This window comes from Gallibacterium faecale, from assembly GCF_027920745.1.
Taxonomy (GTDB): Bacteria; Pseudomonadota; Gammaproteobacteria; order Enterobacterales; family Pasteurellaceae; genus Gallibacterium; species Gallibacterium faecale.
On sequence record NZ_JAQIBB010000002.1, the window covers coordinates 1 to 56,649 of the forward strand.

Annotated in this window: 60 protein-coding genes and 1 pseudogene; 43 read left to right on the forward strand and 18 right to left on the reverse strand. The window is 37.7% G+C overall.

The features are described 5' to 3' along the window. Nucleotides 1-23 precede the first annotated feature (23 nt). On the reverse strand, nucleotides 24-272 hold the full coding sequence (locus tag PF272_RS00630; protein ID WP_271141255.1) for a NirD/YgiW/YdeI family stress tolerance protein: 249 nt from the start codon (nucleotides 270-272) through the stop codon (nucleotides 24-26). 1 nt (nucleotide 273) lies between these two features. Further along, a complete protein-coding gene (locus tag PF272_RS00635) occupies nucleotides 274-798 on the reverse strand; it encodes an SRPBCC family protein (RefSeq protein ID WP_271141256.1) in 525 nt (174 codons plus the stop codon). Between the two features lie 122 nt (nucleotides 799-920). Here PF272_RS00635 and PF272_RS00640 point away from each other — a divergent pair, with 122 nt between their 5' ends. Together PF272_RS00640 and PF272_RS00645 are read left to right on the forward strand one after the other, a co-directional pair. Next, complete coding sequence (locus PF272_RS00640; RefSeq protein ID WP_271141257.1) at nucleotides 921-1,826, forward strand: LysR family transcriptional regulator; 906 nt, start codon at nucleotides 921-923, stop codon at nucleotides 1,824-1,826. Between the two features lie 142 nt (nucleotides 1,827-1,968). Next, nucleotides 1,969-2,871, forward strand: a pseudogene (locus tag PF272_RS00645) (IS256 family transposase, variant Zn-binding type); the annotation flags it as partial. A 146-nt stretch (nucleotides 2,872-3,017) separates the two neighbouring features. Here the strand turns inward: PF272_RS00645 and argH are convergent. The 3 genes from argH to argC all read right to left on the reverse strand — a co-directional run bounded on the left by argH (nucleotide 3,018) and on the right by argC (nucleotide 6,243). Continuing rightward, complete coding sequence (gene argH, locus PF272_RS00650; protein WP_271141259.1) at nucleotides 3,018-4,391, reverse strand: argininosuccinate lyase; 1,374 nt, start codon at nucleotides 4,389-4,391, stop codon at nucleotides 3,018-3,020. Nucleotides 4,392-4,459: 68 nt separating this feature from the next. After that, nucleotides 4,460-5,233, reverse strand: a complete 774-nt coding sequence (argB, locus tag PF272_RS00655) for an acetylglutamate kinase (RefSeq protein ID WP_271141260.1) — start codon at nucleotides 5,231-5,233, stop codon at nucleotides 4,460-4,462. Nucleotides 5,234-5,235: 2 nt separating this feature from the next. Then, complete coding sequence (argC, locus tag PF272_RS00660; protein ID WP_271141261.1) at nucleotides 5,236-6,243, reverse strand: N-acetyl-gamma-glutamyl-phosphate reductase; 1,008 nt, start codon at nucleotides 6,241-6,243, stop codon at nucleotides 5,236-5,238. A gap of 79 nt (nucleotides 6,244-6,322) precedes the next feature. On the opposite strand from argC, the gene argE reads away from it, so the two are divergent. From argE to ppa, 4 genes are all read left to right on the forward strand, one after another. Then, nucleotides 6,323-7,471: an acetylornithine deacetylase gene (gene argE / locus PF272_RS00665; protein WP_065236952.1), complete on the forward strand. Its 1,149-nt coding sequence runs from the start codon at nucleotides 6,323-6,325 to the stop codon at nucleotides 7,469-7,471. A 107-nt stretch (nucleotides 7,472-7,578) separates the two neighbouring features. Next, complete coding sequence (trmL, locus tag PF272_RS00670) at nucleotides 7,579-8,061, forward strand: tRNA (uridine(34)/cytosine(34)/5-carboxymethylaminomethyluridine(34)-2'-O)-methyltransferase TrmL (protein WP_065233600.1); 483 nt, start codon at nucleotides 7,579-7,581, stop codon at nucleotides 8,059-8,061. Beyond that, complete coding sequence (locus tag PF272_RS00675; protein WP_271141262.1) at nucleotides 8,061-8,687, forward strand: LysE/ArgO family amino acid transporter; 627 nt, start codon at nucleotides 8,061-8,063, stop codon at nucleotides 8,685-8,687. Before trmL ends, PF272_RS00675 begins: the two co-directional genes overlap by 1 nt. Before the next feature lie 77 nt (nucleotides 8,688-8,764). Continuing rightward, nucleotides 8,765-9,292: an inorganic diphosphatase gene (gene ppa, locus PF272_RS00680; RefSeq protein WP_065233602.1), complete on the forward strand. Its 528-nt coding sequence runs from the start codon at nucleotides 8,765-8,767 to the stop codon at nucleotides 9,290-9,292. A 78-nt stretch (nucleotides 9,293-9,370) separates the two neighbouring features. Here the strand turns inward: ppa and PF272_RS00685 are convergent, their stop codons facing one another. Further along, the gene (locus PF272_RS00685) at nucleotides 9,371-9,709 is read right to left on the reverse strand and encodes a carboxymuconolactone decarboxylase family protein (protein ID WP_065233609.1); all 339 of its coding nucleotides are present in this window, start codon (nucleotides 9,707-9,709) and stop codon (nucleotides 9,371-9,373) included. A 120-nt stretch (nucleotides 9,710-9,829) separates the two neighbouring features. On the opposite strand from PF272_RS00685, the gene PF272_RS00690 reads away from it, so the two are divergent. From PF272_RS00690 to PF272_RS00700, 3 genes are all read left to right on the forward strand, one after another. Further along, nucleotides 9,830-10,729, forward strand: a complete 900-nt coding sequence (locus tag PF272_RS00690; RefSeq protein ID WP_271141263.1) for an AraC family transcriptional regulator — start codon at nucleotides 9,830-9,832, stop codon at nucleotides 10,727-10,729. Between the two features lie 97 nt (nucleotides 10,730-10,826). Continuing rightward, complete coding sequence (locus PF272_RS00695) at nucleotides 10,827-11,612, forward strand: M48 family metallopeptidase (RefSeq protein ID WP_271141264.1); 786 nt, start codon at nucleotides 10,827-10,829, stop codon at nucleotides 11,610-11,612. Nucleotides 11,613-11,639: 27 nt separating this feature from the next. Next, entirely contained in the window at nucleotides 11,640-12,548 is a 909-nt protein-coding gene (locus PF272_RS00700) for a DMT family transporter (protein ID WP_271141265.1), read from the forward strand. A 68-nt stretch (nucleotides 12,549-12,616) separates the two neighbouring features. Here PF272_RS00700 and PF272_RS00705 read toward each other — a convergent pair whose 3' ends face one another. From PF272_RS00705 to cysT, 3 genes are read right to left on the reverse strand one after another with little or no spacing between them, the layout of a single operon-like run. Next, nucleotides 12,617-13,684, reverse strand: coding sequence for a sulfate/molybdate ABC transporter ATP-binding protein (locus PF272_RS00705; RefSeq protein ID WP_065234765.1), 1,068 nt, complete (start codon nucleotides 13,682-13,684; stop codon nucleotides 12,617-12,619). A gap of 9 nt (nucleotides 13,685-13,693) precedes the next feature. Next, entirely contained in the window at nucleotides 13,694-14,527 is an 834-nt protein-coding gene (gene cysW, locus PF272_RS00710) for a sulfate ABC transporter permease subunit CysW (protein WP_271141266.1), read from the reverse strand. 8 nt (nucleotides 14,528-14,535) lie between these two features. Beyond that, nucleotides 14,536-15,369, reverse strand: a complete 834-nt coding sequence (cysT, locus tag PF272_RS00715) for a sulfate ABC transporter permease subunit CysT (RefSeq protein ID WP_271141267.1) — start codon at nucleotides 15,367-15,369, stop codon at nucleotides 14,536-14,538. A gap of 248 nt (nucleotides 15,370-15,617) precedes the next feature. Between cysT and PF272_RS00720 the strand changes: the two genes are divergently transcribed. Continuing rightward, complete coding sequence (locus PF272_RS00720; protein WP_271141268.1) at nucleotides 15,618-16,499, forward strand: DMT family transporter; 882 nt, start codon at nucleotides 15,618-15,620, stop codon at nucleotides 16,497-16,499. A gap of 64 nt (nucleotides 16,500-16,563) precedes the next feature. Here the strand turns inward: PF272_RS00720 and PF272_RS00725 are convergent, their stop codons facing one another. Both PF272_RS00725 and PF272_RS00730 read right to left on the reverse strand, forming a co-directional pair. Next, nucleotides 16,564-18,123 (reverse strand): multicopper oxidase family protein, encoded by a 1,560-nt coding sequence (locus PF272_RS00725; RefSeq protein WP_271141269.1) that lies wholly within the window; start codon nucleotides 18,121-18,123, stop codon nucleotides 16,564-16,566. A gap of 9 nt (nucleotides 18,124-18,132) precedes the next feature. Then, entirely contained in the window at nucleotides 18,133-18,594 is a 462-nt protein-coding gene (locus tag PF272_RS00730; protein ID WP_271141270.1) for a DUF411 domain-containing protein, read from the reverse strand. Nucleotides 18,595-18,797: 203 nt separating this feature from the next. Here PF272_RS00730 and PF272_RS00735 point away from each other — a divergent pair, with 203 nt between their 5' ends. From PF272_RS00735 to cysI, 7 genes are all read left to right on the forward strand, one after another. Further along, nucleotides 18,798-19,793 (forward strand): sulfate ABC transporter substrate-binding protein, encoded by a 996-nt coding sequence (locus tag PF272_RS00735; RefSeq protein WP_271141271.1) that lies wholly within the window; start codon nucleotides 18,798-18,800, stop codon nucleotides 19,791-19,793. Nucleotides 19,794-19,915: 122 nt separating this feature from the next. Continuing rightward, nucleotides 19,916-21,334 carry a siroheme synthase CysG gene (cysG, locus tag PF272_RS00740; protein WP_271141272.1) on the forward strand — a complete coding sequence of 473 codons (1,419 nt, stop codon included), beginning with the start codon at nucleotides 19,916-19,918 and terminating at the stop codon, nucleotides 21,332-21,334. Nucleotides 21,335-21,357: 23 nt separating this feature from the next. Beyond that, on the forward strand, nucleotides 21,358-22,095 hold the full coding sequence (locus PF272_RS00745; protein WP_271141273.1) for a phosphoadenylyl-sulfate reductase: 738 nt from the start codon (nucleotides 21,358-21,360) through the stop codon (nucleotides 22,093-22,095). Between the two features lie 8 nt (nucleotides 22,096-22,103). After that, nucleotides 22,104-23,030, forward strand: a complete 927-nt coding sequence (gene cysD / locus PF272_RS00750; RefSeq protein ID WP_271141274.1) for a sulfate adenylyltransferase subunit CysD — start codon at nucleotides 22,104-22,106, stop codon at nucleotides 23,028-23,030. 27 nt (nucleotides 23,031-23,057) lie between these two features. Continuing rightward, the gene (locus tag PF272_RS00755) at nucleotides 23,058-24,347 is read left to right on the forward strand and encodes a sulfate adenylyltransferase subunit 1 (RefSeq protein WP_271141275.1); all 1,290 of its coding nucleotides are present in this window, start codon (nucleotides 23,058-23,060) and stop codon (nucleotides 24,345-24,347) included. Between the two features lie 12 nt (nucleotides 24,348-24,359). After that, complete coding sequence (cysJ, locus tag PF272_RS00760; RefSeq protein WP_271141276.1) at nucleotides 24,360-26,165, forward strand: NADPH-dependent assimilatory sulfite reductase flavoprotein subunit; 1,806 nt, start codon at nucleotides 24,360-24,362, stop codon at nucleotides 26,163-26,165. A gap of 14 nt (nucleotides 26,166-26,179) precedes the next feature. Continuing rightward, complete coding sequence (gene cysI / locus PF272_RS00765) at nucleotides 26,180-27,937, forward strand: assimilatory sulfite reductase (NADPH) hemoprotein subunit (protein ID WP_271141277.1); 1,758 nt, start codon at nucleotides 26,180-26,182, stop codon at nucleotides 27,935-27,937. 278 nt (nucleotides 27,938-28,215) lie between these two features. Here cysI and adhE read toward each other — a convergent pair whose 3' ends face one another. Further along, on the reverse strand, nucleotides 28,216-30,831 hold the full coding sequence (gene adhE / locus PF272_RS00770) for a bifunctional acetaldehyde-CoA/alcohol dehydrogenase (RefSeq protein ID WP_271141278.1): 2,616 nt from the start codon (nucleotides 30,829-30,831) through the stop codon (nucleotides 28,216-28,218). Nucleotides 30,832-31,076: 245 nt separating this feature from the next. On the opposite strand from adhE, the gene PF272_RS00775 reads away from it, so the two are divergent. From PF272_RS00775 to PF272_RS00805, 7 genes are all read left to right on the forward strand, one after another. Then, nucleotides 31,077-31,430, forward strand: coding sequence for a DUF4870 family protein (locus PF272_RS00775; protein ID WP_271141279.1), 354 nt, complete (start codon nucleotides 31,077-31,079; stop codon nucleotides 31,428-31,430). A gap of 71 nt (nucleotides 31,431-31,501) precedes the next feature. Then, on the forward strand, nucleotides 31,502-31,903 hold the full coding sequence (rraB, locus tag PF272_RS00780) for a ribonuclease E inhibitor RraB (RefSeq protein ID WP_065235181.1): 402 nt from the start codon (nucleotides 31,502-31,504) through the stop codon (nucleotides 31,901-31,903). Nucleotides 31,904-31,905: 2 nt separating this feature from the next. Then, complete coding sequence (locus PF272_RS00785) at nucleotides 31,906-32,460, forward strand: DNA topoisomerase family protein (protein WP_271141280.1); 555 nt, start codon at nucleotides 31,906-31,908, stop codon at nucleotides 32,458-32,460. Beyond that, complete coding sequence (locus PF272_RS00790; protein WP_065235183.1) at nucleotides 32,444-33,007, forward strand: L-threonylcarbamoyladenylate synthase type 1 TsaC; 564 nt, start codon at nucleotides 32,444-32,446, stop codon at nucleotides 33,005-33,007. Before PF272_RS00785 ends, PF272_RS00790 begins: the two co-directional genes overlap by 17 nt. Before the next feature lie 8 nt (nucleotides 33,008-33,015). Further along, a complete protein-coding gene (gene aroE / locus PF272_RS00795) occupies nucleotides 33,016-33,840 on the forward strand; it encodes a shikimate dehydrogenase (protein ID WP_271141281.1) in 825 nt (274 codons plus the stop codon). Between the two features lie 183 nt (nucleotides 33,841-34,023). Continuing rightward, nucleotides 34,024-34,401, forward strand: coding sequence for a hypothetical protein (locus PF272_RS00800; RefSeq protein ID WP_271141282.1), 378 nt, complete (start codon nucleotides 34,024-34,026; stop codon nucleotides 34,399-34,401). A gap of 26 nt (nucleotides 34,402-34,427) precedes the next feature. Further along, entirely contained in the window at nucleotides 34,428-34,829 is a 402-nt protein-coding gene (locus PF272_RS00805; RefSeq protein ID WP_271141283.1) for a hypothetical protein, read from the forward strand. Nucleotides 34,830-34,974: 145 nt separating this feature from the next. Here PF272_RS00805 and PF272_RS00810 read toward each other — a convergent pair whose 3' ends face one another. The 6 genes from PF272_RS00810 to fmt all read right to left on the reverse strand — a co-directional run bounded on the left by PF272_RS00810 (nucleotide 34,975) and on the right by fmt (nucleotide 41,149). Next, a complete protein-coding gene (locus PF272_RS00810) occupies nucleotides 34,975-35,505 on the reverse strand; it encodes a TIGR00645 family protein (protein ID WP_271141284.1) in 531 nt (176 codons plus the stop codon). 15 nt (nucleotides 35,506-35,520) lie between these two features. After that, nucleotides 35,521-35,922 (reverse strand): large-conductance mechanosensitive channel protein MscL, encoded by a 402-nt coding sequence (gene mscL / locus PF272_RS00815; protein ID WP_065234962.1) that lies wholly within the window; start codon nucleotides 35,920-35,922, stop codon nucleotides 35,521-35,523. 100 nt (nucleotides 35,923-36,022) lie between these two features. Next, nucleotides 36,023-37,465: a TrkH family potassium uptake protein gene (locus PF272_RS00820; RefSeq protein WP_271141285.1), complete on the reverse strand. Its 1,443-nt coding sequence runs from the start codon at nucleotides 37,463-37,465 to the stop codon at nucleotides 36,023-36,025. A gap of 14 nt (nucleotides 37,466-37,479) precedes the next feature. Further along, the gene (trkA, locus tag PF272_RS00825; RefSeq protein ID WP_065234960.1) at nucleotides 37,480-38,856 is read right to left on the reverse strand and encodes a Trk system potassium transporter TrkA; all 1,377 of its coding nucleotides are present in this window, start codon (nucleotides 38,854-38,856) and stop codon (nucleotides 37,480-37,482) included. Nucleotides 38,857-38,867: 11 nt separating this feature from the next. Next, nucleotides 38,868-40,187 carry a 16S rRNA (cytosine(967)-C(5))-methyltransferase RsmB gene (rsmB, locus tag PF272_RS00830; protein WP_271141295.1) on the reverse strand — a complete coding sequence of 440 codons (1,320 nt, stop codon included), beginning with the start codon at nucleotides 40,185-40,187 and terminating at the stop codon, nucleotides 38,868-38,870. Nucleotides 40,188-40,189: 2 nt separating this feature from the next. Beyond that, nucleotides 40,190-41,149: a methionyl-tRNA formyltransferase gene (gene fmt / locus PF272_RS00835; RefSeq protein ID WP_271141286.1), complete on the reverse strand. Its 960-nt coding sequence runs from the start codon at nucleotides 41,147-41,149 to the stop codon at nucleotides 40,190-40,192. Nucleotides 41,150-41,341: 192 nt separating this feature from the next. Here fmt and ftsB point away from each other — a divergent pair, with 192 nt between their 5' ends. From ftsB to PF272_RS00930, 19 genes are all read left to right on the forward strand, one after another. Then, nucleotides 41,342-41,623, forward strand: coding sequence for a cell division protein FtsB (gene ftsB / locus PF272_RS00840; RefSeq protein WP_065234957.1), 282 nt, complete (start codon nucleotides 41,342-41,344; stop codon nucleotides 41,621-41,623). Between the two features lie 17 nt (nucleotides 41,624-41,640). Next, nucleotides 41,641-42,333: a 2-C-methyl-D-erythritol 4-phosphate cytidylyltransferase gene (gene ispD, locus PF272_RS00845; RefSeq protein WP_082985631.1), complete on the forward strand. Its 693-nt coding sequence runs from the start codon at nucleotides 41,641-41,643 to the stop codon at nucleotides 42,331-42,333. 2 nt (nucleotides 42,334-42,335) lie between these two features. Next, nucleotides 42,336-42,818, forward strand: coding sequence for a 2-C-methyl-D-erythritol 2,4-cyclodiphosphate synthase (gene ispF / locus PF272_RS00850; RefSeq protein WP_271141287.1), 483 nt, complete (start codon nucleotides 42,336-42,338; stop codon nucleotides 42,816-42,818). Nucleotides 42,819-42,854: 36 nt separating this feature from the next. After that, nucleotides 42,855-43,595, forward strand: a complete 741-nt coding sequence (gene surE / locus PF272_RS00855) for a 5'/3'-nucleotidase SurE (protein ID WP_065238948.1) — start codon at nucleotides 42,855-42,857, stop codon at nucleotides 43,593-43,595. A 6-nt stretch (nucleotides 43,596-43,601) separates the two neighbouring features. Next, the gene (locus tag PF272_RS00860) at nucleotides 43,602-44,228 is read left to right on the forward strand and encodes a protein-L-isoaspartate(D-aspartate) O-methyltransferase (protein ID WP_065234953.1); all 627 of its coding nucleotides are present in this window, start codon (nucleotides 43,602-43,604) and stop codon (nucleotides 44,226-44,228) included. Continuing rightward, nucleotides 44,225-44,800, forward strand: a complete 576-nt coding sequence (locus PF272_RS00865) for a YqaA family protein (protein ID WP_271141288.1) — start codon at nucleotides 44,225-44,227, stop codon at nucleotides 44,798-44,800. Before PF272_RS00860 ends, PF272_RS00865 begins: the two co-directional genes overlap by 4 nt. Nucleotides 44,801-44,819: 19 nt before the next feature. Then, nucleotides 44,820-46,019: a murein hydrolase activator NlpD gene (nlpD, locus tag PF272_RS00870; protein ID WP_271141289.1), complete on the forward strand. Its 1,200-nt coding sequence runs from the start codon at nucleotides 44,820-44,822 to the stop codon at nucleotides 46,017-46,019. A gap of 129 nt (nucleotides 46,020-46,148) precedes the next feature. Then, nucleotides 46,149-46,598, forward strand: coding sequence for an FMN-binding protein MioC (mioC, locus tag PF272_RS00875; protein WP_271141290.1), 450 nt, complete (start codon nucleotides 46,149-46,151; stop codon nucleotides 46,596-46,598). Nucleotides 46,599-46,982: 384 nt separating this feature from the next. Then, nucleotides 46,983-48,872 carry a tRNA uridine-5-carboxymethylaminomethyl(34) synthesis enzyme MnmG gene (gene mnmG / locus PF272_RS00880; protein WP_271141291.1) on the forward strand — a complete coding sequence of 630 codons (1,890 nt, stop codon included), beginning with the start codon at nucleotides 46,983-46,985 and terminating at the stop codon, nucleotides 48,870-48,872. 7 nt (nucleotides 48,873-48,879) lie between these two features. Next, on the forward strand, nucleotides 48,880-49,509 hold the full coding sequence (rsmG, locus tag PF272_RS00885; protein WP_065234948.1) for a 16S rRNA (guanine(527)-N(7))-methyltransferase RsmG: 630 nt from the start codon (nucleotides 48,880-48,882) through the stop codon (nucleotides 49,507-49,509). A 217-nt stretch (nucleotides 49,510-49,726) separates the two neighbouring features. Next, entirely contained in the window at nucleotides 49,727-50,062 is a 336-nt protein-coding gene (locus tag PF272_RS00890; RefSeq protein ID WP_245174231.1) for an ATP synthase subunit I, read from the forward strand. 31 nt (nucleotides 50,063-50,093) lie between these two features. Continuing rightward, nucleotides 50,094-50,903, forward strand: coding sequence for a F0F1 ATP synthase subunit A (gene atpB / locus PF272_RS00895; protein WP_065234946.1), 810 nt, complete (start codon nucleotides 50,094-50,096; stop codon nucleotides 50,901-50,903). 56 nt (nucleotides 50,904-50,959) lie between these two features. After that, nucleotides 50,960-51,214 (forward strand): F0F1 ATP synthase subunit C, encoded by a 255-nt coding sequence (gene atpE / locus PF272_RS00900; protein WP_013746002.1) that lies wholly within the window; start codon nucleotides 50,960-50,962, stop codon nucleotides 51,212-51,214. A 57-nt stretch (nucleotides 51,215-51,271) separates the two neighbouring features. Next, complete coding sequence (gene atpF, locus PF272_RS00905; RefSeq protein WP_065234945.1) at nucleotides 51,272-51,742, forward strand: F0F1 ATP synthase subunit B; 471 nt, start codon at nucleotides 51,272-51,274, stop codon at nucleotides 51,740-51,742. A 12-nt stretch (nucleotides 51,743-51,754) separates the two neighbouring features. Beyond that, nucleotides 51,755-52,288 (forward strand): F0F1 ATP synthase subunit delta, encoded by a 534-nt coding sequence (atpH, locus tag PF272_RS00910; RefSeq protein WP_271141292.1) that lies wholly within the window; start codon nucleotides 51,755-51,757, stop codon nucleotides 52,286-52,288. A gap of 12 nt (nucleotides 52,289-52,300) precedes the next feature. After that, nucleotides 52,301-53,842, forward strand: coding sequence for a F0F1 ATP synthase subunit alpha (gene atpA / locus PF272_RS00915; RefSeq protein WP_271141293.1), 1,542 nt, complete (start codon nucleotides 52,301-52,303; stop codon nucleotides 53,840-53,842). A 27-nt stretch (nucleotides 53,843-53,869) separates the two neighbouring features. After that, the gene (atpG, locus tag PF272_RS00920) at nucleotides 53,870-54,736 is read left to right on the forward strand and encodes a F0F1 ATP synthase subunit gamma (RefSeq protein ID WP_271141294.1); all 867 of its coding nucleotides are present in this window, start codon (nucleotides 53,870-53,872) and stop codon (nucleotides 54,734-54,736) included. Nucleotides 54,737-54,756: 20 nt separating this feature from the next. Then, nucleotides 54,757-56,130: a F0F1 ATP synthase subunit beta gene (gene atpD / locus PF272_RS00925; protein ID WP_065234941.1), complete on the forward strand. Its 1,374-nt coding sequence runs from the start codon at nucleotides 54,757-54,759 to the stop codon at nucleotides 56,128-56,130. A 38-nt stretch (nucleotides 56,131-56,168) separates the two neighbouring features. Next, entirely contained in the window at nucleotides 56,169-56,594 is a 426-nt protein-coding gene (locus tag PF272_RS00930) for a F0F1 ATP synthase subunit epsilon (RefSeq protein WP_065234940.1), read from the forward strand. Nucleotides 56,595-56,649 lie beyond the last annotated feature (55 nt).

Sequence of the window (56,649 nt, forward strand, 5' to 3'; positions counted from 1 at the left end):
AATTCAGTCCTTAAAATAACAGTCTAACTTTTCGGGGTCAGATCAAAATCTTGTTGTGCTTTTTTTTCAATTTTTAATTCAAGTGTCCCAGTTTCATCTTCAAATAAATAACGTTTGTCATCAATACGGCTAATAATCTTGCCTCGTAATTTCACTGTACTATAGCGTTCAGCTTGTATAGTTTGTGCAACAGTATGTGTAGGTTCGACTGCATATACTTGCAAACTAAACAATGCAGCCGTTAATACAATAATTGAAAGCAATGTTTTCATTTTATATCTCCAATTTAGTTCTAACACTATGCACAATACCATCCAACCACGCTTGATGCCCATTAATCATTGGATTTGGTACTGTTTTTGCCAATACTTTCGCTGGCTCACCAATTTGGGATTCTTGTGTCAAAATACGGATTCTACCGCCATCAAGCTCTTCTATTAACCAAGCATGAATCACATCTAAGCGTTGATCTGTTCCCAACTCGCCATCCCAGCCATGCCAAGATATACGCCCTGGTTGCCCATTACTTGGCGCAACATACTCTGTAATTTCCGCCTCTATTGGGAATCCAAATGTTCTAAAGAAGAAACGTGCAGCAGGATATAATTTACTATCTTGATAATCATCATAAAAATGAATATCTGCTACATTACTATAATAAAGTGGCCAATACTTCGTATCATTTAAGTATTTCCATACTTCATCAATATTCATACCGGCAACAATAACTTCATTTGAACAAAAATTATCGGTAAATCCTGGTGTATAGCCTTTTGGCCAATTAATTGAACTTTGCATAAAACCTCTTAGTTACTAATATTATTCTATTGAATGAATAGTATAATTAGCGATTACACACAAGTTAAATTGACTATTACAATATTCAATATCACAAAGATGATTATTAATTAGAGGTTGATATGAAAAACTTACGTACTCTGGATTTAAATCTACTCAAAGCCTTTAATGCTTTAATTGAAGAAAAAAGTGTCAGTAAGGCAGCGAAAAAACTCGCTGTTAGCCAACCAGCAATGAGTGGCATATTAACGAGATTACGAGATAGTTTTGATGATCCATTATTTGTTAGAGTACAACGAGGCGTTCAGCCAACGAATCGTGCATTAGAATTAGCGCCAAGAGTAAAAAATCTTTTAATGGAAGCAGAATTACTCCTTAAACCGAGTGTTTTTGATCCGCAAACTGCAACAATGACGGTTAGATTCGTTTGTACTGATTATGCTATGCGTGCTGTCATCGCTCCATTCTTACAACGATTAAAACAACAAGCACCTCACATTAAGGTGGCGGTTTTAGCGATTATTGATAGCACCATTCAAAAACAGTTAGAACAAAATATTATTGATTTTGCGATTGTAACGCCTGATTTTAAAGCACCAGATATCTATGCTAAACATTTATACGATGAACAATATGTGTGTGCTGTTCGCAAAGATCATCCAATTGCTAAACAATCTAAATTATCACTTAAACAATTTTGCCAATTAGAACAAGCCTTAGTTTCATATCATGGTGGTAGCTTTTCAGGTGTTACTGATGAAGCATTAGCTAAGCAAGGTTTACAACGAAATGTTACTCTTTCTGTACAAAATTTTATTGTATTACCTGAAATTCTACAGAATAGTGATTTACTTGCCGTGGTTCCAAAACGCTTAGTTCATCATTTAGATAATATTAAATTATTTGAACCACCACTCCCCATCGAGGGATTTACTAAATGCTTAGTCTGGCATAAAAGAACCCATTACGATCCTGCTTTCCAATGGTTGAGAGAAAAAGTGATTGAGGTATGTAGAGAACAGGTTTAATTATTTTTATTCTTAGTGTTGATATGCTATGTAATGTACTTTTAGGCGTAATGGACAAATTGGATGCTAAAAACTTCTGAAAAGCTTATCATGAAAGGCTTTTAGATAGGTCAAAGGCTTTGAATACAAAAAATGCTTTTTCTGTGGCTCAAATCGAGTCAAAAAGAATGGCACTCGCAACCATAAACAACGTTACAAATGTTCGGATTGTCATCGTCAATTTGACGGTGGCAATCGCATCAATTCTCACGAAATTTGGCTAGCCTACACACAAGGCAAGCAAACCATCAAGCAACTTGCCATTCGTTATCATTGCAACGAAAAGACCATCAGACGACACTTAGATAAAGTCCAAATCACGCTAAAAACCCCGACATCAATCGCTGTTAATTTACTGATGGATACCACCTATTTCGGACGGGAATACGGCATCATGGTTTTTGCAGACAGCCGAACGCAACAAATACTTTTTATCAAAACAGTTGAATACGAAACCAATCAACACTATCTTGCAGGCATTCAATACCTAAAATCACAGCACATTGAAATACAAAGCATTATTTGCGATGGACGACGTGGATTAACCACATTATTGCCTGATATTCCTGTACAACTTTGTCAATTCCACCAAGTACAACGCATCATCCACTACCTATCGCGTCATCCTAAAGATCCTGCACCACAAGCACTGTTAGCCCTCACATATCGAATGAAAAATTGTACAGAAAAAGAATTCAAACAAGGCTTGAAACAATGGTATCAACAACACAAAGAATATTTAAATGAACGTAGCATCAATTTAGAAACAGGTAAAACGTGGTATACCCATAAACGTCTGAGAACGGCTTATTTCAGTTTAAAACGAAATATACCGTTGTTATTTCAATTTGAGCAATATTCGGAGTTGAATATTCCCAAAACCACAAATTACTTAGAAGGTCTATTTGGAGATTTAAAGAACAAATTGAGATGCCATCAAGGGTTAAAGAAGGAACGTAAGATAAAGTTTATTCAGGATTATTTGATGAGTAAAAATGACTTTTAGCCTCCAAAATGTCCATTAGGAGGCTGTTTTATGATTGTAGCCTCCATTTTGTCCATTACTCCTACTTTTATTAATTCTGACAAATAAAAAGTGTTCCCCTCATCCATAAAAAGAAGAACACTTAGTATTTTTAGCTATTTATAAATTTACTTAATCAACTGCTTCGCTTCTGCAATCGCTTCTGCAACGCGTTGTAGTGATACGCCACCTTTTGCACAACGTTTATTCAAACAAGATTCTAATGAAAGAATCGCGTAAACATCTTCGCTGATAACATCACTAAAACGTTTAAATTCATCAACACGTAACTCTTCTAGTGCTTTTGATTTACTAATTGCATAAACCACTGCTTCGCCAACAATATGGTGAGAATCACGGAATGGAACGCCTTTTGCTACGAGATAATCTGCTAATTCTGTCGCATTAGAATAGCCTTTTAACGCTGCATTACGTGTTTTTTCGTGGTGGACTTTAATATCTTCTAACACTAATGCCGCCATATCCAAGCAAGCGTGCCAAGTATCTAAAGCATCAAAGATACCTTCTTTGTCCTCTTGCATATCTTTGTTATAAGCAAGTGGTAAGCCTTTGACCGTTACTAACATTCCATTCAATGCGCCAATAACTCGCCCAGCTTTACCGCGAATTAATTCGCACGCATCAGGGTTTTTCTTTTGTGGCATTAACGACGAACCAGATGTTACGCGATCCGAAAGTTCAAGGAAATTTGCTTCACCGCTATTAAAGATAATTAAATCTTCAGCATAACGAGAAAGATGTACCATACTTAATGATGCAGTAGCTAACAGTTCAATAATATGGTCACGGTCAGACACACTATCCAAACTATTACGTGTTGCACGGGTAAATCCCAAATCTTTCGCTAATTGTTCACGATCTACTGCATATGCGGTACCAGCCAACGCCCCAGAACCTAAAGGACAGGTATCCAAACGGCGATAAGCATCCGCTAAACGTGAATAATCGCGCTCTAACATCTCAAAATAAGCCATACACCAATGTGCAAACGAAACAGGTTGTGCCCGTTGTAAATGGGTATAACCTGGCATCACGGTATTTTGATGATTTTCTGCGGTAAAAATCAGTTGGCTTTGTAGATGGCGGATTGCTTGTTGCAGTGAAGTAATTTCTTGTTTACACCATAATTTAATATCTAAAGCGACCTGATCGTTACGGCTACGTCCTGTATGGAGTTTTTTACCAAGATCACCGACTTTCTCAATTAGTTTACTTTCAACCCAACTGTGGATATCTTCTGCATCATCTTGCAAAATCATTTCAGGGTTATTTGCTACGCTTTCTTTTAATTCAAGCAATGCGGCTTCAACTTGTTTTTGTTCTGCTGCCGTAAATACATTGACGCTAACTAATGCCTTTGACCAGCCAATCGAACCATCAATATCCTGCTGTGCCAAACGATAGTCAAAACGTAATGAGTCATTAAAGGTTTTAAAACGTTGATCTGCCGCTTGTGTAAAACGACCGCCCCAAAGTGCCATAATTACCTCAATAAAAAATGAAACCGCCACTAAATGGCGGAAGTTAATTTAAACCAAAGCCTTGCTAATTAAGGCTGAATTCTTGTACCAATACATTGACCTGCAAATAAATCAGCCAGCTTTTCTGGTTTCTTCCAATTTGCAATCTCTACTGGTTGATTTAATGCTTGCGCAGCGACTAGTGCTGCTTCAACTTTGACAATCATACCATCTGTAATAACTTGATCATCTATTAATTGCTGAATTTGTGATGAATTTAACGCTGGGATCAGATTTTTTTGTTTATCTAAGACACCATCAACATCAGAAAGCATCACTAAATCCCCTTGCAATAGTGTTGCAATCGCTGTTGCAGCCTGATCCGCATTAACATTCATTAAACGCCCTGCTGGATCAATCGCAATAGAACTGATGATCGGTAAAAAACCACTTTCTAATAAGCTGGTTAATAATGTTTGTTGTGCTGGTGCAACTTTTGCTACATGACCTAACTCAGGATCAAGCTGTGTCGCTACGGTTAAATCACCATCTCCTAAACTGATGCCAACTGCATTTAATCCTGCCACTTTTGCCGTTGCTACTAATTTTTTATTTGCAATACCTGCTAATGCGCCAGTAATAATTTCCACTTGATCAGGTGGAGTAACACGTAATCCCTGCTTTTTGCGGACAGGTAATTGCAAACGTTGCATTAATTCATCAACAATACAGCCGCCACCATGCACAATAACAATTTCACGTTGTTGTGTTTGTTTAAATTTAGCTAAGGTAGTAAGTAAATTTTCCATTGCTTGCGGTGTATCTAATAATGCACCGCCAACTTTAATGATTAATGGTTTCATTGTTAAATCAAGCCTAAGGTTGGATTAAAGCCATAACGAATATTCGCACATTGTACTGCTTGTGCTGCCGCACCTTTTAATAAGTTATCTTCTGCACCCACCACAATAATATGTTGATCTTGTACTGCAAACGCAATATCACAATAAGGGGTAAATTCTACTGCTTTGATACTTGGGAAGCCTTTATCATAAACCCGTACTAACGGTTTATCAGTATAAGCTTGAACAAAAGCTTGCTTTACCTGTTCTGCGGTAACACTTGCTTTTAATTTTGCAGTAATGGTTGCCAAAATCCCACGTTTAAAATTGCCCAAATGCGGAGTAAAAATCACTTCTCGCCCTAAATGGGTAGCAATTTCTGGTTGATGACGATGAGTGAATACGCCATACGGATTTAAACTCACTTCACAAAAACTGGAGGTTAAACTCGCTTTACGTCCAGCGCCACTCACACCACTCACCGCATTAATAACGGGAACTTGGACTTCGTCTAATAAATCATTCACAATTAATGGTTTTAAGCAGAGTTGGGATACTGTTGGATAACAACCAGCAACCGCAATCAGGTCTGACTGTTGGATCAGCGCTTCATTCCATTCTGCCAAACCATAAACCGCTTTCTCCAACAAGTCAGGATATTGATGTTCAAAGCCATAAAATTTAGTATAAAACGCTGCTTGATTAACACGATATGCTCCAGATAAATCAAACACTTTACAATTATGCGCAAGGAAAACTGGGGCAAGTTGATGACTTACTTCATGTGCTGTTGCTAAAAAGACACAATCCGCCATCTGTGCAAGCGTGGTTAAATCTTCTGGTAAAGGCTGCAATACCAAATCAACCACACGTTTTAGTTGTGGATAAATCTCTGAAATAGGTTTATCTTTATCCAGACTATTTGCCGAAACATATAGCCCACAAAGTTCAAAATTAGGGTGTTTGACAAGAATGTTTGCGAGTTCAGCCCCTGTGTAGCCACTCGCACCAATGATGAGTGTTTTTAGCATAATTTCATAAAATAGTGATTAATTATGCTAATATTTTGCATAATTATTTTATTTGAATCAATGTTTATTTGAGGTAACCATGGCAAATCTTCCAGATTTTCTTTCTTTATATTCACAACTTATCGAAATTCCGACCATTAGTAGTACAGATAATCCTCAATTAGATCATAGTAATAAACCACTAATCGAAAAATTAGCTAACTGGCTAACAGACCTTGGTTTTAAAGTTGATATTTTGCCAATCGAAGGTTCTAACAATAAATACAATTTGTTGGCAACTTATGGCAGTGGCGAGGGTGGTTTGCTATTAGCAGGTCATACAGATACTGTGCCATTTGACGCTGGACGCTGGCAATTTGATCCTTTCAAATTAACAGAACAAAATGGGCGTTTTTATGGTTTAGGTTCTGCTGATATGAAAGGATTCTTCGCCTTTATCGTGGATACATTACGCGATATGGATTTAAGCAAACTGCAAAAACCTTTACGTATTCTCGCTACTGCGGATGAAGAAACTACGATGTTAGGAGCAAGAACTTTCGCTAAACACGCTGAAATTCGCCCTGATTGTGCAATTATTGGCGAGCCAACTTCATTACAACCTGTCCGCGCTCACAAAGGGCATTTTGGTGATTCGGTTACTGTGATTGGTCGCTCTGGTCACTCTAGTGATCCTGATAAGGGAATTAACGCAATCGAAATTATGCATCATGCGACAGGGCATCTAATGCAGCTACGTAATGAATTAAAAGAGAAATTCCATAACGACTTTTTTGCCGTGCCTTATCCGACCTTAAACTTTGGTTCTATTCACGGTGGGGATGCGGTGAATCGAATCTGTGGTTGTTGTGAATTACAGTTTGATATTCGCCCATTACCGAATATGGGATTAGAGTCATTAGATGAAATGATTCAAGAAAAGCTGCAACCACTGTTTGAACAATACGGAGATTTACTACAAATAAAACATCTGCATGATGGTATCCCTGGTTATGAATGTTCACATAAAGCAGAAATTGTTGCAGTGGTAGAAAAATTATTAGGTAAGCCTTGTGTTTCTGCCAATTATTGTACTGAGGCACCGTTTATTCAACAGCTTTGCCCAACATTAGTTTTAGGCCCAGGCTCTATTGAACAAGCACACCAACCTGATGAGTTTTTAGCTGCTGAATTTATTCAACCAACCAGAGATTTATTAAAAAAATTAGTACAACATTTTTGTGCTTAAACTCTTAACTAAGGCGGTAAATACAAAATTACCGCCTAACTAGTTGCCAACAAAATTAAGAAGTAGAAAAATATTACGCTTTTATTGACCACTCAAGTTAAAAAATTATGTTAGATATTGTCCTTTATGAACCTGAAATCCCACAAAATACAGGGAATATAATTCGTCTTTGTGCCAACTGTGGCTTCCGTTTACATTTAATCCACCCTCTTGGCTTCCAATGGGATGATAAAAAATTACGCCGTTCCGGCTTGGATTATCACGAATTTACAACTATTAAACATCACCAAAACTATGCGGAGTTTCTTGCTACCGAAAAACCAAATCGTCTATTTGCGTTAACTACCAAAGGTGGCCCAGCTCACAGCCAAGTTCAATTTCAGCTAGGTGATTACTTAATGTTTGGCCCAGAAACCAGAGGCATACCAATGGATATCTTGAACGCGATGCCGATTGAACAGAAAATCCGTATTCCTATGTGTGCGAATAGTCGTAGTATGAATTTATCAAATTCAGTGGCAGTAACCGTTTACGAAGCTTGGCGGCAGCTTGGCTATCAAGGGGCAATTAATCTTTATCAGGAATCCTAATGAACGCTTTCTTACATGGTATTTTTGTCACAGGCAGTTTAATTGTAGCAATCGGAGCACAAAATGCCTTTGTATTAAAACAAGGATTATTAAGACAACATGTTTTTGCTGTCGCCCTAGTCTGTTTTTTGTGTGATGTGGTGCTATTTTGTCTTGGCGTGTTAGGCTTAGGTTCATTTATTAGCCATCATCATACTGCTGCCGTTGCATTAGCCTTTATCGGCGCTGGTTTTTTATGTATTTATGGCTTACGGGCATGGCGTAGTGCCTATCGCGGCAATGCAAGTTTACAGCTCGACTCTGGTGCAAATACTGCATCATTAACCAAAACAATTTTACTGACACTCAGTGTTACCTTACTCAATCCGCACGTTTACCTTGATACTGTGGTTATTATTGGTGGCATTGCGGGTACATTAGCTTGGCAAGAAAAAATCGCCTTTTTAATAGGTGGACTTTGTGTTTCTGCAATTTGGTTTTTCAGTTTAGCATATGGAACTCGCTTTCTTATCCCACTATTTAAAAAGCCATTTACTTGGCGTGTATTAGATTTTGTGATCGGTGCGATTATGCTAATGATTGCTTGGGGATTATTTCAATATGGAATGACGCTGTTACCAAGCTAATTCTCGACTTTTTGTAACAAATAGGGCTATAATCGCAAAGTTTTTTACTTAACTTTTTTCATTAGAAGGAATATACAATGGGTTTAAAAAATGTACCTGCTGGTAAAGAATTACCAGATGATATTTATGTTGTAATCGAAATTCCAGCAAATTCAGATCCAATTAAATATGAAGTAGATAAAGAGTCTGGTGCATTATTTGTTGACCGTTTTATGGCAACTGCAATGTTCTATCCAGCAAACTATGGTTACATCAATAACACACTTTCTTTAGATGGCGACCCTGTGGATGTATTAGTCCCAACACCATATCCACTTCAACCAGGTTCAGTTATTCGCTGCCGCCCAGTAGGCGTATTAAAAATGACTGATGAATCTGGTCAAGATGCCAAAGTAATTGCTGTACCACATAGCAAATTAACTAAAGAATATGACCACATCAAAGATGTGAATGATATTCCTGCATTATTAAAAGCACAAATCCAACACTTCTTTGAAAGCTACAAAGCATTAGAAGCAGGTAAATGGGTGAAAGTTGATGGATGGGAAGACGTTGCTGCTGCACGTGAAGAAATCCTAGCTTCATTTGAACGTGCGAAAAAATAATTAATTTTTAGCCTATAAAAAACCGTTATACCTCACGGAAATAACGGTTTTTGTTCTCTGACACTCACTAAAAAATCATTATTCTGTTTTTAATGTTTCATAAGCATCTAATACACGTGCAGAATAAACCATTGCTGCACCTGCATTCATCGCCACAGCAACACCTAAAGCAGCAGCAATCTCTTCTTGAGTACAACCTGCTTTAATCGCTGCGTCAGTATGTACATTAATACAACCATCACAACGAGTTGTTACTGCGCACGCTAAAGAAATTAATTCTCTGGTTTTTGCATCTAATGCACTTGCTTCACCTGCTTTACTTAAGGTTTGATAACCTTTCATTGTATCTGGTGAAAGTTTGCTGAAGATACCTAAACGGCTCATTAATTGAGTACGATATTTTTTCCAATCTAACATAATTTTCTCCTCATAAATTCATTGTTATCTCGATTTAACGCAGGCTATTTTGCACCTTTCCTATAAGACTATAAAGATGTTAGAATCGCAAAAAACTACGTTATCATCTCATTTAAAGTTATGGATAGTATTGATCATTTCCTAGAATTATTAGATATCAAAACGTCTATTGATGTGTTTTGCAGTTTCAAAGCACCTTATTTAATTGAACATCAGCAAGCTGAAAAAGGTACTGCTTATTTTCATTTATTGTTGGAGGGAAGTTGCGATATGCATTCCGCACAACAGACCTATCATCTACAAGCAGGTGATTTTTGTCTATGGACACAAGGTGGAAAGCATCATATTGGTCATCAAGCTTCTCAAGAACCTTTACAGTTAGAACAGCAAAACGGCATTTTATATCGACACAACTGTACAACCGATCCTACGCTACAAATGTTATGCGGACATTATCAAGCGACCAACCACGCAGCCGCTGGCTTACTGAAGCTATTACCAGAACCGTTAATCGTTTCATTAAAAGATATTCCCCAATTACAAGCGTTATCGAGTTTGATTCATCAAGAGGCTTTAGCTCGCCATTTAGGCAGTGCAACTGCAATTAAAGCGATGTGTGAATTATTATTGCTGTTTGCCTTACGTCATTTAACTGAATTACCGCAACAACAAAATCTGATCGGGCTATTTTCTGATCCCGCATTAAGTAAAGTGATGACGACCATTCTGGAAGATCTTTCAATTTCTTATACTACCGAAGAGCTTGCTAATATCGCTTATCTTTCCCGTGCCACATTTGCACGGAAATTTCATCAGGCAACCGGTATGGGTATCCAAACATTAATTCGGATTTTACGGATGTCTCTTGCCGCAAAATTATTAATGCAATCTCATTTAAGCCTGACACAAATTATGGAAAAAGTTGGTTACCAATCCGAAACGGCTTTTCATGATGCGTTCAAGGCACAATTTGGCATCACACCAGCCCGTTACCGCAAAAGGTTACAAATAAATGCTTAAATTGTTAAATCTTTGCTATTGATCTTTGTAATAAAAAACGAAATGATAGCCACTATGGCAACTATTTCTTATTCATCACAAAATAGGAGAATCTACTATGCTCACTCTTTCGCCAACATTAAAACGTACTTTAACTGCGTTATGTATGACGATTTTATTAGCTAGCTGTGCAGATACCCGTTCAATTAATCAATCTTCTGCTAACCAATATCATCAAGCCATTACTGCAGAAAGAGGCAAAGGAACTGTTGATACAACCTCAACAACAGCAAAACGTGTTCACCGTATTTTTAGCAAAATGGTACCTTATGCTCGCCAATACAATAAAACCGGCGTACCATTTGATTGGGAAATTACTGTAATTAAGTCTAATGAGCTTAATGCTTGGGCAATGCCGGGTGGAAAAATGGTGTTTTATACCGGTTTAGTCAATAAATTAAATCTAACTGATGATGAAATTGCCGTAGTCATGGGGCACGAAATGGCTCACGCTTTACTTGAACACGGTAAAAGCCAAGCAAACCGCCAAACAGCAGTATCTATTGCCGCTGTAATCGCTATGGGAGCTTTAGCCTCTCAAGGTATCAGTGCTGGGACTTCGCAAGATTTAGTTGGTAGTGTAGCTGACCTTGGGATTATGAAACCTTTCTCACGTAGTGCTGAAAGTGAAGCTGATGAATTGGGTTTAATGCTAAGTGCACAATCTGGTTTTAATCCACAAGCCGCACCAAATTTATGGGATAAAATGCAAAAAATGAGTAATGGCGGTTCTATTCCAACCATTTTTTCTACTCACCCAAGCGATAAATCTCGTAAAGAAAACTTAGAACGTCTTATGCCAAAAGCAATGGAGCTCTATACAGCTTCAACGAAAGCAAGATAATAATTAAATATAAAATAGGAAGAAAATATGCAAAAACAACGCCTCGCCATACCCGGAATTATTTTCGGTTGTGTGGTGTTTGGTTTGGGCAGCTTAATTGTTGCCCATGTACCGGTCGGGGCTTATGCTATCGCTTTTTGGCGATTAGCAATCGCCGCAGTCATCTTTTTCATTTTGGCAATTAGTTTTAAACAGCGTATGCCAACCTCTCGTAAAGCTATCGCTTTTGCCCTGCTTGCTGGTGTATTTTTAGCGTTCGATCTGGCGTTATGGCATGAAAGTGTTTACGCCGTTGGCCCCGGTATTTCCACCTTACTAAACAGCCTGCAAATTTTCTTTCTGACAGCAATTAGTTTTCTCTATTTCAAAGAAAAACAATCATTCATGCAGTTGGTCAGCCTCTGTTTAGCCATTATTGGAGTTTATTTGATTACTGGCAGTGAATTTTCTTATAACGACAATGCTTTATGGGGGTTCATTAGCGGTATTCTGTCTAGTTTATTCCTTGCCTTATCAATGGTGTTTATTCGTAAAACTCACGAGGTCGAACAGACATCGACTTACCCTATGATGCTATTAATTAGTATTGGCGGAATGGTTGCATTAATTCTACCGGCGCTACTATTGAATGCGGATAACCTCTATCCAACTACTGCTCTAGATTGGTTCTGGGTGTTTGTATATGGCGCGGTAATGCAATGTTTTGCTTGGGGGATGATTGCCTATTGCGTACCATTACTTTCCCTTGCCTTAACTGGGTTATTGCTTCTCTCTGAACCTATTGCTGCTTTAGTAATTGACTATTCTGTGTTAGATAAACCAATTAATTTAATTCAATGGAGCGGTGCAGCTATTACTATGTTTGCAATCTATCTTGGTTCCGTTTCCTCACAACCACGCAAAGCAAAAATTCGCCGTATTAAGAGAAAGCATTAACATTGATGACTGAATTCACCTCGATCAAAAGGGGCGAATTTCTCTGTGGATAACCCAACTTTCCAAACTCAAATATTCATATTTTGGAATAAACTTAAGTTATCAGGGATCAAAAACACGGTTTCACCCACTTTAAATTGTTCCGTTTGCAGTTTTTCTTTGGTTAATAGCACTTCTATCGGCTGTTCACTTTGTGCACTCATAATCTCAATTCGCGCTAAAAATCCAATAGAATAAATATGTACTATTTCCCCTTTCGCTAAAGCATTTTCTGCAGAACGAGAAAGCGTTAATTCATATGGGCGTACATACGCAACCGTATCGCCATTCGTAGTTGCTGTTTGTTGTTTCGTTAAGCGATGCGCGAATTCACCGACAATAAAATTCTCTTGGTCTAATACCCCACGAAACACATTACTATCCCCCACAAATGAATTCACAAATTGGCTTTGTGGCGCATGATAAACTTGTTCTGGTTGATCGACTTGTTCAATTTTCCCTTGATTCATCACCACAATGCGATCAGCTACTTCTAATGCTTCTTCCTGATCGTGCGTAACAAAAATACTGGTGATATTTAGTTCTTTCTGTAATTGAGCTAACCAGCGGCGCAACGTTTTGCGTACTTGTGCATCTAACGCAGAAAAAGGTTCATCAAGTAATAATACTTCCGGTTTTACCGCTAAAGCACGAGCTAACGCAACACGCTGGCGTTGACCACCTGATAACCGATCTGGATAGCTCTGTGCAAATTTCTCTAATTGCACTAAGCGTAATAACTCCATCACTCGTTGTTCAATTTCCGCAGCGGATAAACGCTGTTTACGCGGTTGGATACGCAATCCAAAGGCGACATTTTCAAAAATAGTTAAATGGCGAAACAACGCATAATGCTGAAAAACAAATCCAACTTTACGCTCTTTTGCGCTTAAATGGCTAACTTCTCGTCCTGAAAATAAGATATTGCCACTATCCGCAAAATCTAATCCTGCAATAATCCGCAATAAGGTCGTTTTACCACACCCACTTGGCCCTAATAACGCCGTAAATTCACCTTGCGGAAATTCTAAATTAATCTGAGATAATGCTGTAAATTGTCCAAACGTTTTATTTAAATTTTCAATCCGAATTGTCATAACAACCTCTTAATTCTGACTCAATGCGACCGCTTTACGTTTTTGCCAATAGACAATTCCGTGTTGTGCTAATAGTGTAAAAAGTGCCATTGCTGCTAATAACGAGGCACAAGCAAATGCCGCTGTAAATTGATATTCGTTATAAAGAATTTCGATATGCAAAGGGATAGTATTCGTCAAATTGCGGATATTGCCAGACACAACACTGACAGCACCAAACTCGCCCAACGCACGTGCATTCGCTAAGATTACGCCATATAACAATGCCCATTTGATTTTAGGTAAAGTAATTTTGAAAAAGATTGTCCAGCCTGATGCCCCCAGCGTTAAACCTGCTTGCTCTTCTTGGTTACCTAAGGTTTTTAACGTTGGTAATAAAGATTTCACCACTAATGGAAAGGTAACAAATAAGGTAGTCAAAATAATACTTGGTAAGGCAAAAATTACCTCGATGCCATGATCAATTAACCACCCTCCAAATAATCCATTGACACCAAATAGCAACACAAACATTAACCCCGCAACAACTGGAGAAATAGCTAACGGTAAATCAATTAATGCGCCTAGTAAGGCTTTACCTTTAAAATCAAAGTTAGCTAATAACCATGCCATCATTAAGCCAAAAAATAGATTGAGCGGTAATACAATCGCAATCACCATTACGCTTAATAAGATCGCATTTCGTGCTTCTACTTCTTGTAAGGACTCAACAAAAATATGCCAGCCTGCCTGCAAGCCATAGTAAAAAATACTGAATAAAGGCACGAGTAATACCAAGCCTAAAAACAGGAAACTCAAAGTTAAACAGAGATAACGTTGCCAGTGAAAAACTGAATTTTGCATACAAACTCCTATTTACTGACAAAATGACGACTTAAATAGTTTTGCCCAGTATTGAATAACAACAGCACGGCAAACGAAAATACCAACATCACAAAGGCAACAGCTGCTGCGCCTTGCACATCATAAATATCTAACTTAGACATAATCATTAAAGGCACGATTTCAGACACCATTGGGATATTGCCAGCAATAAAAATCACCGAACCATATTCACCTAACGAACGTGCAAATCCCATACCAGCACCGCTTACCATTGCTGGATAAAGCGTTGGTAATAATACTTTATGAAAAGTTTGCCAACGGCTTGCCCCTAGAATATGTGCTGCTTCTTCTAGAGCTTTCTCTTGACTGGCTAATACGGGTTGAATTGCTCTCACCACGAAAGGAAAGCTGACAAAAACTAATGCCACGCCAATACCTAATGGCGTAAAGGCAATTTGCCAACCAAATTGAGCAAAGAACTGACCGATTAATCCATTGGGTGCATATAACGTTGCTAATACAATACCCGCTACGGCGGTTGGTAATGCAAAAGGTAAATCAATTAACGCATTAAGTAGCGCTTTTCCGGGAAAAGCATAACGGACGAGAACCCAAGCAACTAATGTGCCGAAAAATAGATTAACTAAAGTAGCAAAGAAAGCCATTTTGAAAGAGAGATAAATAGAAGCCAACACACGTTGATTTAAAATCACTTGCCAAAATGTATGCCACTCTAATTGTAAGACAGTAACACATAGCATCACCAACGGCAGTACGATCATACTGCCAATCCACAATAAACTGACGGTGAAACTCGTTTTAAATCCTGCTAATACTGCGGGTGTATTGAGAATATTCATAAAACACTAAAATCCACTCTTGTTAAAAGATAAAACGGAATGGTTAGTCAATATGAACGAGGGCAAACTGATTAGCAAAGAATAAAAAATTAATTAATATGCAATTTAGAAATAAGCCGAAAATGATCGAGGTTACAAATCCACTTTATCCTATTTGCTACTTCGTTGTTTCGCTCCTACTTGGTTAACAACTACTAAAGGTATAGACTACTTAACTCAGTAAACCACAAAGATTATCGTAGATTAAAATGTTTTGGATATTCTTCACTCTATTAGCAGCTTTTATGCAGGCTTGGCGTAATGCCTTTCAGAAACAATTAAGTACGACTGTTGATGTATATGGTGTCACGCTTGCACGTTTTATTTGTGCAGTACCACTAGCCATCACTTATTTAGCTATTTTATATTCCGCACAACCACCCGCACAAAGCGTACATTTCTCTTATCAATATCTGATTGATATTGTTATTGCTGGGCTTAGTCAAATTATTGCCACCGCTTTAATGGTAGCGTTATTTAAACAAAAAAATTATGCCATTGGTGTAGGACTTGCCAAAAGTGAAGCTATTTTAGCCGCGTTGATTGGTGTTACATTTTTACAAGATTACTTATCGGTATGGGGCTGGGTCGGTGTCTTTATTGGGGCGATTGCCGTTTTCTTATTAAGTAAAGGGGGCAAAAATATCCAGTTATCCTACACTACCTTATTGATTGGTGTCGGTAGTGGTTTATGTTTTGCGATTACTTCTTTATTAGTTCGTCAAGCCAGTTTACAGCTCGATATGCTACCATTTTTGCATCGTGCTGCTTGGGTGTTATGCAGCATTATTAGTTTCCAATGTATCTTAATGTTACTAGTGTTAGCTATCTTTAAACCACAAACTTTGCAGGCGATGTGGCAACGTAAACGCCTTACTTCAACCGTAAGTTTATGCAGTTTTTTAGCTTCATTGGGCTGGTTTAGTGCGATGAGTATGCAGTCAGTAGCTATTGTTAAAACATTAGGGCAGATTGAAATCTTTTTCAGTATCTTGATCTCTTTATTTTGGTTTAGTGAAAAATTAAATAAAGCGGATCATATAGGTTTAATTCTGGTAGTGATTTCTGCTGTTATGGTAATTTGGGCTTAAATTTAACTGTACTCTCCTACTCACCAGAAGAGTACAGTAATTTATGTATTAACTTGTAACCAAGTTACTCTACTTTTAATTGTCCCATCATTCCTAAATTCTCGTGTTCAAGAATATGACAATGGAACATTTTTAAGCCAGTGTGGAGTTGTTTAAAACGAATGACCACTTTTTCATAAGGACGCAAATTCACCACATCTTTTAAGGCTCGATAAGGAGCTGGTTTGGTTTTACCGTTCAACGTAGTTTGAATCACTTCAAATTGTGTGCCATGTAAATGGAACGGGTGATCCATATGGCTTTCATTAAAAATTTCCCATTGTTCCACTTGATCAACCTTACCAACAAAATCCACTCGATCCATAGCAAACGATTTGCCATTAATCAGGAATACCCCTTCCATCATTGCGGGTACTGGGTTATCTGTGTTCATACTATGTTCTGTTGAATGTGCCATCATCAGCTTATGATGATCTTTTGAAGACATAGCTTCATGATTCATCATCTGTTCACTAAACCTTACCTGACGAACTACTTTAGCCGGTTCTTGTGCTGGTAAAGTACGTAATTTCTCAGGCAATGTAACTGGTTCTGCCTTCACTTCAATTTGTGCTAAGGTTAAATCAGTTGCAGGCTCTTGTACCATCATCTTATGCCGTTCATAGTACAAACTCTGTAATACTATCTCACCCTGTGTATCACCAATCATCATCACTTCTACTCGTTCTGCCGGAGCTAAAAACAGTTCATCTTGTGGAGCTAATGCTTTCTCTAATAACCCGCCTTCTGTTCCAAGCACCACCCATTGCACACCCGGCACTTTCAAGCGTAAGTAACGTGCACTGGTTGCGTTCCAAATACGGATTCGTTGTTGTTGTACTTTAATTTTCGGTTGATACTGACCGTTAATCAGGACTATTTCACCCTCACGACCATTCATCCAATCCATCATACTGTTAGCAGGGATCTTGCCATCTTTCGTTAAACGCAGATCAGAAATCACCCAATGTTGTTCATCAAGTTGAGATAACGGATCTTGTTTGGCTTTTACGACCAATGTCCCAGCCAATCCTTTATACACCTGTTCTGCCACATAACCATGTGGGTGTGGGTGATACCAATAAGTACCCGCACTGCCTTCAGGAATAGTGAAACGATAGATTCTGCGACTATTTGGTGCAACGGGATCTTGTGGATTTCCATCCGCCCCACTATGCACATCTAAACCATGCCAATGGATTGTAGTAGGTTGTGGTAAATGATTAACGAACTCTATTTCCACCTCGTCACCTTCAAATACCTCAATTTGAGGGCCGGGTAGTTGGCCGTTATATGCCCAAAACTCTGTTGGTTGATCACCCGCTAATTTTATCGTTGTTGGTTCAGCAACTAATTTTGCTTTAAAGACACCTGTTTGCTTCGATAAATTCTTTAATTTCGGTAATGTTGTAATTAATGGTTGCTGACTTGGTAGCTTATCTAATGGCATCAAAGGCACTTGAGTCTGCATTCCCATCATCGCATGATGATGTTCCATCTGTCCCATCGTATTCGCAAGTGAATAAAGAGAGGAGCTAATTAAACTTAAACCAATCCCATAACGTAAAAAATCTCGGCGTTTCATTCCTCTCTCCTATTCCTGATTATGCGAGCTAAATACTTCACTTTCGCCATTCTTTTTCAACAATAAGACATCGTATGCATCTTTACGTCCTTGATACGCCGGGCCATCCATTCCTGGTGATCCAACCGGCATTCCCGGTGCAGAAAGCCCAATCGCGTCAGGTTTTTCAGCTAATAATCGTTTCACATCTTCTGCTGGCACGTGTCCTTCAATCACATAACCATCAACGACTGCAGTATGACAAGAAACATAATCATCTTTAATCCCAAATAATTGATGTTGTTTAGCATTGCCAGTTTCATGAACTTTGACCTCAAAGCCATTATTTTTCATATAGCTAATCCATTCATTACAACAGCCACACGTCGGGCTTTTCCAAACTTCCATCGTAGCAGTTTGAGCTTGTGCTAACACTGCAAAAGCAAAGGCGCCAATTAAGATTAACTTGCTAAGCAAACGGGTGTTTTTCATGGTTACCTTCCTAGTAAGAATAAAAACAGAATAGCTTCGATGGTAAAGCTTTCCCTAAGGGAAAGGTCAACAGATCAACCGTGGATTTAGTTTAAATTGCTATAAATTATAATTTTTTACTATTTTTCTCATTTTCCCTTTTTCCGTATAACTTCACTTCAGTAAAAACAGAATGGTAATAACAGCCATCAATGGAGTGAAATATGCAAATTAAATCAATTATTTATAGTCTATTATTCAGTAGTATCACCTTATCATCAGCCTTTGCTAATCAAACCTTAATGTTAGCTGGGTACGATGTTATTCGTGATTACTATAAACGCTATCTTCCTGTTTTTTCTGAACAATATGCCAAACAATATCAGGTTACGCCGAATATCGCCCTATCGTTTGCTAGTGCGAGTAAACAAGCGATTGCTGTACAAAACGGATTACCTGCGGATGTGGTTACGTTAAACCAACAAAATGATATTAACGGTTTAGTGAAAAAAGGCTTAGTGGCAGCCGACTGGCAACAACAATATCCCAATCAGGCAACCCCCTTTCATACTGTGATGGTATTCTTAGTACGTGAGGGAAATCCTAAAAATATTCGTGATTGGCAAGATTTAATCCGCCCAGATGTAAAAGTGGTGTTTGCTAACCCAAAAACATCTGGAAATGGTCGTTATGCCTACTTATCTGCGCTCGGTTATGCGCAAAAACAGCTCAAAGATCCGCATCAAGTCAACCAATTTATTCAGAAATTCTTAAAAAATGTGCCTGTCTTTGATACTGGTGCAAGAGCTGCCAGTATTACCTTTAGCCAGCGCGCGATTGGCGATGTGCTGATTACCGCAGAGAATGAAGCCTCACTGTTAGCACAAGCTACGATCGGAAAAGAGAAGTTTACTTTAGTGTATCCAAGTATCAGTGCCAATGTTCCTGTCTTAGTGGCAGAAGTGAATAAAAATAGCCAACGCCACCACACTCAACAATTAGCACAACGTTTTATTCAATCTTTATGGCAAGAACCTGCACAACATATCGCAGCTCAGAGTGGTTTTCGTCCAAATGTGCCGACTGTTTTTGCCCAATATCAGGCGAATTTTCCAACAATCAGTACTTTCGATGTCAATCAGCAATTTGGTAACTGGCAACAGATCAATCAACGCTATTTTGCAGATGGTGGGCAGTTTGATCAGCTCTATCTGCATTAATACTCAACGCCGAATCAGCGGTTTATATCATAAAAAGTTATAACAGATAATTTTTTACTATTTTTAGCCATATTAATTTTGCCGTATAAAAAAATAAAAACGCATTGAGAGAGGGAGTGACAATGCAATATCTACCCATTTTTATTGATTTAAAAGACAAAGAAGTTTTAGTCGTAGGTGGCGGGCATATTGCCAAACGCAAAATTGACCTATTACGCCAAGCGCACGCAAAAATTCAAGTGGTAGCTGAACAACTTAGTTCACCATTACATACGCTATGGCAAACGGGGCAAATTAACTGGTTAAGCAAACAATTCTCTGCCGAACAATTAGCCACAGTGAGCTTAGTTGTTGTCGCAACTAATGATGCAGCATTAAATCAGCAGGTTTACCAATTAGCACAACAACAAAATCGTTTAGTCAATACCGTAGATGATCAAGCACACTGTTCGTTTATTTTTCCGTCTATTATTGATCGCAGTCCAGTCCAAATCGCTATTTCTAGTGCGGGTACCGCACCTGTACTAACACGTCTATTACGTGAAAAGTTAGAAGCTTTATTACCACAACATCTCTCCACTATGGCAGAAATTGCAGGACGTTGGCGCGGTAAAGTCAAAGCCACCATCAGTCAATTAAAACAACGCCGTTATTTTTGGGAAACTCTGTTTAATCATAGCCAATTCCAACGCCTAACTCAGAATCAACAGGTAGAACAAGCAGAACAATTTATTGCGGAGCAACTTCAACAACGCCCAGCACAATTAGGCGAGGTGATTTTAGTCGGTGCAGGTCCTGGTGATGCTGGATTATTAACATTAAAAGGGCTACAAGCGATTCAACAAGCGGATGTTGTGCTATATGACGCACTTATTTCACCACAGATTTTAGATTTAGTACGCCGGGATGCAGATCGTGTTTTAGTTGGTAAACGTGCAGGCAAGCCAAGCATTAGTCAAACACAAATCAATAACTTATTAATCAGTTACGCGAAACAAGGAAAACGTGTTGTTCGTTTAAAAGGCGGAGATCCTTTTGTTTTTGGGCGTGGCGGTGAAGAACTACAAGCACTTAACCAAGCCAATATTCCTTTCAGTGTTGTTCCTGGTGTCACTGCTGCCGTTGGCGCAACCGCTTATGCAGGTATTCCATTGACCCATCGTGATTATGCACAAAGTGTTACTTTTATCACCGGTCATCGTCAAGCAGATGGCAATCCTTTAGCGTGGCGTAGTCTTGCTCAACCCCACACCACCTTAGTGGTTTATATGGGCACAATCAAAGCCAGCGAAATTCAAACTAACTTATTGGCTTATGGTCGTCGTGCAGATACGCCTGTTGCGGTGATTAGTCAAGGAACCCTAGCTCAACAGAAAACGCAGATTGGCACATTAGACACGCTTACACAATTAGCTGAACAAGCTGAAAAACCAGCCCTATTGGTCATCGGTGAGGTAGTGGCATTACAACAACAACTGCAATGGTTTGGACAGACAGCTATTTACACTACCCCAATAACATTACAACAAAAAGTCGCTTAATCGTTTTAACCAAGGACAAGGAAATGAGTTTACAACGCCCAGCACTGTGGCAAATTCCGCAGCTTACTCAAGCACAACAACCTGTGTTGCAACAAAAAATCGCGGTATTACAGCAACGCTTACAGCAAATTGCCGACCAACATCAACAGGTTAAATTTGCTCACAGCTTAGCCGTAGAAGATATGGTAATTATGGATGTCTTAAGCAAGCTCAATACAAATGTCACCATTTTTACCCTAGATACAGGTCGATTAAATCAGGAAACACTGGATTTTCTACATTCATTACAACAAACCTATCCAGATTTACCAGTAGTTCGTTATCAACCTGATCAACAACAAATCACTGAATATATTCAGCAATATGGTGAGAATGGTTTCTATGACAGTGTTGCTTCTCGTAAACAGTGCTGTTATATCCGCAAAGTCGTACCGTTAAATCAAGCTTTACAAGATGCGGACGCTTGGCTAACTGGCCAACGTCAATCTCAATCTGTTACTCGTCAATCCCTTGAGTTCGCCGAGTGGGATCATACCCGGCAAATTGCTAAATACAATCCTATTTTCGATTGGTCAGAACAAGATGTCTGGGCATATGTTTTACAGTTTAACTTACCTTTTAATGCTCTTTATCAACAAGGATACCCAAGCATTGGTTGTGAACCTTGCACTCGTCCAGTGAAGCAAGGTGAAGAAATTCGTGCTGGTCGTTGGTGGTGGGAAAACCAAGCGAGCAAAGAGTGTGGTTTACATCAAGCGTAGGAGTGAATATGCAACAACAAAATTTATTACAAAACAATCATTTAGATTGGTTAGAAGCTGAATCTATTTATATTATTCGTGAAGTGGTCGCAGAGTGCCGTAATCCAGCCTTGTTGTTCTCGGGCGGTAAGGATTCTGTGGTGTTATTAGCATTAGCTCGGAAAGCGTTCCAATTAGAAGGACGAAATTCACCATTACCATTTCCTCTCGTACATATTGATACAGGGCATAACTACCCGGAAGTCATTGATTTTCGTGATCAACAAGTCGAAAAGTTAAATGCCCGTTTAGTAGTGGGTTCTGTTGAAGAGTCAATCGCCAAAGGTACTGTGGTGTTACGTAAAGAAACAGATTCCCGCAATGCAGCACAAGCCGTTACCTTATTAGAAACCATTGAAAAACATGGATTTGATGCCTTAATGGGTGGTGCAAGACGTGACGAAGAAAAAGCGCGTGCTAAAGAACGGATTTTCTCATTCCGCGATGAATTCGGTCAGTGGGATCCAAAAGCGCAACGTCCTGAACTTTGGTCACTTTACAATGCAAAAATGCATCAAGGGGAGAATATGCGAGTATTCCCAATTTCAAACTGGACAGAATTAGATATTTGGCAATATATCGCCCGTGAAAACCTTGAATTACCAAGTATTTATTATGCTCATCAACGTGAAATCGTTCGCCGTAAAGGTTTATTAGTCCCTGTTACCTATCTAACACCAAAAGCAGCTAATGAAGAGAGCGAAGTGTTATCAGTACGTTTCCGCACAGTCGGTGATATTAGCTGTACCTGCCCAGTAGCAAGTACAGCAGCTACTCCGCAAGCCATCATTGCTGAAACCGCTGTCGTTGATATTTCAGAACGCAGTGCTACTCGCTTAGATGATCAGGTAAGCGAAGCCGCAATGGAACAACGTAAAAAACAAGGTTACTTCTAATTAATAACAATAAAAAAGGAATGTGAGATGAATATTAATCAAAATGCCCCTTTACGCTTTATTACTGCTGGTAGTGTTGATGATGGGAAAAGTACCTTAATCGGTCGTTTATTATATGACAGCAAAGCCTTATTAAGTGATCAATTACAACATCTAAATCGTGCGAAAAATAGTGCGACCGGCATTGATTTTTCAATTTTAACTGATGGCTTAGCCGCAGAACGTGAACAAGGTATTACTATTGATGTCGCCTATCGTTATTTCTCTACGGCAAAACGTAAATTTATTATTGCCGATACACCGGGACATGAACAATATACGCGTAATATGGTGACTGGTGCGTCAACCGCAGACGCGGCAGTGGTCTTAGTTGATGCAAGCCAATTAGATTTTAGCCAACAACCCTTACAGTTGTTACCACAAACCAAACGCCATTCTGCAATTTTACAGCAACTCGCTTGTCCACAAATTATTGTTGCGGTAAACAAAATGGACTTACTCAATTTTGACCAAGCAAAATTTGAGGCTATTTGTGCTGCATATCGTGATCTAGCTGCTCAACTGGGCTTAACGTCAGTACAATTTGTGCCCATTTCAGCATTAAACGGCGATAATATTGTTTACTTAAGCGAGAATATGCCATGGTATCAAGGCGAGCCACTACTCAGCTTATTAGAGTCATTACCGAATCAAAAACATATTTCATTAGAAAAAGCACAGTTCCATTTTCCAGTACAACTGGTATTACGCTTAGATAGCGACAAACAAGACGATTTCCGCGGTTATCAAGGCAGAATTGAAGCTGGTAGTATTGCCGTTGGCGATCAAATTCGCATTGAGCCAGCTGGTTACACCTCAACTGTCCGTGAAATTTATGCTGTATCCGGTAAAGTGCAGCAAGCGAATGCCGGCGAACAAGTGACACTTTGCTTAACAGATGATATTGATATTTCCCGTGGCGATACCTTTGTTGCTGTCGATAATCCAATTCAATCACAACAGCAACTCACTGCAACCCTCTGTTGGTTTGATCAACGTCCATTAAATACAGCACGTAAATATCTACTAAAACATACAACTCAAAATGTGTTTGCTCGGATTAAACATATCGATCATTTACTTGATGTAAAAACCTTAAGTAAACAACAAGCGGCAGAAACATTCCAATTAAACGATCTTGGGCAGGTACAAATTAGTTTACAAAAACCAATTTGTGCCACCACTTACCAACAAAATATTGGTACTGGTGCATTTATTTTGATTGATGAAGCAACTTATCACACTGTTGCTGCTGGTATGATTTTATCTGCGGCATAAGGAGAAAGTAGGATGCAAAATCAAACAAAATTACCTATCTCCGCCGAACTTGCAGAGAAATTAGGACAATTAGATCAATTACAACTTGCTTGGCTCTCTGGTTATTGCTGGGGGCAAGTCAACCACCAAACAGTGGCGACTGATGTTGTTCCTACGTTAGGAACAACGCCTGATACTGTTGCAGCTGCTCCTGCTGCTCGCACTATTACGATTATCTCCGCTTCACAGACTGGTAATGCACGTAAAGTCGCTGAACAACTGAAAACAAAATTGAGTGTGGCTCATACCGTAAACTTAATCAGTGCGGGTGAATATAAAGCGAAAAAAATCAACCAAGAACAGATTTTATTGTTAGTTACCTCAACTCAAGGTGATGGTGAACCACCAGAAGAAGCCTTAAACTTACACCGCTTCTTATTCGGCAAAAAAGCACCTTCATTAACTGGTGTTGAATTTGCTGTTCTTGGTTTAGGCGATAGCTCTTACCCAAATTTCTGCCAGGCTGGTAAAGATTTTGATCAACGCCTTGCTGAATTAGGTGCTAGCCGTTTACAACCATTAACGGAATGTGATTTAGACTACCAAGCTACTGCTGATGCTTGGATTGAACAAATTACACATTACTTAGATCAACATAATAACGGTGCAGATAACACCATACCACAAACCGCCATAGTCACTGCTGCTCAAGAAAATACGGCTAATCAATATACCCGCGAACATCCGTTTCCAGCGACTTTAAGTGTTCGCCAAAAAATTACTGGTCGCCACTCTAATAAGGATGTAGAGCATATCGAGATTGATTTATCAGGTTCAGGTTTAACCTATCAAGTTGGCGATGCTTTAGGTGTTTGGTTTAGTAATGACTCAGATTTAGTCAGCGAAGTGTTACAAGCAGTTGGTTTATCTGGTGATGAATCTGTTACTCACAATCAACAAACATTAAGTTTACGTGAAGCATTAACCACTCAATTTGAATTAACACAAAATAATGCAAAATTCGTACAAAACTATGCTGAAATCAATCCACAACCGGCATTAACCGCCTTAGTTGCTGATCGTCAACAGCTACAACAATATGTACAACAAACACCATTAATCGGTGTCTTGCAAGAGTATCCAACAACACTAACTGCAACCCAATTACTTAGTTTATTACGTCCGCTTACTCCGCGCCTTTACTCTATTGCTTCTGCACAAAGTGAAGTTGGAGAAGAAGTCCATTTAACGGTTGGTGTAGTTCGCTATCAATTTAATGATAAAACCTATACCGGTGGTGCATCAGGCTTCCTTGGTGAACGATTAGCAGAAGATCAACAAGTAAATGTCTTTGTTGAAACCAATCCGCATTTCCGCCTCCCAACAAATTCCCAAGCCGATGTCATTATGATTGGTGCGGGTACTGGGGTTGCACCATTCCGTGCCTTTATGCAGCAACGTGCAGTTGATGAAGCTGAAGGTCGAAACTGGTTATTCTTTGGCAATCAAACCTTTACCGAAGACTTCCTTTATCAACAAGAGTGGCAAGAGTTTGCTAAACAGGGCTTACTACATCGCTATCACTTTGCTTGGTCACGAGATCAGCAACAAAAAGTTTATGTGCAAGACAAAATTCGTGAACAAGCCCAAGAGTTATGGCAATGGTTACAAGCTGGTGCTTACATCTACGTTTGTGGGGACGCCAATAAAATGGCAAAAGATGTAGAAAAAGCCTTACTTGATGCGATTAGCCAACAAGGCAACTTAGACCAAGAACAAGCTGAAGATTATCTTGCTGAATTAAGAGAACAAAAACGTTATCAGCGTGATGTGTATTAAACAGGAGTGAAACAATGAGTGATAAAGCAACTGAATGGAAAAAATTTCCTTTAGCCGATAATGAACACCTAAAAGGTGAAAGTGATTATTTACATGGTACAATTGCCGCAGATCTGAATGAACAATTAACGGGTGGCTTTAATAAAGATAACTTTCAATTAATCCGTTTCCACGGTATGTATGAGCAAGATGACCGTGATATCCGAGCAGAACGCCAAGCCCAAAAATTAGAGCCTAATAAGAACGTCATGTTACGCTGCCGTTTACCGGGTGGAATCATCACCCCAAAACAGTGGCTAGGAATTGACGAGTTTGCTACGCAACATACTTATTACGGCAGTATCCGTTTAACCAATCGCCAAACATTCCAATTTCACGGGGTTTTAAAGCGTGATATTAAACCAATGCACCAATGGTTACATCAACTTGGTTTAGATTCAATCGCGACTGCTGGCGATGTAAACCGCAATGTTCTCTGTACACCTAATCCAGTAGAAAGTGAATTACATCAACAAGCTTATGAGTGGGCGAAGAAAATTTCTGAACATTTATTACCACGTACCACTGCTTATGCCGATGTTTGGCTAGATGGTGAGAAAGTCTTTGAAAGTGAAACAACCAAACCGCTATTAAAAGAATCCAGCGATCCAGTTGAACCTATTTTAGGGAAAACCTATTTACCTCGAAAATTTAAAACGACTGTTGTGGTGCCGCCATTAAATGATGTGGATTTACACGCAAATGACCTTAACTTTATTGCTATTGCAGAACAAGGGCAATTAGTTGGTTTTAATGTTCTTATCGGTGGTGGCTTATCTATGGATTTCGCCAACCATAAAACTTACCCAAATATTGCACAAGAGCTTGGTTTTGTTACGTTAGATGAGGTTTTAGCTTGTGCAGAAGCGGTAGTTACGACTCAACGAGATTGGGGTAACCGCAGTGATCGTAAAAATGCGAAATTACGTTACACCCTTGAACGTGTAGGCTTAGATGTCTTTAAAGCAGAAGTAGAAAAACGTGCTGGTATTACTTTAAAACCGCTTCGTCCTTATCATTTCACTGAACGAGGTGATCGTATTGGTTGGGTAAAAGGTGAGGATAAAAAATGGCATCTTACTTTATTTATCGAAAATGGTCGATTGCTAGATTATCCTGATCGACCATTAAAAACTGGCTTACGTGAAATTGCGAAAATTCATAAAGGGGATTTTCGTCTTACCGCTAACCAAAATTTAATTGTGGCTGGGGTAGCACAAAAAGATAAGGCTAAAATTGAGAAACTTGCTCGTGAATATAAGTTAATTGATGACAGTATTACACCTCTACGTCAGCAAAGTATGTCTTGTGTTGCCTTGCCAACTTGTCCGCTTGCGATGGCAGAAGCTGAACGTTTTCTTCCTCAATTTATCGATAAAGTAGATCTCTTAATGGCAAAACATGGGATGGAAAAAGAAAGTATTGTATTACGTGTTACTGGATGTCCTAATGGTTGTGGTCGAGCTATGTTAGCTGAAATAGGCTTAGTTGGTCGTGCAATTGGTCGTTATAACCTTTATATCGGTGGTAATCGCGAAGGTAGCCGTATTCCACGTTTATTTAAAGAAAATATTGAGGAAGCAGAAATCTTACAAATTCTTGATGGTTGGATTGGTGATTGGGCAAAAAATCGCCATGTTAATGAAGGTATTGGTGATTTCGCTATTCGTACCGGAATTGTTAAACCTGTTACCAATGCACCAGAAGATTTTTGGGAAGTGAAGATTGCTTAATTTCGTAAATCGCTACATCTCCTCCTTACTCCTCTTCATAAATGAAGAGGAGTGATCACTCAGCACTTGAATAACATTCAGTACATTTTGGCACGAATAAATAGCTCAAAAATAATTAACCTTGATTGACTAAAATATAAACACCAACTAACCAAAATACTTAGTACAGACTAGCCAAAAATCACTGACCTAGTATATTCACAGAACGGCGCCCCTCTTCAAGCTTGAAGAGGGGCTAGGGGAGATGCGGATCAATGGGGAGTATTTATCAGTTATTATTACTCACCATAATAGGCTTTAGTTAAGATCTCAATCATATCTTCAACTACTGGCAAACGTGGGTTTGCTGGTGAACATTGATCTTCAAAGGCAAGTAACGCTAAATCACGGCGTGCATCCATAAACTCTTGTTCATTGATACCTTGATCTTTGAAAGACATCTTAATTCCAATACGTTCACCTAATGCTTTACACGCATTCGCATAAGCTTCCACGGCTTCTGCTGGCGTTGAGCAAGGTAAACCAAGCACACGGGCGATTTCTTGATATTTAACGTCTGCTTTATAGTAGTTATATTTTGGCCATGTCGCCGTTTTAGTTGGGCGAGTACCGTTATAACGAATAACATAAGGCATTAAAATCGCATTGGTTCTACCGTGTGGTGTATGGAAACGACCACCAACTTTATGCGCTAAAGAGTGAGTCATACCTAAGAACGCATTAGCAAATGCCATACCTGCAATAGTTGAAGCATTGTGCATTCTTTCTCTTGCTTCTGGATCGCTTGCGCCATTTTTCACAGAGCGTTCTAAGAATTCAAATACCAGTTTAATCGCTTGTAATGCAAGACCATCGGTAAAGTCATTCGCTAACGTAGAAACATAAGCTTCTGTTGCGTGAACTAATACATCATAACCAGAGTCTGCGGCAACGTGTGCTGGCACAGTCATCGTTAATGCTGGATCCACAATCGCAATTGTTGGGGTTAATGAGTAATCTGCGATTGGGTATTTTTTATCGCCCTCACTAATTACCGCAAATGGTGTAACTTCTGAACCTGTACCTGAAGTTGTTGGGATACCAATGAATTTTGCTTTACGACCTAATTGTGGGAATTTGAATGCACGTTTACGAATATCCATAAATTTTTGTACTAAATCACGGAAATCGACTTCTGGTTGTTCATAGAATAACCACATTACTTTAGCCGCATCCATCGCTGAACCACCACCTAATGCAATGATGGTATCTGGTTGGTAATTACGTAATAACTCTACCCCACGGCGAACAGTTGCAATACTTGGATCTGGCTCAACATCAGCGAAAAGTTGGTAAGTAACATGATCACCACGCATAGTAAGCTGGTTCGCAATTTTCTCCACAAACCCTAAATCTACCATCACACGGTCTGTGACGATAACAACCCGTTTAACACCTTTCATTGATTGTAAATATTGGATTGAATCGCGTTCAAAATAGATTTTTGAAGGCACTTTGAACCATTGCATATTATTTCTCCGTCTGCCTACTCGTTTGATATTTAATAAATTCACCGCACTAACGTTGTTACCTACGGAGTTTTTACCGTATGAACCACAACCTAAGGTTAATGATGGTAAGAAAGAGTTATAAACATCACCAATACCACCAAATGTTGAAGGTGAATTCCATATCACACGAATCGCTTTCACACGTTCACCAAACGTTTTCGCTAATTCTGCATCAGAAGTATGAATTGCTGCTGAGTGTCCTAAACCGTGGAATTCCACCATTTGTTCTGATTTATTTAAACCATCTTCGACACTTTCTGCTTTTAATAACGCTAATACTGGGGAGAGTTTTTCACGAGTTAATGGCTCTTTTACGCCAACTTCTTTACATTCTGCAAGAAGAATATTGGTATTTGCTGGAACACTGAATCCGGCTTGTTCTGCAATCCAAGCTGCTGGCTTACCAACTACTGCTGCATTTAATTTTGCTGATGCACAGTTAGTACTGTTTGCTTTCGCACCAAAGATATACTCTTCTAATAGAGCTTTCTCTTTTTTATTCACCAAATACACGCCATAAGATTGCATTTCTTTAACGAAATCATCATAGATTTCTTTATCAACAATCGCAGCTTGTTCACTGGCACAAATCATACCGTTATCAAATGATTTTGACATCACGATATCGTGTACCGCCTGTTTTAAATTAGCGCTTTTTTCTACATAAGCTGGCACGTTACCTGCTCCAACACCAAGTGCTGGTTTACCACAAGAATAAGCAGCTTCAACCATCGCATTACCCCCTGTTGCCAAAATAGTAGCAATTCCTGGGTGTTTCATTAATGCTTGGGTACCTTCCATTGATGGGTGTTCAATCCATTGGATACAATTTGTTGGTGCGCCTGCTTTTACTGCTGCTTCATAAACAACTCTGGCAGCGTGTGCTGAACTTTGTTGTGCTGAAGGGTGGAAAGCAAAAACAATTGGATTACGTGTTTTTAAAGCAATTAATGATTTGAAGATAGTGGTCGAGGTTGGGTTAGTGGTTGGGGTAATACCACAAACTACACCCACTGGATCTGCAATTTCAGTAATACCGGTTACATCATCTTCTTTAATTACACCAACTGTTTTTAAATGGCGCATATTATTGACGACATACTCACACGCAAATAAGTTTTTTGTCGCTTTATCCTCAAATACACCACGACCAGTTTCTTCATAGGCGTGCATCGCTAACACACCATGTTGATCAAGTGCCGCAACAGAGGCTTTTGCCACAATATAATCAACCTGCTCTTGATTTAATTGACGAAATTCTTCTAACGCCACTAAACCGTTGGCAACAAGTTGATCCACTTCTGCTTGAGCTGGACTGACAGCAACTTCAGTTGTCTTATTCATAATGATTTCTCCAAAAATTAAAAATTATTTTAACTGATAAAATTATATCTTTTTGAAGCTCCCTTTTTTTGGGTATTCCATCATTATCTGATCTAGCTCAATTTCTGTGTTATCCACTTGTTACAGTCGTTTAGGATCTGTTGTTCTCTCGTTCTTAATTCTTGATAAATTACTAATTTTTGTGTGATCTTTGCCTTTTTTCGTTCTATATTAAGAATGAAATTAACTTGAATAAGGAAAATAAGATGGAACCGATGATCTATAATGTTGATAACACCAAAAAATGGGCAATGATTACGTATTGGCTCTACATTCTTTCCTTTATTGTTGGTTTTTTAAGTATTGTTGGGATTGTAATTGCCTATATTTTTCGTGATGACGCTCGAGGTTCTTTTTTAGAAAGTCATTTTACCTACCAAATTAGAACTTTCTGGATTGGCTTGTTATACAGTGCCATCGGGGTAATTCTTTCTTTAATCTTTGTAGGTTACTTTATTCTTTTATTTACTTTAATTTGGCTTTTAGTGCGATCAATTAAAGGATTACGTTCTCTCAGTAGAAATGAAGTTATCTTAAATGAAAAAACGTGGTTATTTTGATCTGGTTGCTTGTAGAACAAGTTTTTAATCCCTAGAATACAATCTTTATCACGCAAAACGAGGCTTTAATTATGTCAGTACTTACTGCGCTACAACAAGAAACCCGAGAAATTATTGATCAATTGTTAAATGATGGTAGCGATCCAGATGCGTTATACATTATTGAGCACCATGTTTCTCATCACGATTTCGATAAACTTGAAAAAATTGCTGTAGATGCTTTTAAATTAGGCTATGAAGTATCTGAAGCAGAAGAGTTAGAAAATGAAGACGGCGTTGAAGTCTATTGTTTTGATATTATTAGTGAAATTGAATTAAAAGCAGAGTTAATTGATGCGCAACAAGTAGAGCTACTCCCTCTTATCAAAAAACATCAAGGCACCTATGACGGCTGGGGAACTTATTTTGAAGATCCGAATGATGACGAAGATGAATATGGGGAAGATGGCGAATTTTTTGATGATGAAGACTAATTATGCGTGATACACTTTTTACAGCTCATAAGTCTGTCGAAAAATGCCCTCAATGTGGGCATTTTTTACAATTAAGGCGTGGTAAAAAAGGGCTTTTTCTTGGTTGTTCCCAATATCCTCAATGTGATTATCTAAGACCATTGCAATCTCAAACTTTAGGCGAAGTCCTGAAAATATTGCCAGAACAATGTCCTGAATGTGAACACCCTTTAGTGTTGCGGCGCGGGCAGTTTGGTCTATTTATTGGTTGCAGTAATTACCCTGAATGTCATTTTATTGTGAGCAATGAACCAGAAAAAAACGATTATCAGCCAGTGAGTTGCCCTGCTTGTAAACAAGGTAAACTTATGGCGAAACGTGGGGCTAGAGGAAAGGTCTTTTTTGCTTGTGATCATTACCCACAATGTCGTTTTAATGTGGCACAACAGCCGATTGCAAAAGCCTGCCCACACTGCCATTTTCCATTGGTCTATATAAAAAAAATGACCGATCAACAAATTAGTTATCAATGTTTAAATAAAAGCTGTAAACATACGTTTTATGAATCAAATGAATAACTTAGAAAATATTGTCGCCCATTTATTACAAGGCGATGTTATTGCTTATCCAACAGAAGCTGTGTTTGGCTTAGGGTGCAATCCTTTTAATGATCAAGCGATACAAAAATTATTAGCTTTAAAACAACGTCCTGTGGAAAAAGGATTAATTTTAATTGCACCTACCTTAGATTTTTTCCAAGAGATTATTGCATTCGAGCAACTTTCTGCAGAACAGCTACAACGCCTACAACAGGTGTATCAACGTCCAACAACCTGGATTGTTCCTGTGAAATCTACGGTTTCACCTTTGCTTACTGGAAAATTCAACAGTATCGCGGTACGGTTATGTCAGCATCCTGCGGTAATTGCTTTATGTAAACAGGCTAAAATGCCAATTACCTCAACTAGTGCAAATTTAAGCGGGCAGCCACCCTGTCGCCATTTTCAAGAAGTTTTAGCACAATTTGGTCAAGATTTTCCCGTATTACAGGCAGAAGTGGGATCAGCTAAAAATCCATCTGAAATCAGGGATCTTTTTACTAATAACATTGTTCGACAAGGATAATAGTCATTATGCAACAACATCATTATGCCGTTTGGGGAAACCCCATTGCTCAAAGTAAATCGCCACTTATTCATCACCTTTTTTCTCAACAAACTGGAAAACAACTCACCTATGTTGCTGAACTAGGCGATTTAACTCAATTTGAACAACAACTTATTCAATTCTTTCAACAGGGTGCGAATGGTTGTAATATCACGGCACCATTTAAAGAGCGAGCATTTCAATTAGCCCACCATCACAGTGAACGTTGTCAGTTAGCTCAAGCGTGCAATACATTAAAACGAATGGAAGATGGTTCACTTTATGCCGATAATACCGATGGTGCTGGTTTAGTTACTCATCTCCAACAGTTAAATTGGCTGCAACCTAATCAACAGATTTTATTGCTTGGTACAGGTGGCGCTACAAAAGGTGTACTGTATCCCTTACTACAAGCACAGCAAAAAATCACATTAGCAAATCGCACCTTAGAAAAGGCAATCCATTTAGTAGATAAATTTGCTCCGTTTGGAGAGATTACAGCCACCACCCTGGAACAAATACCGAATCAAACGTTTGATTTAGTCATTAACGCCACTTCTAGCGGTTTACATGGTCAAGTAGCGCCTGTTGCCGATCATGTTTTACAACAATGTACTCACGTATATGATATGCAATATTCTGCAAACGGCGTGACACCATTCATTCAACATTGCCAAAATTTAAATATTCAACAATGCAGTGATGGCTTAGGGATGCTCGTTGCTCAAGCAGCTCACGCTTTCTTGCTTTGGGAAGAGGTTATGCCTGAAATTTCACAATTACTGGCGAATAGAGAATGGTTAAAATCGTAATTTGAAGGGTATTTTACTTTTTAGCCGTTTCAATAATTAATATCAGCAGGGTCTGATAATTGACTTGTATTGTTATAAACAATATTTCAGACCCTAGTAATTTGGTAATGATTGAATTTTTTGTCCTATATACAGTTTTCCCCAATTTTATTGAAATCCTATCTCAATTAGGGAGTAATTAATATGAAAAAATTTTTAATCCTTATTTGTGGTTTTATTCTAGCCGGATGTATATATGACCGTGGTTGCTTTAGGCCATTAATAGAAACAGTAGCTACACAATGTGAAGAAACAGGAACATTATTTCCTCTTATTGCAGGTTATCAAAAACCTGAAACATTAGGAAAAACTGATTCAAATAAAAGATGGAATGATTGGGTAAGTTGTGGTGGGAAATATGGCGATATTAATATAGATTATTATCCTCAAAATTATAAATTAAATGGCAAATTTTATACTGGATTACGTCAATGTATGCTTGAAAAAGGATATATATTCTTACCACCAGCTCAATGTGGCTATCAAGAACCTAAATATAATACAGGAAAATGTAATTTATAAATAAAAATAACAGGAATAAATCCATAATGAAGTACATAGTTTTTATTATTTGTTTCTTATTATCAGGATGTTATTTAGCAAATGGCTCACCTAGTGAAAGTACATTTTGGATTAAAAATCAGCTCCGTATATCAAAAATAGATAATAAAAAATGTCAAAAAATTGTATTAGACTCTTATTTTCCCATTAAGGATAAAGAAAGACTTATATATTTAGATGAAAAGTCTCAAAAAATTGGGCAAATAGAATTTATGAAAAATAAATCTGAATATGAAGAATATTCAATTTTATTGGAGCGTGGGTTTTCATTAATGAGAAAATGTTATTATGACCTAGGCTACCGTTTTAAAGCTCCATTATATTGGTGCTTAGCCCAAGATGGTGACAACACTAAAGTTTGTATGGAAAATATGAAATACAGGAATTAATAAAGATAGCAGAATATTATTTAGCAATAAATTTCTCTTAAAACCTACCCTTCATTTAATTAATAAAATGATCTTTTATCTTTTAACAAAGATAGTAGATAAAAAAACCCTCCGACTGAAGAATCAAGTTCGGAGGATTTTTCTATTAATGATTTTTATGCGTCGTGCTATACAATATTTTATCCGTATAAGCGACCGCAAGTGCAGAAGCTAAGAAACCTAAATGGAGGAATAATTGCCACATAATTTGTTTTTCTGGCAAGTTCCCTGCATTAATAAAGGTTTGTAGCATATGAATAGATGAAATACTGATAATCGCCATTGATAATTTAATTTTTAATACTGAGGCATTAACGTGATCTAGCCATTCTGGCTGATCTGGGTGATTATCTGTATTTAATTTGGATACAAAGGTTTCATATCCACCCACTAACACCATCACCAATAAATTCGCAATCATTACTACATCAATCAGATTTAACACCGCTAACATAATCGTGTTTTCATCCATTTGGTTAAGATTTACCACTAAATGCCATAATGATTTTAAAAATTTATAAGCATAAACAATTTGAACAACAATTAATCCTAAATAAATAGGTAATTGTACCCAACGGCTAGCAAAAATAATTCTTGCTATTAAATTTGGTTGTACTGATGGTTGTGTATTCTGCATAAAATCCTTAATTAATTATTTATTTTTTAATAAATCACGAATTTCAGTTAATAATTTTTCTTCTGCTGATGGTTCAGCTGGTTTTGGCTCTTCAGCTGGTTTTTCACGTTTTAATTTATTCATCGCTTTAATCGCAACAAAAATAGCAAATGCAATAATTACGAAATCAAAAACGGTTTGGATAAACATACCATAATTTAATGTAACAGCCGGAATATCACCAACTGGACCACGTAATATAATTTTCAAATCTTTAAAATCGACGCCGCCCACTAATAATCCAATAATTGGCATTGCGATATCAGCAACTAATGAACTTACAATTTTACCAAATGCACCGCCGATGATAACCCCGACAGCCATATCAACCACATTGCCACGCATAGCAAATTCACGAAACTCTTTCAAAAAACTCATATTATTTCTCCTAAATTTAATGTTAAAAAAGTGTGCTAATTATATTTTTATTATTAGATTCATACAATTTTTTTTACAAAAAAATTTTTTTGATAACATTTTATTTCTTCCAGAAGTGTGGGAATAACAAGACTAAAATAGTCATAATTTCTAAGCGTCCTAATAACATCCCAATAATCATTAACCATTTTGCAAAAGTTGGAATAGTAGAAAAGTTACCCGAAGCACCTACTTGATTGCCATATCCTGGGCCAACGTTACCAATGGATGTTGCTGCCGAACTCCACGCACTTTGAAAATCCATTCCAGAGATTCCCATTAAAACAGCCAAAATCGCCATAATCATAAAATAACTAAAAATAAAACCAACAATACCGAATACTGTTTCACTCGAAACAACATGGCGATTGTAATGTACAGCAGAAATACTATTTGGATGGATTAATCTTAATATTTGATGTTTTAAAACCTGGAACATAATTTGGAAACGGAATATTTTTATTCCCCCCGTAGTTGAACCTGAACAACCTCCTAAAATAAAAGCAACTGTAAATACCATTGTTGTTGTTGCAGTCCAAGTATCAAAATTACCTAAGCTAAAACCACACGTAGACATAATATTAATTAAATTAAAAAAGGCATAACGCAAACTATCTTGCCAATTAAATACGCCTTCATAGTTTAACCATACTGCAGAAAATAAGCCGACCAATAACACAAAAATAGAAAATCCCATTAATTGTTGGTCACGAAATAAGACAAAAATATTACGGCGATGAAGCGACTGTACCATTAATAAAAATGGCAATGATCCTAAAAACATAAATAAAGTACAAATCCATTGAGTTATGCTATTAAATTCACTCATTGATCCGCTACGGGTAGAAAATCCTCCAGTAGAAATGGTAGTGAAAGCATGATTAATCGCATCAAAAAAATCCATTTCCGACCACATATAAGCCAATAAACAGGCTACTGTCAGAAATACATAAATTTGAATAATACTTTTTGCCACATCTCGTGCTTGCGGCAAAATTTTATCGGATTTATCTGATGATTCTGTGCGGAATAGCGTCATTCCACCAACATTTAAAAATGGCAAAATCGCTACTGCCATCACAATAAACCCTAAGCCTCCCATCCACTGTAATGTTGAACGCCACATTAATAATGCAGGCGATGTATCACTCACATCCACAATAATGCTAGAACCTGTGGTTGTTAGCCCAGATACTGTTTCAAAATAAGCATCTGTAAAACTAAAATCACTAATAACAATGAAAGGCAATGCACTGAATACACAACTAATTAACCATATTAATGTTGTGAGTAATAGCATATCTTTAACACGTAATCGCATATCCTGTGGTTTTTTACGCGTTAAAATAAAGGAAACAAAATGTGTAATCCCAATACAAATTAAAAAACCGACTAAGCCTTCCCCATTGTGAAAAAAAGTCACAATTAATGGAATAATCATTAGCCAAGCAATTTTAGACAACACAGATCCCAAAATATAAAGTATAAATGGACGATTAAACATTGTTGCATCCTACCTTAAATAAAGAATGGGCTTGGTTGGAACAGCTTCTCAATTTCAGCAATGTTCTTTTTATCTTGTAAAAATAAGATCACATGATCCTCTTCTTGAATAGTTAAATCATGTGTTGCAATTAACACTTCACCACGGCGACAAACTGCCCCAATAATGACACCTTGTGGCAATTTTAAACGATTTAATGGTCGCCCAATAACTTGTGAAGTTTGTTCATTTCCATGTGCGATAATCTCGATTGCTTCTGACAAACCTCGGCGTAATACCGTAACATTCACGATATCCCCTTTTCGCACATAACTTAATAGCGCAGAAATTGTTGCTTGTTGTGGCGAAATCGCAATATCAATGGTCCCGCCTTGCACCAAGTGTAAATAGGCAATACGTTGAATTAATGAAATCGCTTTTTTGGTACCTAAACGTTTTGCCAATAAAGACGCCATAATATTGGCTTCATCATCACTGGTTAAAGCTATAAACGCATCAATATTTTCAATATGTTCTTCAAATAAAAAACTTTGATCTGAAGCATCAGCACAAAAAACAATTGTTTTTGAAAGTTTTTCAGCTAAAAACTCTGCCCGTTTTTGATTACGTTCAACCAATTTGACACTGTAATCATTTTCTAAAGTTTTAGCTAAACCAGACCCCACATTACCGCCACCAACAATCATAATCCGACGATAATTTTTCTCTAAACGTTGTAATTCACTCATTACCGCACGTAAATGTTGGCTAGCACAAATAAAGGTTACTTCATCACCTGCTTCAATAATGGTTGAACCTTGTGGACGAATGACTTTATCTTGTCGCCAAATTGACACTATACGTGCATCAATATGGGGTAAATGATCTTGTAAGGTTGAAATTGAATAACCGACTAATGGCCCACCATAGTAGGCTTTGACTACTGCCAAACTAACAAGATCATCGGCAAAATTTGCTACCTGTAATGTTCCCGGATAATTTACCAAACGAGCAATGTCTTCAATGACTAACTGTTCTGGTGAAATAATATGATCAATAGGAATCACATCACTTTTAAATAACTTTTCTCTTTCGCGAATATATTCAGCGTTACGAATACGAGCAATTTTAGTCGGAATTTTAAATAGGGTATAAGCGACCTCACAGGCAATCATATTCACTTCATCAGAACTGGTAACCGCGACTAACATATCGGCATCTGTTGCCCCAGCTTCACGTAATGTTCTTGGTGAAGACGCATTACCATGTACTACACGCAAATCGTGTTTATCTTGCAGTTGATTTAAACGATCTGCATCATTATCAACCAGCGTAATTTCATTATCTTCACTGACTAAGTTTTCAGCTAATGTGCCACCAACTTGTCCTGCACCTAAAATGATAATTTTCACGATTTTTACCTTTAGCTTTGTTTAATAAGTTTTGCATAAAAGAAACCATCACCACTCTTCTGTGCTGGGAAACACTGATAACCAAATCCAGTATCAATTCCCGTTGTTTCTAGATGGAGAGGAACTAATTTTGCATCTGAATGTGTTGCTAAAAACTGTTGAATTTGCTGGCTATTTTCTTCTGGCAAAATAGAACAAGTTGCATACAACAAAACGCCGTTTACTTTTAAACGCTGCCATAGCACATTTAAAATTTTCTGTTGCAATGCAGCTAACTGCTCAATATCACTTTGTTGTCGTAACCATTTAATATCAGGATGACGGCGAATAACTCCCGTTGCGGAACAAGGTGCATCTAATAAAATGCGATCAAAGAGTATTCCTGCCTCTAACCACTGATCTGGCTGACTGGCATCGCCACAAATAATCTCTGCTTGTTGATTTAAGCGTTTTAAATTCTCTGATACGCGTTGTAAGCGCCCTTGCTCTACATCCAAAGCAATAACATTTGCCGTTGGTGCAATTTCTAAAATATGTGTCGTTTTACCGCCTGGTGCCGCACAGGCATCCAAAATCAATTCACCATTTTTTGGTTCAAGCAGCTCACCAGCCCATTGTGCATGGCGATCTTGTACACTTACCCAACCTTCTGCAAAATGTGGTAACTGCTCAACACTCACTGCTTTTTCTAAACAAAGTGCTGTTTTTGGCAATGCAATTTCACTCGCAATTTGTTGAGCATTTAATAACGCTTGATACTCGGTTTGTGTCGTATGTTGTTGATTAACCCGCAGCCACATTGGCGGTTTGAGATTATTCTCATCCACAATTTGTCGCCAATGTTCAGGATAATGTTGTTTTAATAAATTCACTAACCATTCAGGATGTAATGTTTGCCAATGCTTATCTACAACCGCCAAAATCGCCTCTTGCTCTCGTAAAAAACGCCGCATCACCCCATTTACTAAACCGCGAAAACTTTCTGCTTTTACTGATTTTGTGGCATTAACTACTTCATCCACCGCCGCATGGGCTGGAATTCGGGTATATAGCAACTGATATAACCCCACTAATAACAAACAGTGAACAATTCGCGTTTTACCTTTTAATGGTTTAGTCACTAATTGCTGAATAATACGTTCTAAACGGGGCAATACTCGGCAGATGCCAAAACAAACCTCTTGTAATAACGCAACATCTTGTGATTTTACTTGCTGTTGCGCCATAGGTAATAAAGAGGAAAGTGATTTTCCTTGATCCAAAACTTGTAATATCACTTCCGCCATTACCGCACGTAATGTTACTTTTTTCCCTGAATCTTGTTGTTTCATCATTATTCACTTACCCGCTGACCAATGACAAACCACTCACTGCGTCCATTTAATAAATCTTGTGCTGACATTGGTTTCTTACCTGCTGGTTGTAACAAGGTTAAATTTAACACGCCCTCTGCAGTTGCAATTTGAATCCCTTGTTTATTTGCTTGAATAATCGTACCAGCTGCAACCTCTTGATGAGGCAGTACATTTGCTTGATAAACTTTTAATGTTTGTGTTTGTTGTTGGCTATCTTTGACTTCAAACCAACTAATAGGCCAAGGATTAAACGCTCGAATACAACGCTCTAATTGTGCTGCGGAAAGAGTCCAATCTAATTTCGCTTCTTCTTTACTTAATTTCTCCGCATAATTGCTTAATTGATCTTGTTGTACTTCTGGTAAATATTTACCTTCTTCTAAATGATCCAACACTTCAATTAATGCTTGTGGTCCTAACTCAGCTAACTTGGCATATAAAGATGCTGACGTTTCATCCGTAGCTATTGGACAAGTAACTTTATATAACATATCGCCTGTATCTAATCCTTCGTCCATTTGCATAATGGTTACGCCACTTTGTTGATCTCCAGCCCAAATTGCACGTTGAATTGGTGCGGCCCCACGCCAACGCGGCAATAAAGATCCATGCACATTTAAGCAACCTAAGCGAGGTGTTTCCAATACAGCCTTAGGTAAAATTAAGCCATACGCAACCACTACCATAACATCAGCATCAATTTGTTGGAGTTGTTGTTGAGCTTCTGTTTTACGTAATGATTTTGGTTGATATACCGGTAAATTGTGTGCTAACGCGAGTTGTTTTACAGGACTTGGTTGTAATTTTTTACCTCGACCAGCGGGTTTATCTGGTTGAGTATAAATAGCAACAACTTGATGTTGCGATGATAAAAGTGCTTGCAAATGTTGTGCAGCAAAATCTGGTGTTCCAGCAAAAATAATCTTCAACGGTTTCATAAATTCACAACCAATACTTAGAATAATTGAATAATAAACAAGCCAATTATCTTACCTTAGGGCTTGATCAAAGAAAAGTGAACAATCTGTACTCTGTTTTGTTCTAACACAAATTTAATAATAAATAGTTTGTTTTCTTTTATTTCAAGGTAAACTATGTGCCACTAAATTTTACTTAGGCTTTTATTTTTCATGCGTTTATTAGTTGTCGGTTTATTTTGCTTATTATTAATTGCTCTATATAACTTCTGGTTTGGCGATTCTGGTTATAGAACCTATCAACAAACTCAAGTAGAGATTGCTGAACAAAAAGTAAAAAATGAGAAACAAAGCCAATTAAACCAAGAAGCAAAAGCAGAAACCCAAGATTTGAAACAAGGTTTTTCTGCGGTTGAAGAAAGAGCAAGAATTAATTACGAGATGGTTAAACCAAACGAAACCTTTTATCGAATTTTAAAATCAGAAAAACAATGAGTACAGATTCATCCCAAATAACACGACGTATTTTTGCGATTGTGCCTGCTGCAGGTATTGGTACTCGTATGCAGTCTGATCGTCCAAAACAATATCTTTCCTTATTAGGAAAAACCATCTTACAACATACTTTAGAAAAATTATTAAACTATCCTGTAATTGAGAAAATTATTGTGGCAGTAGCAAAAGATGATCCCTATTTAATTCATTTTCCATTAAAAGATCATCAAAAAATTCAATGGGTTATTGGTGGAGAAACTCGAGATCAATCTGTATTGAATGCATTAAACGCAATTACAGAACAAGATGTTTGGGTAATGGTTCATGATGCTGCAAGACCCTGTATTACCCATCAAGATTTAGATAAGTTATTACAAATTACTGATCAAAGTGGTGCAATTTTGGCGAAGCCTGTTGTTGATACAATAAAAAAAGCGTTTCCTACTACAACAGTCATCGAAAAAACAGAAGATCGGTCACAGTTATGGCACGCTCTCACACCACAATTTTTTCCTGCCGTACGATTAAAAAACGCATTAATCTCGGCAACACAGCAGGGACTTACTGTTACTGATGAGGCTTCAGCGCTTGAATTAGTTGGTGAACATCCACGATTAGTTGCTGGACGAAGTGATAATCTAAAGATTACTCGTCCTGAAGATTTAGCCTTAGCTGAATTTTATCTACTTCAACAACAAAAAGAGTTTTAAACATGATAAGAATTGGACATGGTTTTGACGTTCATGCATTTACTGATGATGGTAAAGGCTTTGTGATCATTGGTGGGGTAAAAATTCCTTATCCAAAAAGTTTACTTGCCCATTCTGATGGCGATGTTGCTTTACACGCTTTAACTGATGCGTTATTAGGTGCCGCTGCATTAGGTGATATTGGAAAGCTTTTTCCTGATACTGATATGACTTATAAAGGCGCCAATAGTCGTCTTTTATTAATTGAAGCATTTCGCCAAATTCAACAACTGGGATACCAAATTGGTAATGTAGATGTCACTATCATTGCTCAAGCACCAAAAATGCGTCCTTATATTGATCAAATGCGGGCGAATATTGCGGAAGATTTACAGTGCGATATTTCTCAAGTAAATGTTAAAGCAACGACAACTGAAAAATTAGGTTTTACTGGTCGAGGCGAAGGTATTGCTTGTGAAGCTGTTGCTCTAATCATTAAGCAATAACGTGTTCTATTCATAGAAATAATAGGAGCTGAAATAATGAATATTTTATTAAGTAATGATGATGGAATTCATGCTGAAGGCATTCAAACTTTAGCGACATATCTACGCAAAATCGCTAATGTCATTGTTGTGGCTCCCGATCGTAACCGTAGTGCAGCCTCTTCTTCTCTCACGTTAATAGAACCATTACGTCCAAGATTACTGGATAATGGGGATTATTGTGTTAATGGCACACCAGCTGATTGTGTTTATTTAGCAATGAATCATTTACTTTCAGGTAAGATTGATCTTGTCGTTTCAGGTATCAATGCTGGCGTGAATTTAGGTGATGATATTTTATATTCTGGTACTGTTGCCGCAGCTTTTGAAGGTCGCCATTTAGGATTACCTGCGATAGCCGTTTCACTTGATGGCAGACAGCATTACGAAACAGCAGCACAAATTGTCTGTGAATTAATTCCTAAATTACACTCAAACATTTTGCCTAAAAGAGAGATCTTAAATATCAATGTGCCAGATATTCCTTACGATCAACTGAAGGGGATTAAAGTAACCACTTTAGGATACAGATCAAGCGAAGGCGAAATTATTAAACAAACTGATCCTCGAGGAGAATCAATTTATTGGTTAGGTTTATCGAGCCTACCAGAACATGCTGGTGACGGAACAGATTTCCATGCAGTTGCGAATGGATATGTTTCAATTACGCCTATCCAAGCTGATATGACGGCACATCATTCATTAAAAGCTGTGCAAGATTGGTTAAATCTAGGATAAAACACTATGTCCGTTGAGCAACAACGTTTGGTAAATGAACTTTATCATCGAGGAATTACAGATGAGGCTGTTTTACGTGCAATGTATGAAATTCCTCGCCCATTCTTTGTTGAGGAAATTTTTAGTAAACATAGTTATGAAGATATGCCTTTACCGATTGGTGAAGGGCAAACCATTTCTCAACCTTATGTCGTCGCCAAAATGACTTGTTTACTTGCATTACAACCAACGGACAAAGTTTTAGAAATTGGTACAGGTAGCGGTTATCAAACCGCTATTTTAGCTAAACTGGTTCAGCACGTTTTTAGTATTGAAAGAATTAAAAAATTACAATGGCGTGCGATGCACCGCTTTAAAAAACTTGATCTACATAATATTCGTTTAAAACACGGTGATGGTTGGGAAGGGCTTAAAGGTCATGCTCCTTTTGATGCCATTATCGTTACTGCTGCACCTTCACAAGTTCCCCCAGCCTTGTTAGAGCAACTCGCTGATGGTGGACGCCTAGTATTACCTGTTGGTGATGAAAATTACCAAGTATTACAACGTATTACTCGTATTAAAGACAAATATAAAGTCGAAAATATAGAGGAAATTAAATTTGTACCTCTAGTTAAGGGAGATATTCTATGAATTTGTTTGGTCGTTTATATGACAAAACAATGAAATGGTCAAAACACCAATTTGCATTTTATTGGTTATTATTTGTAAGTTTTATCGAAGCTATTTTTTTCCCAATTCCTCCTGACGTAATGTTAGTTCCTATGTCAATGTCAAAACCCCAAAAAGCATTACACTATGCAATTTATTGTGGTTTGGCTTCAACTATTGGTGGTATGTTAGGTTATGCAATAGGGCATTATGCTTTTGATTTAATTAAAGATTATATCACTACTTTAGGATACCAATCGCATTGGGATACTGCGGTTTCTTGGTTTGAACGCTGGGGAATTTTAGTGGTCTTTGTTGCGGGATTTTCGCCAATTCCATATAAAGTATTCACAATTTGTGCTGGTGTGATGAATATGGCTTTCCTACCTTTTGTTGCTACCGCATTCGTTTCTCGTACAGCAAGATTTATTCTTGTTGCCAAATTATCTGCTTGGGGTGGAGAACGTTTTGCTGCTCAATTACGCAATTATATTGAAATCATTGGCTGGGCCGTTGTAGTATTAGCAGTCTGTGCCTACTTCCTCTTGAAATAATCATTTAATAGGAATACTTATGAAACAATCTTTTTTACTTCTTCCTGTGCTTGCAGCCATTCTTGCTGGCTGTAGTAGTAATAATTCTGCACCTGTTGAAGATGCAGACGGAACCTTAACGCCGGGAATTATGCAATCTGTTGGAAATGACAGTAATTCAACTTGGGAACCACAAGTACAACAACAACAAATGCCAACAGATATGATGGCAACACCGGCAGCAACGCCAACCCAACAACAACCTGTAACTCAACCACAACCAACTTATCAACAACCTGCACCTGCCGCAGCACCAGTAGCTACACCAAAACCTGTAGCAACACCTGTTCCAGCTGCAAAACAACAAGTTTCTCAAGATTTTACAATTCCAAGAAATCCGCAAACTAATGCGCCTGACTACAGTAAAATTGATAAAGGATTCTATAAAGGTTCAACTTATACCGTTCGTAAAGGCGATACAATGTTCTTGATTGCTTATATCTCTGGTATGGATGTACGTGATCTTGCTGCATTAAATAATATTCCTGAACCTTACAAATTAAGTGTAGGACAAACATTAAAAGTTAATAATAGTACAGCAGCAACATCAGCTTCTGCACCTGCACCAACTCATTCAGCACCAGCAGCTGCAGCTCAACCACAGCAACCAGCAGTGACTTATACACCTGGTCCTAATGGTACTGCTTACGGCTCAGACGGTACTATTGTTGGTCCGATTAAATCAACTGCTGGTGTAGCACCTACAACCGCAACTAATTCTGTAAATACAGTTCCTGTTACTGCGGAACCAGCAGCACCAGTAAGCCAACCAGTTACTACAATGCCAGCTGCAACCACTAATAATAGTAATATCACTTGGATCTGGCCAACCAAAGGTAATGTTATCCAAGGATTTTCTAATAGTGATGGTGGTAATAAAGGGATTGATATCGGCGGATCACGTGGACAAGCCGTTTATGCTGCTGCTCCAGGTCGTGTAGTTTATGCTGGTAATGCTTTAAGAGGTTATGGTAACTTGATCATTATTAAACATAATGATGATTATCTTAGTGCCTATGCTCACAACGAAACGATCTTAGTTAAAGATCAGCAACAAGTTACTGCTGGTCAACAGATCGCTAAAATGGGAAGCTCTGGAACTAATAGTGTAAAACTTCACTTTGAAATTCGTTATAAAGGTAAATCAGTTAATCCAACCACTTACTTACCAAGAAACTAATTTCTCATTTTTAAAACGGTATCTTCAAGATGCCGTTTTTTATTGCCTTAATGAAATTCCTTTTACTTCTTTTCTACTTTTCCGCTACCATAGATTTATTCTTAGTATTATTAAATTTAAGGAACTCTTATGACGTCTATTTGTATTATTACAGGGAGCACTTTAGGCGGTGCTGAATACTTAGCTGAACATATCGATGATTGTTTACAACAACACGGCTTTTCTACTCGTATTTTTCATGGTCCTGAGTTAAATCAGGTGATCGAGGATAAAATTTGGTTAGTTGTTACCTCTACACATGGTGCTGGCGATTTACCAGATAATCTACAACCTTTATTTGAACAATTAGCTGAAGATCGACCTGATTTAAGTACTTTACGTTTTGCTGTTGTTGGTTTGGGAAATAGTGACTACGACACTTTCTGTTTTGCAGTAGATCGTGTAGAAAAAAGCTTAATTGATCTAAAAGCAACTCAACTTTGCCCTTCATTAAGGATCGATGTTTTATCCACTAATGATCCAGATAAAGATGCTGAAATTTGGTTACCTTCACTACTAGATCAGCTTAAAAATGATTAAATAATCCACACGATCCTCTGTGGATAACTTGCTTATTTTCCGTTATAAAAACTGTTTTTTTCTTGAATATAATATTGGATCTTTTTTAACCTGTGGATAACTAATCATTTTATCCACAAGAAAGATCACTTTAATCTAGCTGATCTTAACAAACAAAAAAAGATCCTAACTCATTAAGATCTATTAAGAAAATAGCTTTCTCCACAAGGATCTCGCGATCTATTAATAACAATAATAAAAAGATCTCTATATAAAGATCTTATATTACTTTTTGCGATCTTTTTTAAGATCCACCATAAAATTAACTTTTAACAGATCTTAATTTTTCGGTTAAAATAGCTCGATTTTTTTACCACTCTATAGATTTCAATTTTTAGGTTTTTTATGTTTTATCCAAATAACTATGATGTCATTGTTGTTGGAGGCGGACATGCGGGTACAGAAGCCGCTCTCGCACCAGCAAGAATGGGATTAAGAACATTATTAATTACACATAATATAGATACTTTAGGACAAATGTCTTGTAACCCTGCTATTGGTGGGATTGGTAAAGGCCACTTAGTAAAAGAGATCGATGCACTCGGTGGCTTGATGGCTCATGCTACTGATAAAGCTGGGATCCAATTCAGAACATTAAATAGCAGTAAAGGGCCTGCGGTACGTGCAACTCGTGCTCAAGCTGATCGTGTTTTATATCGCCAAGCAGTAAGAACAGCTCTTGAAAATCAACCTAATTTAGATCTTTTCCAACAAGAAGTAACAGATATTTTAATTGAAAATGGTCATGTTACAGGTGTTACAACTAAAATGGGTCTGACTTTCAAAGCAAAAGTGGTGGTATTAACAGCAGGGACTTTCTTAGCAGGTAAGATCCATATTGGTTTAGATAATTATGAAGGTGGTCGTGCTGGTGATCCTGCATCAGTACGTTTAGCAGAACGTTTACGAGATCTTGATTTACGTGTTGCTCGTTTAAAAACAGGAACACCTCCTCGTCTAGATGCGCGTACAATTGATTTTTCTGTATTAAAACAACAACATGGAGATGAAATTCTTCCTGTATTTTCTTATATGGGAAGTGTTGATGAGCATCCACAACAAGTACCTTGTTACATCACGCATACCAATTTAAAAACGCACGATATTATCCGATCTAACTTAGATCGCAGCCCAATGTACACAGGGATCATTGAAGGAGTAGGACCTCGTTATTGTCCTTCGATCGAAGATAAAGTTATGCGTTTTGGTGATCGCAATGGGCATCAGATCTTTTTAGAGCCAGAAGGATTAACCAGTAATGAGATCTATCCAAATGGGATCTCAACAAGTTTGCCATTTGATGTACAAATGGGGATCGTAAATTCAATGCAAGGTTTAGAAAATGCAAGGATCGTGAAACCGGGTTATGCTATTGAGTACGATTACTTTGATCCAAGAGATCTCAAACCTTCATTAGAAACAAAAGCGATCAATGGTTTATTCTTTGCTGGTCAGATCAATGGTACAACAGGTTATGAGGAAGCTGCAGCACAAGGTATTTTAGCGGGATTAAATGCAGGGTTGCATGTCCAAGATAAAGAAGCTTGGTATCCTCGCCGTGATCAAGCTTATATCGGAGTTTTAGTTGATGATCTTTGTACACTTGGTACAAAAGAACCTTATCGAGTCTTTACCTCTCGTGCTGAATATCGTTTATTGTTACGTGAAGATAATGCAGATATTCGTTTGACAGCAATTGGTAGAGAATTAGGCTTGGTTGATGATGCGCGTTGGGCAAGATTTAATCAAAAATTAGAAAATATTGAATTAGAGCGTCAACGTTTAAGACAGATTTGGATTCATCCACGTTCAGAATATTTAGCAGAAGTTAATGCGGCATTAAATTCACCATTAATGCGAGAAGCTAGTGGTGGGGATCTTTTACGTCGTCCAGAAATGACTTATGAGAAATTATGTACTTTAACGCCATTCCAGCCTGCGATGGCAGATAAAGAAGCGGTAGAACAAGTAGAAATTTCAATTAAGTATCAAGGCTATATTGAACATCAAAATGAAGAAATTGAGCGTCATAAACGACACGAAAATACTTTAATTCCAGCACATTTTGATTATTCTGCGGTAATTGGCTTATCAAATGAAGTAAGAGCGAAGCTTGAACAACATAAACCAGTATCGATTGGACAAGCTTCTCGTATTTCTGGAATTACGCCCGCTGCGATTTCAATTTTATTAGTTTATTTGAAAAAGCAAGGTATGCTTAAGCGTGGAGAATAACAACAGTATGTTACTTGGCAAATTAACGCAATTATTGGCACAAGCTAACATTTCTCTACCCGATCAGCAAAAAGCTCAACTAGTGAAGCTAGTTGAGCTTTTACATAAATGGAATAAGGCTTATAACCTGACTTCTGTGCGTGATCCTGAAGAGATGTTGGTTAAACATATTTTAGATAGTTTAGTGGTTAGCCCTTATTTACAAGGTGAACGATTTATTGATGTTGGTACAGGCCCTGGCTTACCTGGCTTACCTTTGGCGATTATCAATCCAGATAAACAATTTTATTTATTAGATAGTTTAGGTAAAAGAATTCGTTTTATCCGTAATGCAATTCGAGAATTAGGATTAACGAATGTAGAACCTGTTCTAAGTCGAGTGGAAGAGTATCAACCAGAACAAAAATTTGATGGTGTCTTAAGTCGGGCATTTGCATCTTTACAGGATATGGCGGAGTGGTGTCAGCATTTACCAAGTGAAAAAGGTATTTTTTATGCTTTAAAAGGACAATACCAAGAAGATGAAGTAAAAATGTTAAATGATAATTTTCAAATTATTGATGTTATTAAATTAACTGTGCCTGAACTGGTGGGTGAAAGACACTTAATTTGCTTAAAATCTGTAGCAAAAATTTAACAAAAAAGTACATAGCGGCTCAAAAGTTAAAATTTTTCTTAAAAATGTTAAGTTTGTAACACTTTTATAGTATTAAATTGATTGCATAAAATAGAACACCTCGTATAATTGATGGTGTTTGAAAGGGCTATGGCTCTTGTATTTAGTAGTAAGTGTCTAAAATATGTCAATATGGTTTAACCATACTAAAACATTATATAAAAAGGTTTTCATAATAATGGCAGTTTTTATTGCCATTGTTTTTGTTGGATTATATCCATTTCAATCTGTTTATGCTTGGCCTTTTCTATTTGGTGCACTAATTGGCTTAATTCCACAAATCTTATTTGTTGGCTTTTTGCTGTTTAGAGGATTAAATACGCCTCAAGCAAACAAGATTAAAGTGTTATATCAAGCGGAAATTTTTAAAGTTTGTATAACAATTTTGTTTTTTGTGATGTTGTTTGTCATAGATAAAACAATTTCACCATTAGGTCTATTCGGTGGTTATTTTGGTGTAATCATTTTGAATAACCTATTGCTATTTATTTTGAGAAATAGCAATTTAACTTAATCAGCATTTTAACAAATCAGTAGGAACAAATATGTCTGCAGAAGGTTCAACTCTCACTTCTATGGAATATATAAACCACCACCTAGGTAATTTAAAAGCGGGTGAAGGTTTCTGGTCATTCCATTTCGATACCCTTTTATTTTCTGTTATTTGCGGTGTAGCATTTTTATATATTTTTTATCGTGTTGCACAAAACGTTACCACAGGAAAACCAACGAAATTACAAGCTGCTGTAGAGATTTTGGTTGAATGGATCAACGGTATTGTGACAGAAAACTTTCATGGTAGCCGTAATGTAGTCGCACCATTAGCATTAAGTATTTTTGTATGGGTATTCTTAATGAATACTATCGACTTAGTTCCTGTTGATTATTTACCTAAATTAGCTGCGATTTTATCTGGAGACGATCATATTCATCTTCGTGCAGTACCTACAACAGATATGAACTTAACCTTTGCTTTAGCATTAGGTGTTTTTGTTCTGATTATTTATTACACAATCAAGTCTAAAGGTGTAAGTGGTTTTGTTAAAGAATACACAATGCATCCATTTAATCATTGGGCTTTAATCCCGGTTAACCTTATTCTTGAGTCTGTAACCTTACTTTCTAAACCAGTATCGTTATCTTTGCGTTTATTCGGAAATATGTATGCTGGTGAATTAATCTTTATTTTGATTGCTGTGATGTATTCAGCCAATATGGTAGTTGCTGCAATGGGGATTCCATTACAAATTATTTGGGCAATTTTCCACATTTTAGTTGTTACATTACAAGCATTTATATTCATGATGTTAACCGTGGTTTATTTAAGTATTGCTTATAATAAATCTGAACATTAATTGTTTTTTTAACCTCAGCATTTTTGCTGTTATCTTTAACCAAACTGGAGAAAAATATGGAAACTGTAATTAGTGCAACAATTATCGCTGCATCTATCATGTTCGCTTTTGCTGCTTTAGGTACCGCTATTGGTTTCGGTATCTTAGGGGGTAAATACTTAGAATCAGCAGCTCGTCAACCTGAGTTAGCAAACTCTTTATTGACCAAAATGTTCATTGTTGCTGGTTTACTTGATGCGATTGCGATGATTGCGGTAGGTATCGGTTTATACTTTGCGTTCGCAAACCCATTCGTTTCATTGTTAGGTTAATACATAACGGATTACTCTGTTATAGAGTAAATCACCAACTTCAATAGGAGGTCCGTTGTGAATATCAACGCAACATTAATTGGACAAACAATAGCCTTTATCATCTTTGTATGGTTTTGTGTGAAATATGTTTGGCCACCAATTATTAAAGCTATCGAAGAACGCCAAACTCAAATTGCGAATGCATTGGCAGCAGCTGAAGTAGCGAAAAAAGAACAAGCTGATACTAAAGCATTAATTGAACAAGAAGTAAATGCGGCGAAAACACAAGCTCAATCAATTATTGATGCAGCAAATCGTCGTCGTAATGAAATCTTGGCAGAAGTGCAAACAGAAGCGGAAGCTTTAAAAGCTAAAATTGTTGAACAAGGTTATGCACAAATTGAAGCAGAACGTAAACGTGTTCAAGAAGAATTACGTGTTAAAGTTGCTTCATTAGCCGTTGCGGGAGCTGAAAAAATTGTTGCTCGTAATATTGATGAAGCGGCTAATAATGACATCATTGATAAACTCGTGTCTGAATTATAAGGAAGGTAGGCTATGTCAGAATTTACTACAGTAGCTCGTCCTTATGCGAAAGCGGCTTTTGATTTTGCAATTGAACATGATCAATTAGCTCAGTGGCAAACAATGTTAGGTTTTGCGGCGGCTGTAGTTACTGATGATAGAATGCAAAATCTATTAGTCAGCGATTTATCAGCAACAAAAATTGCCGATGTGATCATTAAAATTTGTGGTGATCAGTTAGATCAATACGGTGAAAATTTCATTCGTATTATGGCTGAAAATAAACGTTTAAATGTATTACCAGCCGTTTTAGCACAATTTAAAGAGTATGTGGATTATTACCAATCAATCACAGAAGTTAATGTTACCTCCGCTTTTCCATTAAGTGATAAGCAACAACAAAATATTATTGCTGCAATGGAAAAAAGGCTTGCTCGTAAAGTTAAATTAAATTGCAATGTGGACAGTACATTAATTGCAGGTGCAGTTATTCGTACCGATGAGTTTGTCATTGATGGAAGTAGTCGTGGTCAAATTGCTCGTTTAGCTAATGAGTTGCAATTGTAAGAGGAAAAAAAGATGCAACTAAATTCTACAGAAATTAGTGAACTGATTAAAAAACGTATTGCCCAGTTTGAAGTCGTTAGCGAAGCACGCAATACTGGCACAATCGTTTCCGTGAATGACGGTATCATCCGTATTCATGGTTTAACTGAAGTAATGCAAGGTGAAATGATTGCATTACCAGATAACCGTTATGCAATCGCATTAAACTTAGAAAGAGATTCAGTTGGTGCGGTGGTAATGGGACCTTATGCAGATTTAGCAGAAGGTATGGAAGTTCAATGTACAGGTCGTATTTTAGAAGTTCCAGTTGGTCGTGGTTTATTAGGTCGTGTTGTTAATACATTAGGCCAACCAATTGATGGAAAAGGTGAAATTGAACATGATGGTTTCTCACCAGTAGAAGTGATTGCACCAGGTGTAATCGATCGTAAATCTGTTGATCAACCTGTACAAACTGGTTATAAAGCTGTTGACTCAATGATTCCAATTGGTCGTGGTCAACGTGAGTTAATTATCGGTGACCGTCAAACCGGTAAAACAGCATTAGCTATTGATGCTATCATTAATCAACGTGATTCAGGTATTAAGTGTGTTTACGTTGCTATTGGTCAAAAAGCATCAACTATTGCTAACGTAGTACGTAAATTAGAAGAACATGGTGCATTAGCAAATACAATTGTTGTTGTTGCATCAGCAGCAGAATCAGCCGCATTACAATATCTTGCGCCATATGCAGGTTGTGCAATGGGTGAATATTTCCGTAATCGTGGTGAAGATGCCTTAATCGTATATGATGATTTATCAAAACAAGCAGTAGCTTATCGTCAAATTTCATTATTATTACGTCGTCCACCTGGACGTGAAGCATTCCCTGGTGATGTGTTCTATTTACACTCTCGTTTACTTGAGCGTGCAGCACGTGTTAATGCTGATTTCGTTGAACGTTTTACTAATGGTGAAGTTAAAGGTAAAACAGGTTCATTAACAGCATTACCAATTATTGAAACACAAGCAGGGGACGTTTCTGCGTTCGTTCCGACAAACGTAATTTCGATTACCGATGGTCAAATCTTCCTTGAAACAAACCTCTTTAACTCAGGTATCCGTCCTGCGGTAAACCCAGGTATTTCTGTTTCTCGTGTAGGTGGTGCAGCACAAACTAAAGTAATGAAGAAATTGTCAGGGGGTATTCGTACTGCTCTTGCACAATATCGTGAGTTAGCAGCGTTTGCACAATTTGCATCAGACTTAGATGATGCAACACGTAAACAACTTTCTCATGGTCAAAAGGTAACTGAATTATTGAAACAAAAACAATATTCACCAATGACCGTTGCTCAACAGTCTTTAGTGTTATTTGCTGTTGAATTTGGTTATTTAGATGATGTAGAGCTTAACCGTATCGGTTCTTTTGAGTCTGCATTATTAGAATATGCTGAAAACAATTACAGTGAATTTATGCAAGAGTTAACAAAGACTGGTAACTATGATGATGCTGTAAAAGATACCTTAAAGGCAATTTTAGACTCATTTAAACAAAACAGTGCATGGTAATTACCAAAGACGTAACGGAGAGATGAAATGGCAGGTGCGAAAGAGATAAGAACCAAAATCGCCAGTGTACAAAGTACACAGAAAATTACTAAGGCGATGGAAATGGTTGCTGCCTCCAAAATGCGTAAAACGCAAGAACGCATGTCTTCTTCACGTCCGTATTCTGACACAATACGTTACGTAATTAGCCATGTATCAAAAGGTAGCATTGGATATAAACACCCTTTCTTAGTCGAAAGAGAAGTAAAGAATGTTGGTTACATTATCGTTTCAACGGATCGTGGATTATGTGGCGGTTTAAATATCAACTTATTTAAACACGTTATGAATGAAATGAAAACGTTTAGTGATAAGGGTGTCGGTGTTCAGCTAAGTTTGATCGGTGCTAAAGGTATTAATTTCTTCCAATCAATGGGCGTAGCTAAAGTGGTTTCTCAAACTTCTGGTATTGGTGATACGCCTTCTGTGGAAGAACTTATCGGTACTGTAAATACAATGGTTGAAGCTTATCGAAATGGAGAGGTTGATGTGGTTTATCTCGTATTTAATAAATTTATTAATACGATGTCGCAAAAACCGACTTTAGAAAGATTACTTCCATTACCTTCATTGGAAAACGATCGTTTACAAAGTGGTATTTGGGATTATATCTATGAGCCAGATCCAAAAGTATTACTTGATAGTTTATTGATTCGTTATATTGAATCACAAGTATATCAAGCAGCAGTAGAAAACTTAGCATCTGAGCAAGCGGCGAGAATGGTAGCAATGAAAGCTGCGACAGATAATGCAGGTAACTTAATTAAAGAGTTACAACTTATCTATAACAAAGCTCGTCAAGCAAGCATCACAAATGAATTAAATGAAATTGTCGCTGGTGCGGCTGCAATTTAAAGTAGATTAGAGGAATGATAATGGCAACTGGAAAAATTGTACAAATCATCGGTGCCGTCATTGACGTTGAGTTTCCACAAGATACAGTGCCAAGAGTGCACGAAGCCTTAAATGTTGAAACAGGGCTTGTACTTGAAGTACAACAACAATTAGGTGGTGGAGTTGTACGTTGTATTGCAATGGGATCTTCAGACGGATTAAAACGTGGATTAACTGTAACTAACACAGGCAGTCCAATTTCTGTACCAGTAGGAACAGAAACATTAGGACGTATTATGAACGTACTTGGTGAACCTATTGATGAAAGAGGTCCAATTGGTGAAAAAGAACGTTGGTCAATCCACCGTGCAGCACCAAGTTATGAAGAACAAGCAAATAGTACAGAATTATTAGAAACAGGTATCAAAGTTATCGACTTAGTTTGCCCATTCGCAAAAGGGGGTAAAGTCGGATTATTCGGTGGTGCTGGTGTAGGTAAGACCGTTAATATGATGGAACTTATCCGTAACATTGCGATTGAGCACTCTGGTTATTCTGTATTCGCTGGGGTAGGTGAACGTACTCGTGAAGGGAACGACTTCTACCACGAAATGCAAGAATCTAACGTATTAGATAAAGTATCTTTGGTTTACGGTCAGATGAATGAGCCACCAGGTAACCGTTTACGTGTTGCGTTAACAGGTTTGACTATGGCGGAAAAATTCCGTGATGAAGGCCGTGACGTACTTTTCTTCGTAGATAATATTTATCGTTATACCCTTGCTGGTACTGAAGTATCTGCGTTACTTGGTCGTATGCCTTCTGCGGTAGGTTATCAACCAACACTTGCAGAAGAAATGGGGGTATTACAAGAACGTATTACTTCAACTAAGACTGGTTCTATCACCTCTATCCAAGCAGTATATGTTCCTGCGGATGACTTAACTGACCCATCTCCAGCAACAACCTTTGCTCACTTGGATGCGACAGTGGTATTAAGCCGTCAAATTGCATCATTAGGGATTTACCCAGCGGTTGACCCATTAGATTCAACTTCACGTCAACTTGATCCACAAGTAGTTGGTCAAGAACACTATGAAGTAGCTCGTGGTGTACAATCAATTTTACAACGCTATAAAGAGTTGAAAGATATTATCGCAATCCTTGGTATGGATGAACTTTCAGAAGAAGATAAATTAGTGGTAGCACGTGCTCGTAAGATCGAACGTTTCTTATCACAACCATTCTTCGTTGCTGAAGTCTTTACAGGATCACCAGGTAAATATGTGCCATTAAAAGAAACAATTCGTGGCTTCAAAGGTATTTTAAGCGGTGAATATGACCATATTCCAGAACAAGCGTTCTATATGGTTGGTTCAATCGATGAAGTATTAGAAAAAGCGAAGAAAATGTAATTGCTCCTAAGGCAAATCACTCGCTAAGGAGATAAATAATGGCAACTTTTAATTTAACTGTTGTAAGTGCGGAACAAAAAATATTTTCAGGTGTTGTTGAAAGTATTCAAGTAACAGGGAGCGAAGGGGAATTAGGAATTCTCGCGGGCCATACTCCATTGTTAACTTCAATTAAGCCGGGTATTGTAAAAATTATGCAACAAGGCAAAGAAGAAGTTATCTATGTGTCTGGTGGTTTCCTTGAAGTTCAACCTGGAAATGTGATTGTATTGGCGGATACTGCTATTCGAGGAGAAGATCTTGATAAAGAACGTATCCTTGCAGCGAAACGTCGTGCAGAAGAAAATATTCGCAGTTCGCATAAAGATGGTAATTATGAGCTTATGGCTTCTAAACTATCGAGAGAACTTGCAAAATTACGTGCTTATGAATTAACAGAAAAAGCAGTGAAAAATAAACGCTAGGTTTAAATATTAGCTTCAAGAAAAGCCAGTTATGTAAATACATAGCTGGCTTTTT

Bases quoted from the DNA above. Each gene is read 5' to 3' on its own strand.
- PF272_RS00675 (WP_271141262.1), top strand. From the start codon at position 8,061: ATGAACGCTTTCTTACATGGTATTTTTGTCACAGGCAGTTTAATTGTA.
- argB (WP_271141260.1), bottom strand. From the start codon at position 5,233: ATGAAACCATTAATCATTAAAGTTGGCGGTGCATTATTAGATACACCG.
- cysG (WP_271141272.1), top strand. From the start codon at position 19,916: ATGCAATATCTACCCATTTTTATTGATTTAAAAGACAAAGAAGTTTTA.
- cysD (WP_271141274.1), top strand. From the start codon at position 22,104: ATGCAACAACAAAATTTATTACAAAACAATCATTTAGATTGGTTAGAA.
- argC (WP_271141261.1), bottom strand. From the start codon at position 6,243: ATGCTAAAAACACTCATCATTGGTGCGAGTGGCTACACAGGGGCTGAA.
- PF272_RS00640 (WP_271141257.1), top strand. From the start codon at position 921: ATGAAAAACTTACGTACTCTGGATTTAAATCTACTCAAAGCCTTTAAT.
- PF272_RS00720 (WP_271141268.1), top strand. From the start codon at position 15,618: ATGTTTTGGATATTCTTCACTCTATTAGCAGCTTTTATGCAGGCTTGG.
- PF272_RS00725 (WP_271141269.1), bottom strand. From the start codon at position 18,123: ATGAAACGCCGAGATTTTTTACGTTATGGGATTGGTTTAAGTTTAATT.
- PF272_RS00630 (WP_271141255.1), bottom strand. From the start codon at position 272: ATGAAAACATTGCTTTCAATTATTGTATTAACGGCTGCATTGTTTAGT.
- rsmB (WP_271141295.1), bottom strand. From the start codon at position 40,187: ATGAAACAACAAGATTCAGGGAAAAAAGTAACATTACGTGCGGTAATG.
- PF272_RS00930 (WP_065234940.1), top strand. From the start codon at position 56,169: ATGGCAACTTTTAATTTAACTGTTGTAAGTGCGGAACAAAAAATATTT.
- adhE (WP_271141278.1), bottom strand. From the start codon at position 30,831: ATGAATAAGACAACTGAAGTTGCTGTCAGTCCAGCTCAAGCAGAAGTG.
- surE (WP_065238948.1), top strand. From the start codon at position 42,855: ATGAATATTTTATTAAGTAATGATGATGGAATTCATGCTGAAGGCATT.
- PF272_RS00820 (WP_271141285.1), bottom strand. From the start codon at position 37,465: ATGTTTAATCGTCCATTTATACTTTATATTTTGGGATCTGTGTTGTCT.
- trmL (WP_065233600.1), top strand. From the start codon at position 7,579: ATGTTAGATATTGTCCTTTATGAACCTGAAATCCCACAAAATACAGGG.
- ftsB (WP_065234957.1), top strand. From the start codon at position 41,342: ATGCGTTTATTAGTTGTCGGTTTATTTTGCTTATTATTAATTGCTCTA.
- mioC (WP_271141290.1), top strand. From the start codon at position 46,149: ATGACGTCTATTTGTATTATTACAGGGAGCACTTTAGGCGGTGCTGAA.
- PF272_RS00690 (WP_271141263.1), top strand. From the start codon at position 9,830: ATGGATAGTATTGATCATTTCCTAGAATTATTAGATATCAAAACGTCT.
- PF272_RS00695 (WP_271141264.1), top strand. From the start codon at position 10,827: ATGCTCACTCTTTCGCCAACATTAAAACGTACTTTAACTGCGTTATGT.
- PF272_RS00800 (WP_271141282.1), top strand. From the start codon at position 34,024: ATGAAAAAATTTTTAATCCTTATTTGTGGTTTTATTCTAGCCGGATGT.
- cysI (WP_271141277.1), top strand. From the start codon at position 26,180: ATGAGTGATAAAGCAACTGAATGGAAAAAATTTCCTTTAGCCGATAAT.
- argE (WP_065236952.1), top strand. From the start codon at position 6,323: ATGGCAAATCTTCCAGATTTTCTTTCTTTATATTCACAACTTATCGAA.
- PF272_RS00860 (WP_065234953.1), top strand. From the start codon at position 43,602: ATGTCCGTTGAGCAACAACGTTTGGTAAATGAACTTTATCATCGAGGA.
- PF272_RS00805 (WP_271141283.1), top strand. From the start codon at position 34,428: ATGAAGTACATAGTTTTTATTATTTGTTTCTTATTATCAGGATGTTAT.
- atpH (WP_271141292.1), top strand. From the start codon at position 51,755: ATGTCAGAATTTACTACAGTAGCTCGTCCTTATGCGAAAGCGGCTTTT.
- ppa (WP_065233602.1), top strand. From the start codon at position 8,765: ATGGGTTTAAAAAATGTACCTGCTGGTAAAGAATTACCAGATGATATT.
- PF272_RS00890 (WP_245174231.1), top strand. From the start codon at position 49,727: ATGGCAGTTTTTATTGCCATTGTTTTTGTTGGATTATATCCATTTCAA.
- PF272_RS00730 (WP_271141270.1), bottom strand. From the start codon at position 18,594: ATGAAAAACACCCGTTTGCTTAGCAAGTTAATCTTAATTGGCGCCTTT.
- PF272_RS00785 (WP_271141280.1), top strand. From the start codon at position 31,906: ATGCGTGATACACTTTTTACAGCTCATAAGTCTGTCGAAAAATGCCCT.
- PF272_RS00735 (WP_271141271.1), top strand. From the start codon at position 18,798: ATGCAAATTAAATCAATTATTTATAGTCTATTATTCAGTAGTATCACC.
- PF272_RS00790 (WP_065235183.1), top strand. From the start codon at position 32,444: ATGAATCAAATGAATAACTTAGAAAATATTGTCGCCCATTTATTACAA.
- PF272_RS00755 (WP_271141275.1), top strand. From the start codon at position 23,058: ATGAATATTAATCAAAATGCCCCTTTACGCTTTATTACTGCTGGTAGT.
- rraB (WP_065235181.1), top strand. From the start codon at position 31,502: ATGTCAGTACTTACTGCGCTACAACAAGAAACCCGAGAAATTATTGAT.
- atpD (WP_065234941.1), top strand. From the start codon at position 54,757: ATGGCAACTGGAAAAATTGTACAAATCATCGGTGCCGTCATTGACGTT.
- atpB (WP_065234946.1), top strand. From the start codon at position 50,094: ATGTCTGCAGAAGGTTCAACTCTCACTTCTATGGAATATATAAACCAC.
- cysJ (WP_271141276.1), top strand. From the start codon at position 24,360: ATGCAAAATCAAACAAAATTACCTATCTCCGCCGAACTTGCAGAGAAA.
- mscL (WP_065234962.1), bottom strand. From the start codon at position 35,922: ATGAGTTTTTTGAAAGAGTTTCGTGAATTTGCTATGCGTGGCAATGTG.
- cysT (WP_271141267.1), bottom strand. From the start codon at position 15,369: ATGAATATTCTCAATACACCCGCAGTATTAGCAGGATTTAAAACGAGT.
- PF272_RS00700 (WP_271141265.1), top strand. From the start codon at position 11,640: ATGCAAAAACAACGCCTCGCCATACCCGGAATTATTTTCGGTTGTGTG.
- mnmG (WP_271141291.1), top strand. From the start codon at position 46,983: ATGTTTTATCCAAATAACTATGATGTCATTGTTGTTGGAGGCGGACAT.
- PF272_RS00775 (WP_271141279.1), top strand. From the start codon at position 31,077: ATGGAACCGATGATCTATAATGTTGATAACACCAAAAAATGGGCAATG.
- aroE (WP_271141281.1), top strand. From the start codon at position 33,016: ATGCAACAACATCATTATGCCGTTTGGGGAAACCCCATTGCTCAAAGT.
- PF272_RS00810 (WP_271141284.1), bottom strand. From the start codon at position 35,505: ATGCAGAATACACAACCATCAGTACAACCAAATTTAATAGCAAGAATT.
- atpG (WP_271141294.1), top strand. From the start codon at position 53,870: ATGGCAGGTGCGAAAGAGATAAGAACCAAAATCGCCAGTGTACAAAGT.
- PF272_RS00865 (WP_271141288.1), top strand. From the start codon at position 44,225: ATGAATTTGTTTGGTCGTTTATATGACAAAACAATGAAATGGTCAAAA.
- atpA (WP_271141293.1), top strand. From the start codon at position 52,301: ATGCAACTAAATTCTACAGAAATTAGTGAACTGATTAAAAAACGTATT.
- nlpD (WP_271141289.1), top strand. From the start codon at position 44,820: ATGAAACAATCTTTTTTACTTCTTCCTGTGCTTGCAGCCATTCTTGCT.
- PF272_RS00635 (WP_271141256.1), bottom strand. From the start codon at position 798: ATGCAAAGTTCAATTAATTGGCCAAAAGGCTATACACCAGGATTTACC.
- fmt (WP_271141286.1), bottom strand. From the start codon at position 41,149: ATGAAACCGTTGAAGATTATTTTTGCTGGAACACCAGATTTTGCTGCA.
- argH (WP_271141259.1), bottom strand. From the start codon at position 4,391: ATGGCACTTTGGGGCGGTCGTTTTACACAAGCGGCAGATCAACGTTTT.
- rsmG (WP_065234948.1), top strand. From the start codon at position 48,880: ATGTTACTTGGCAAATTAACGCAATTATTGGCACAAGCTAACATTTCT.
- ispF (WP_271141287.1), top strand. From the start codon at position 42,336: ATGATAAGAATTGGACATGGTTTTGACGTTCATGCATTTACTGATGAT.
- atpE (WP_013746002.1), top strand. From the start codon at position 50,960: ATGGAAACTGTAATTAGTGCAACAATTATCGCTGCATCTATCATGTTC.
- PF272_RS00705 (WP_065234765.1), bottom strand. From the start codon at position 13,684: ATGACAATTCGGATTGAAAATTTAAATAAAACGTTTGGACAATTTACA.
- cysW (WP_271141266.1), bottom strand. From the start codon at position 14,527: ATGCAAAATTCAGTTTTTCACTGGCAACGTTATCTCTGTTTAACTTTG.
- PF272_RS00745 (WP_271141273.1), top strand. From the start codon at position 21,358: ATGAGTTTACAACGCCCAGCACTGTGGCAAATTCCGCAGCTTACTCAA.
- PF272_RS00685 (WP_065233609.1), bottom strand. From the start codon at position 9,709: ATGTTAGATTGGAAAAAATATCGTACTCAATTAATGAGCCGTTTAGGT.